Annotated in this window: 42 protein-coding genes and 3 pseudogenes (1 of these 45 only partly in view); 27 read left to right on the plus strand and 18 right to left on the minus strand. The window is 71.3% G+C overall.

Going from position 1 to position 52,559, the window contains the following annotated elements:
- On the plus strand, positions 1-1,757 hold the 3' portion of the coding sequence (locus ACPT94_RS24885; RefSeq protein WP_425246857.1) for an ATP-dependent DNA helicase. It extends 937 nt beyond the left edge of the window; the window shows 1,757 of its 2,694 coding nt (coding positions 938-2,694); its start codon lies beyond the left edge, outside the window; the stop codon is at positions 1,755-1,757.
- 72 nt (positions 1,758-1,829) lie between these two features.
- Here ACPT94_RS24885 and ACPT94_RS24890 read toward each other — a convergent pair whose 3' ends face one another.
- From ACPT94_RS24890 to ACPT94_RS24905, 4 genes are all read right to left on the minus strand, one after another.
- Positions 1,830-2,246, minus strand: coding sequence for a hypothetical protein (locus ACPT94_RS24890; protein ID WP_425246858.1), 417 nt, complete (start codon positions 2,244-2,246; stop codon positions 1,830-1,832).
- Positions 2,243-4,321: a hypothetical protein gene (locus tag ACPT94_RS24895; protein ID WP_425246859.1), complete on the minus strand. Its 2,079-nt coding sequence runs from the start codon at positions 4,319-4,321 to the stop codon at positions 2,243-2,245. The genes ACPT94_RS24890 and ACPT94_RS24895 overlap by 4 nt, the downstream gene beginning before the upstream one ends.
- Positions 4,318-6,132 (minus strand): hypothetical protein, encoded by a 1,815-nt coding sequence (locus ACPT94_RS24900; protein ID WP_425246860.1) that lies wholly within the window; start codon positions 6,130-6,132, stop codon positions 4,318-4,320. The genes ACPT94_RS24895 and ACPT94_RS24900 overlap by 4 nt, the downstream gene beginning before the upstream one ends.
- 82 nt (positions 6,133-6,214) lie before the next feature.
- Positions 6,215-7,666 (minus strand): tyrosine-type recombinase/integrase, encoded by a 1,452-nt coding sequence (locus ACPT94_RS24905; RefSeq protein ID WP_425246861.1) that lies wholly within the window; start codon positions 7,664-7,666, stop codon positions 6,215-6,217.
- A 130-nt stretch (positions 7,667-7,796) separates the two neighbouring features.
- On the opposite strand from ACPT94_RS24905, the pseudogene ACPT94_RS24910 reads away from it, so the two are divergent.
- The 4 genes and pseudogenes from ACPT94_RS24910 to ACPT94_RS24925 all read left to right on the plus strand — a co-directional run.
- Positions 7,797-8,393 (plus strand): annotated as a pseudogene (locus ACPT94_RS24910) (ATP-binding protein); the annotation flags it as partial.
- Positions 8,390-9,550 carry a DNA-processing protein DprA gene (gene dprA, locus ACPT94_RS24915; protein ID WP_360343849.1) on the plus strand — a complete coding sequence of 387 codons (1,161 nt, stop codon included), beginning with the start codon at positions 8,390-8,392 and terminating at the stop codon, positions 9,548-9,550. The pseudogene ACPT94_RS24910 and the gene dprA, both read left to right, overlap by 4 nt.
- Positions 9,551-9,832: 282 nt before the next feature.
- Complete coding sequence (whiG, locus tag ACPT94_RS24920) at positions 9,833-10,675, plus strand: RNA polymerase sigma factor WhiG (RefSeq protein WP_360343852.1); 843 nt, start codon at positions 9,833-9,835, stop codon at positions 10,673-10,675.
- 94 nt (positions 10,676-10,769) lie between these two features.
- Complete coding sequence (locus ACPT94_RS24925; RefSeq protein ID WP_360343961.1) at positions 10,770-11,324, plus strand: TetR/AcrR family transcriptional regulator; 555 nt, start codon at positions 10,770-10,772, stop codon at positions 11,322-11,324.
- A gap of 410 nt (positions 11,325-11,734) precedes the next feature.
- Here ACPT94_RS24925 and ACPT94_RS24930 read toward each other — a convergent pair whose 3' ends face one another.
- On the minus strand, positions 11,735-12,313 hold the full coding sequence (locus tag ACPT94_RS24930) for a M23 family metallopeptidase (protein WP_360343855.1): 579 nt from the start codon (positions 12,311-12,313) through the stop codon (positions 11,735-11,737).
- A gap of 280 nt (positions 12,314-12,593) precedes the next feature.
- Here ACPT94_RS24930 and rpsB point away from each other — a divergent pair, with 280 nt between their 5' ends.
- The 11 genes from rpsB to ACPT94_RS24985 all read left to right on the plus strand — a co-directional run bounded on the left by rpsB (position 12,594) and on the right by ACPT94_RS24985 (position 23,969).
- A complete protein-coding gene (rpsB, locus tag ACPT94_RS24935; RefSeq protein ID WP_425246862.1) occupies positions 12,594-13,502 on the plus strand; it encodes a 30S ribosomal protein S2 in 909 nt (302 codons plus the stop codon).
- A gap of 182 nt (positions 13,503-13,684) precedes the next feature.
- Positions 13,685-14,521: a translation elongation factor Ts gene (tsf, locus tag ACPT94_RS24940; protein ID WP_360343861.1), complete on the plus strand. Its 837-nt coding sequence runs from the start codon at positions 13,685-13,687 to the stop codon at positions 14,519-14,521.
- A 189-nt stretch (positions 14,522-14,710) separates the two neighbouring features.
- Entirely contained in the window at positions 14,711-15,469 is a 759-nt protein-coding gene (gene pyrH / locus ACPT94_RS24945; protein WP_360343864.1) for a UMP kinase, read from the plus strand.
- 194 nt (positions 15,470-15,663) lie between these two features.
- Complete coding sequence (gene frr / locus ACPT94_RS24950) at positions 15,664-16,221, plus strand: ribosome recycling factor (RefSeq protein ID WP_044388432.1); 558 nt, start codon at positions 15,664-15,666, stop codon at positions 16,219-16,221.
- A complete protein-coding gene (locus ACPT94_RS24955; protein WP_360343868.1) occupies positions 16,221-17,402 on the plus strand; it encodes a phosphatidate cytidylyltransferase in 1,182 nt (393 codons plus the stop codon). The genes frr and ACPT94_RS24955 overlap by 1 nt, the downstream gene beginning before the upstream one ends.
- A 161-nt stretch (positions 17,403-17,563) precedes the next feature.
- The gene (locus ACPT94_RS24960) at positions 17,564-18,025 is read left to right on the plus strand and encodes an SRPBCC family protein (protein ID WP_360343871.1); all 462 of its coding nucleotides are present in this window, start codon (positions 17,564-17,566) and stop codon (positions 18,023-18,025) included.
- Between the two features lie 24 nt (positions 18,026-18,049).
- The gene (gene rlmN, locus ACPT94_RS24965) at positions 18,050-19,156 is read left to right on the plus strand and encodes a dual-specificity RNA methyltransferase RlmN (protein ID WP_425246863.1); all 1,107 of its coding nucleotides are present in this window, start codon (positions 18,050-18,052) and stop codon (positions 19,154-19,156) included.
- Between the two features lie 227 nt (positions 19,157-19,383).
- Complete coding sequence (locus ACPT94_RS24970; RefSeq protein WP_360343877.1) at positions 19,384-20,463, plus strand: thiamine ABC transporter substrate-binding protein; 1,080 nt, start codon at positions 19,384-19,386, stop codon at positions 20,461-20,463.
- A gap of 53 nt (positions 20,464-20,516) precedes the next feature.
- Entirely contained in the window at positions 20,517-22,118 is a 1,602-nt protein-coding gene (locus ACPT94_RS24975; protein ID WP_425246864.1) for an ABC transporter permease, read from the plus strand.
- A complete protein-coding gene (locus ACPT94_RS24980; RefSeq protein WP_425246865.1) occupies positions 22,118-23,137 on the plus strand; it encodes an ABC transporter ATP-binding protein in 1,020 nt (339 codons plus the stop codon). The genes ACPT94_RS24975 and ACPT94_RS24980 overlap by 1 nt, the downstream gene beginning before the upstream one ends.
- Positions 23,138-23,162: 25 nt before the next feature.
- The gene (locus ACPT94_RS24985; RefSeq protein WP_360343886.1) at positions 23,163-23,969 is read left to right on the plus strand and encodes a maleylpyruvate isomerase family mycothiol-dependent enzyme; all 807 of its coding nucleotides are present in this window, start codon (positions 23,163-23,165) and stop codon (positions 23,967-23,969) included.
- A gap of 53 nt (positions 23,970-24,022) precedes the next feature.
- On the opposite strand, the gene ACPT94_RS24990 is transcribed toward ACPT94_RS24985, so the two are convergent.
- The 7 genes from ACPT94_RS24990 to ACPT94_RS25020 all read right to left on the minus strand — a co-directional run bounded on the left by ACPT94_RS24990 (position 24,023) and on the right by ACPT94_RS25020 (position 31,099).
- Positions 24,023-24,748 carry an LAETG motif-containing sortase-dependent surface protein gene (locus ACPT94_RS24990; RefSeq protein ID WP_425246866.1) on the minus strand — a complete coding sequence of 242 codons (726 nt, stop codon included), beginning with the start codon at positions 24,746-24,748 and terminating at the stop codon, positions 24,023-24,025.
- A 159-nt stretch (positions 24,749-24,907) separates the two neighbouring features.
- Entirely contained in the window at positions 24,908-26,035 is a 1,128-nt protein-coding gene (locus tag ACPT94_RS24995; protein ID WP_360343892.1) for an LOG family protein, read from the minus strand.
- A 35-nt stretch (positions 26,036-26,070) separates the two neighbouring features.
- The gene (locus ACPT94_RS25000) at positions 26,071-26,490 is read right to left on the minus strand and encodes a VOC family protein (protein WP_360343895.1); all 420 of its coding nucleotides are present in this window, start codon (positions 26,488-26,490) and stop codon (positions 26,071-26,073) included.
- A gap of 198 nt (positions 26,491-26,688) precedes the next feature.
- Complete coding sequence (locus tag ACPT94_RS25005) at positions 26,689-28,248, minus strand: ICP22 family protein (protein WP_425246867.1); 1,560 nt, start codon at positions 28,246-28,248, stop codon at positions 26,689-26,691.
- Positions 28,230-28,970, minus strand: coding sequence for an ABC transporter ATP-binding protein (locus tag ACPT94_RS25010; protein ID WP_360343901.1), 741 nt, complete (start codon positions 28,968-28,970; stop codon positions 28,230-28,232). Before ACPT94_RS25010 ends, ACPT94_RS25005 begins: the two co-directional genes overlap by 19 nt.
- A 229-nt stretch (positions 28,971-29,199) precedes the next feature.
- Positions 29,200-30,564, minus strand: a complete 1,365-nt coding sequence (locus ACPT94_RS25015) for an aspartate aminotransferase family protein (RefSeq protein ID WP_360343904.1) — start codon at positions 30,562-30,564, stop codon at positions 29,200-29,202.
- 19 nt (positions 30,565-30,583) lie between these two features.
- Positions 30,584-31,099, minus strand: a complete 516-nt coding sequence (locus tag ACPT94_RS25020; RefSeq protein WP_360343907.1) for an Lrp/AsnC family transcriptional regulator — start codon at positions 31,097-31,099, stop codon at positions 30,584-30,586.
- 169 nt (positions 31,100-31,268) lie between these two features.
- On the opposite strand from ACPT94_RS25020, the gene ACPT94_RS25025 reads away from it, so the two are divergent.
- Positions 31,269-32,708: a gamma-aminobutyraldehyde dehydrogenase gene (locus ACPT94_RS25025; protein WP_360343910.1), complete on the plus strand. Its 1,440-nt coding sequence runs from the start codon at positions 31,269-31,271 to the stop codon at positions 32,706-32,708.
- Positions 32,709-32,835: 127 nt separating this feature from the next.
- Here the strand turns inward: ACPT94_RS25025 and ACPT94_RS25030 are convergent.
- Positions 32,836-33,063: pseudogene (locus ACPT94_RS25030) on the minus strand (ATP-binding cassette domain-containing protein); the annotation flags it as partial.
- 368 nt (positions 33,064-33,431) lie between these two features.
- Positions 33,432-34,382: a 5'-nucleotidase gene (locus ACPT94_RS25035; protein WP_425246869.1), complete on the minus strand. Its 951-nt coding sequence runs from the start codon at positions 34,380-34,382 to the stop codon at positions 33,432-33,434.
- 199 nt (positions 34,383-34,581) lie between these two features.
- On the opposite strand from ACPT94_RS25035, the gene ACPT94_RS25040 reads away from it, so the two are divergent.
- The 7 genes from ACPT94_RS25040 (at position 34,582) to ACPT94_RS25070 (ending at position 39,199) form a co-directional block, all read left to right on the plus strand.
- Positions 34,582-34,929, plus strand: coding sequence for a sortase-dependent protein (locus tag ACPT94_RS25040; protein ID WP_360343916.1), 348 nt, complete (start codon positions 34,582-34,584; stop codon positions 34,927-34,929).
- Positions 34,926-35,582 (plus strand): class F sortase, encoded by a 657-nt coding sequence (locus ACPT94_RS25045; RefSeq protein ID WP_425246870.1) that lies wholly within the window; start codon positions 34,926-34,928, stop codon positions 35,580-35,582. The genes ACPT94_RS25040 and ACPT94_RS25045 overlap by 4 nt, the downstream gene beginning before the upstream one ends.
- Entirely contained in the window at positions 35,579-36,070 is a 492-nt protein-coding gene (locus ACPT94_RS25050; protein WP_360343922.1) for an RNA polymerase sigma factor, read from the plus strand. Before ACPT94_RS25045 ends, ACPT94_RS25050 begins: the two co-directional genes overlap by 4 nt.
- Entirely contained in the window at positions 36,054-36,587 is a 534-nt protein-coding gene (locus ACPT94_RS25055) for a hypothetical protein (RefSeq protein ID WP_360343925.1), read from the plus strand. The genes ACPT94_RS25050 and ACPT94_RS25055 overlap by 17 nt, the downstream gene beginning before the upstream one ends.
- A 75-nt stretch (positions 36,588-36,662) precedes the next feature.
- On the plus strand, positions 36,663-37,631 hold the full coding sequence (locus ACPT94_RS25060; RefSeq protein WP_360343928.1) for a hypothetical protein: 969 nt from the start codon (positions 36,663-36,665) through the stop codon (positions 37,629-37,631).
- Positions 37,632-37,656: 25 nt separating this feature from the next.
- A complete protein-coding gene (locus tag ACPT94_RS25065) occupies positions 37,657-38,319 on the plus strand; it encodes a hypothetical protein (RefSeq protein ID WP_425246871.1) in 663 nt (220 codons plus the stop codon).
- The gene (locus tag ACPT94_RS25070) at positions 38,291-39,199 is read left to right on the plus strand and encodes an inositol monophosphatase family protein (protein ID WP_360343934.1); all 909 of its coding nucleotides are present in this window, start codon (positions 38,291-38,293) and stop codon (positions 39,197-39,199) included. The genes ACPT94_RS25065 and ACPT94_RS25070 overlap by 29 nt, the downstream gene beginning before the upstream one ends.
- 211 nt (positions 39,200-39,410) lie before the next feature.
- Here the strand turns inward: ACPT94_RS25070 and ACPT94_RS25075 are convergent, their stop codons facing one another.
- Positions 39,411-40,694 (minus strand): ArsB/NhaD family transporter, encoded by a 1,284-nt coding sequence (locus tag ACPT94_RS25075; RefSeq protein WP_360343937.1) that lies wholly within the window; start codon positions 40,692-40,694, stop codon positions 39,411-39,413.
- 137 nt (positions 40,695-40,831) lie between these two features.
- On the opposite strand from ACPT94_RS25075, the gene ACPT94_RS25080 reads away from it, so the two are divergent.
- Positions 40,832-46,636 (plus strand): WD40 domain-containing protein, encoded by a 5,805-nt coding sequence (locus tag ACPT94_RS25080; protein WP_425246872.1) that lies wholly within the window; start codon positions 40,832-40,834, stop codon positions 46,634-46,636.
- A 101-nt stretch (positions 46,637-46,737) separates the two neighbouring features.
- Positions 46,738-47,262 (plus strand): hypothetical protein, encoded by a 525-nt coding sequence (locus ACPT94_RS25085; RefSeq protein WP_360343943.1) that lies wholly within the window; start codon positions 46,738-46,740, stop codon positions 47,260-47,262.
- On the opposite strand, the gene ACPT94_RS25090 is transcribed toward ACPT94_RS25085, so the two are convergent.
- Positions 47,255-48,406, minus strand: a complete 1,152-nt coding sequence (locus tag ACPT94_RS25090) for a serine hydrolase domain-containing protein (protein ID WP_425246873.1) — start codon at positions 48,404-48,406, stop codon at positions 47,255-47,257. The two genes, ACPT94_RS25085 and ACPT94_RS25090, sit on opposite strands and share 8 nt — an antisense overlap.
- A gap of 266 nt (positions 48,407-48,672) precedes the next feature.
- Between ACPT94_RS25090 and ACPT94_RS25095 the strand changes: the two genes are divergently transcribed.
- Positions 48,673-50,367 (plus strand): RNA polymerase sigma factor, encoded by a 1,695-nt coding sequence (locus ACPT94_RS25095; protein ID WP_425246874.1) that lies wholly within the window; start codon positions 48,673-48,675, stop codon positions 50,365-50,367.
- A gap of 205 nt (positions 50,368-50,572) precedes the next feature.
- Here the strand turns inward: ACPT94_RS25095 and ACPT94_RS25100 are convergent, their stop codons facing one another.
- The gene (locus ACPT94_RS25100; RefSeq protein ID WP_360343952.1) at positions 50,573-51,259 is read right to left on the minus strand and encodes a glycerophosphodiester phosphodiesterase; all 687 of its coding nucleotides are present in this window, start codon (positions 51,257-51,259) and stop codon (positions 50,573-50,575) included.
- An 88-nt stretch (positions 51,260-51,347) separates the two neighbouring features.
- Positions 51,348-52,451 (minus strand): annotated as a pseudogene (locus ACPT94_RS25105) (adenosine deaminase); the annotation flags it as partial.
- Positions 52,452-52,559 lie beyond the last annotated feature (108 nt).

Here is a 52,559-nt window from a genome sequence, read left to right on the forward strand (position 1 = left end):
AGATGGCACGCCAGATGATCCAGTCGAGGGCCGCCGGGCACAACGTGCTCCGCTACCTGATGTTGCAGATGAACAACCAGTTCATTAAGTGGCAGTACAGGCCGGCCGCGTGCGGTGTGCTGTCGGACCTTAACTTGGAGTACGGGTGCAAGCCGTTCGACGAGATGCCCTTCTGCACGTCTTTGTATAGGCATAACCCCCGATTTTCTGACCTTGTTGAGAGCTTGGACACGAGCGGTCACACTCATGAGTTCCTAGCTCGACGTGTGAAGACCAACGTCGAAGACCGCGGCATGCTCTATACGCCGGTATCTGACCTGGAGGATCTCGGAGACGTAGATCAGCTTGTCGCGACCTACAATGGCAGGTTGTACTACAAGCACACTGCTCGGAAGCTACTCAAGGACAAGGGGCACGTCTTCATCAAGGGCTATGAGGACGACATTGTCGAGATCATCGCCAAGCTCCAGCAGCTCGCGGCTACAGGGATTGCTGGGTATGAGACTGCGGTTAAGCAGTGGCTCGCTCAGGCGACCCCCGCCCCCGACGACCCAATTAAGGTGCAGGCGCTCCAGAAGCTCTTCGTCGATTCGCAAGTCGCACTGATCTACGGGGCCGCTGGCACGGGCAAGTCGACGATGGTCGGCCTCATCGCCAACTATTTCAACGGCAACGAGAAGCTCTTCCTCGCTCACACGCACCCGGCCGTCGACAACCTCAAGCGTCGAGTCAGGGCACAGAAGTCCACCTTCCGCACGATCAGCAGTCACATCGGCCGCAACGATGCGACCGAATACGACGTCTTGGTCATCGATGAGTGCAGTACGGTCAGTAATTCAGACCTGCTCAAGGTGCTTGAGCAGACATCCTTCAAGCTCCTCGTGCTAGTTGGTGACGTCTTCCAGATTGAGTCGATTCAGTTCGGGAACTGGTTTGGGCTTTCCCGGTCGTTCATCCCGAGCACCGCCGTATTCGAGCTTGAGACGCCTTTCAGGACCAAGAACGCAAACCTTTTGGACCTATGGTCGACTGTTCGCGAATTGAAGGAGGACATCGCGGAGACGCTGGCACGCAACAGCTACTCCACGGTTCTCGATAGATCTCTGTTTGCAGCACAGCGGAGCGACGAGATCATCCTGTGCCTAAACTACGACGGCCTGTACGGCATCAACAACGTTAACCGGTTCCTCCAGAGCAGCAACCCTGGTGCGGCGACCGTTTGGGGCGCTTCGACCTACAAGGTCGGCGACCCGGTGCTGTTCAACGAGACTGATCGGTTCAAGCCGGTCATTTACAACAATCTGAAAGGCAAGATCGTAGCAATCCAGACATTCCCTGGTCGGATCCAGTTCGATGTGGCGCTCGACCGACCGGTGACCGCCTTCGATGTTGATGGCGTCCAACTTCGCTACGTCCAGGACTCCACGGTGCAGTTCGATGTCTATGAGCGTGGCAGCGGGGACGACGATGACGACTCGACGACCGGGTCCGTACCGTTCCAGGTTGCCTACGCAGTATCCATCCACAAAGCACAGGGCCTTGAGTATGACTCGGTGAAGGTCGTGATCACGGACGCCAACGAGGACGACATATCTCACAACATCTTTTACACGGCGATCACCCGGGCACGCGAGCATCTTCAGATCTTCTGGACACCCGAGACCGAGCATGCCGTCCTGGGCAGCTTGCAGCGGAGTGTCAACAAGAAGGATGTCGCTTTGCTTTCAAGCCGACGTGGACTGAAGAAGACACCGTGATCGGGTGGGTCAATTCTTAGGTTCTTCCCATCATGGTGTCCCGGCTGACGCCTGCCTCGCGTCAGAGGGTTTTCACTCCCGGGTGGCTTGCGCTCGGCTGAGAGGGAGTGGAACGACGGCGGCTGAGCGGTTGTCTGCGTGCTCGCGAAGTGCGGCGTTCTCTGAGAGGAGGGTCATGATGACGGTCGCGGCGGCGTCGACTTGGTCCTGGAGTTGTCGGCACTGATCGCGGCTTTTTCGGAGCTTGCTGCGGAGTTCGGTGAGTTCGGTGTCGCGTTGTTGCTCCCGGAGGCCAGCGGGGCTGGTCCCGACGCGGCCGTCCCATTCGGCGAGGATGTCGGTGGCCCGGTTCATCGTTGCGCGACTGACCTGGGCCTCCTGGCAGAGATTGTTCTTGGTCAGCTTGCCGTCGGTGCGCTCGGGGGCGCCGGCGAGGAGACGCTCCATCGCCTCGCGAAGAGCCCGTTCGGTCTTGGGTGAAACGGTCACTGCCCGGCCTTCTTGATCATGAGGTTGACCTCCTGAAGCTGTGCGTCGAGGTGAGCCCGGCGGTTCTTGGGGAGGGACGTGTCGGCCCGCAGGCGGTTCAGGGACGCTCGCTCGGCCTTCCAGATCGGTAGATGTTCAGGGCCGAGGATGCTGTTGGCGCATCGGGAGGGTTGGCAGCGGTCCAGCAGCGGGCCTCGATGTCCTTCGGGGACGATGGCGTCCTCGATGCACTTGGCGCCGGAGGGATCGTCGTCGTTCATGGTGCAGTGGTTGAGCTTGCCGAAACGGATCGAGAAGCGGGTGCGGCGGAGGAGGCTGTGCTCGACGCGGATGTCGCCGCGCTGGGCTTGGCCGGTGGCTCGGAGTTCCTCCGCCTTTTGCCGGACCGCGGCGAAGGCCTCGCGCATTCGGTCGGCGCCGGGGCCGAAGCCGATTGTCTCGCCGCGGCTGTCCGCGGTGAAGAGTTCCTTGAGGCGGTGGAAGCGGCGTTCGGCGATGGCGTCGTCGAGGTGTTTGGCCCAGGCTGCGTCCTTGGCCATGTAACCGGCGGTGGTCCGGTTGGCCAGGGCCCGGGTGGCGACGTGCTTGAGTTGCATGCCGACGGCGATCTCGGAGCCGGGGAAGTCGCGGGTGAGCATGGCCATGGTCCTGCGGAACATGTGTGGCGCGACGTGCTGGGGAGGGATCTCGTCGAGCCCGGTGACGTGGCGAGATTCGTTGACGCGCCGGATGAAGTCCAGGAGTGCGTCGCCGCTGTCGAAGAGCGTCTCGGGGCTGTAGCCGGGAACGGAGCCGAAGGCGAGTTCGGGGTGTGGGGACAGCTGCTCGGCCGTCTGGATGGCGCGGGCGACCTGGTCGACGATCCACCAGTGCTTGGTGGGCAGGTCCGGATCGAGTTTGTGCTTGGTCGACTTCACCGCTGTGGTGCCGAAGTACTCGACAACGGCCCCTTTGAAGATCTCCCGGATCTCGGAGTCGCGCATCATCGACAAGGCTACGACGAGGCAGTAGCAGGCATTGCGCAAGGCCAGGGCCTCGAAGTGCAGTTGCTGCGGCTGGAGCGATTCGTGCCAGGGACCGCGTGTCCCGTCGGGCCGCTCGACCTCGGCCAGCCGGGGCAGCAGGCCGACCTGGACCCGGCCGGTCTCGGCGAGTTCCTCGACCATGCGACGGCGGGCCCGGCCGGACTTGGTGTGGGTGGGGAAGAAGTTGAACTTGCGGGGATGACGCCCGAGGAGCGCGTTCAGCAGCGACCAGTTGACCGCCTGTCGTCCGTCCTGGGTGGGGCGGACCGGAACCCGGCTGGCGGGATCTTCCAGCCAGGCCGCGAAGCGGCGGTGAATCTCATCGACGGGACCGTCGTAGAAGCCGGCCTGGATGGCCTGCCATCGATCAAGGGCCTTGAGGATGTCGGGGCCGAAGATATCGATGTAAGTCCAGGCGGCCCGGACCAGTGGGAACCAGGTATCCGGCTTGACCACGGGCGTCTTCAGCGGGGCGTCGCGCGAGATGTTGAGGATGTCGTGCGTGCTCATCCCCGGCCAGGGGTCCGTCTCGCGGCCGCCGCAAGCCAGAACGGTGCGGAACCGATGCAGAGCCCGGATGACCGTGATGGGCTCAACCAGGGTCGTCGTCCCGGGAGTGTGATGCTGATCAACGTATCGGTGGAAGTCCTCGTCGCTCCAGACGGTGATGTCGTCGGGGAGCTGCTGGTCGACGCCGAACTCGGCCAGCGTGCGCAGATGCAGCATCCTGAGCCTGACCGTGTTCACGCCGTAAGGGGTAGCCCGCAGGTGGATGCCCCGGGCGAGCAGAGCGGGATGACGCGGGTTGAACCAGATCATGGACAGCTCGCGGCCCAGAAGGTGCCAATCCGGGGCGAGCCCGCGCAGCCAGACCCGCCGGCTGGCCCGGTCCTGGTTCGCGGGCCGGCGGACGACGTCGTTGAAGTCCCAGCAGTCGGTGATGTCCCCGAACCGGGGCGACATGGCGCCGGGCAGCAGGGGGTGCGACTGAATCACCGGCTCGTCGTCCCGGAACACGGAGCGGGCTGCGGGCAGTGGGAGGCGGGTCATGCGTCAAACTCCACGTGTGCGGCGAGAGGAAGCTGCAAGGACAGGCCTTCATCGGCGATCTGCTGCCGGGCCTTGGCGATCTCGGCATCCGTGCGGGCCTTGATCGCCTCGTTGACGTTGACCCGGCTCTGTCCCCAGAGCGCGTGGAAGTGCTGCGAGGACAACCGGAGCTGGAGCCGGGCCAGGTGGTCGGCGAACAGCAGCAGCTGCGGCAGGTTCGAGGGCAGCACGAAGGCGTTGCGGCATTCCAGGCAGCGGGTCGGGGCGACCGGGCAGAGTTGTCCGGGGCGGCCGAACGGTGAGGCGAAGGGGTCCTTGCAACTGGAGACACCCATGTCGAGCTGGCCCGAGCGAAGGTCCTCGATCTCCTCGCGGGTCAGGCCGAGCACGTCGCCCGATCCCGGCTCGGCCAGAGACTGTTCGGCGTGCTCGCTGAGCACGATGGGGCCTTCGAGGGCCTTGTTGAACCAGCGGCTCTGGGCAGCAGTGATCACGTTCCCGGAGATCACCCGCAGAGTGGTGCCGTGTGCGTAATGGCCGCGGAAGACCTCCTCGCTGTGGTCGTCGGCGATGTCGCTGACACGGCCCTTGAACGCGATGGCCTTCTCGACCTTCCCGGACTTGCGCAGGCGACGAATGTCAGCCGGTCCGTCGACGCGAACGTCATGGGCCTGGAGCCAGCTGGCGAGGTTCCCGCCGTCCTGGGCGCCGTCGAACGGCGCGATCCGCAGCGAGTGGACGTGCAAGGAGGCCTTCAGGAACAGCGGGACCGGGTCGGCCCCGGCCCGCTCGGCCAACGGCCGGCTCAGCTCAAGGAGCGTGCGGACCAGTTCGGCGGCGTCCAGCCGCGGCGTGCTGGGGTGCAGTGCCGCTGCCGGTTCGCCGCCGGTGCTGAAGGCCTGCCGCATCTGGGCGTGAGCCCGTCCCTTGGTGAAGTCGATCAACACGCTGCGAGGGCCGAACTCGACAGAGCCCTCGGTCAGGGTGACGACTTCCTCCGCGGACCGTCCCGTTGCTGCCATCAACAAGATCCGATAGCTCTGCAGGTCGAGGTTGTGCGGGTAGAGCTGCCGGACCAGAAACCGCACCAGGATCCGTTGCCCGGAGCGGGCATCGACCCGTGCGGGCAGAAGATCACGCAGAGACGCGGGCATGTCCTGCCAGCGGGGCAGGTGCCGGATGATCTCCTCGCAGGCCCCGTCCTGGTGGGCGATGGCCCAGAGCAGGTTCGCCGGCTCGTGCCAGCCGTCCTTGGCGGGGTCTGTGCCGCTTCGGGCAAGTTCCCGCCCCCGCCTAATCCTCGTCCTGATCGTCAGATGGTCGGCCCAGGCTGCCCGGATCAGGGCCTTCTTGTCGGCTCGGGTGAACTCGTCCAGCTCGGTGTAGTGCCCGCGGCGCAGGCCCAGGGCGCCGTTCACCCACCCGGGAAGGTGCCCGGCGACGGGCCGGTCGGGATGCTCGATCCGCCTCGCGATCAGTGTCCGGAGCCGTCCCGCGTTCCAGGCCGGCATGCGCGAGCCGGGCGAGAAGGTTGCCGGCAGGAGCCGGATCCACTCGGTCACGGCGAAGTGGAGGTCGGGGTCAGTCTGGCCCAGTGAGGCCGAATGGGCGTGCGGGACGGTGGCGTCGACGTGTTCGCAGAACAAGACGATGGCCGCGCGGTAGCTTCGGACGGTCGCGGCGGACCACGTCTCGGCGGCGGCCAACTCGACCCATTCGTCGGCGAGCTGGTTGACCAGTGTCTTGCAGGTGTAGTCGGCCGGGTCGAGTGTGAAGACGACCTTGTCGCCGTTCGCCTCGCAAGCGGTCACGGATCGCAGCCCGATCCGGGGCGGCTCGGGTTCCGCGGACCGAGGCGCGGGAACCGGGAAGTTCCGGGTGTACTCACCTCTTTTAGGCATGAGCGTGCTCTTCCAGGTTCATCATGTGCCGGGCGATGGTGATGTAGGAGGCGCCGCCGGCCGCGGTCCACTGACGGAAGGCGTCGTCGACCTCCCGCATCGGGTCCTTGAGGTAGCGGACGTAGCGGTACGTGGTCGAGGGCCGCAGATGGCCGAGCCTTTGCTGGACGGTCAGCAGGGGGTTGCCGGTCATGTGGTCCAGCAGCGTCGCCATGGGCAGTTCCTGGGTGTGGGCGTCGCCGAGGGCTTCCCGGGTGAGGAAGATCAAGAGCCGCAGAGCGAAGGTGTGCCGCAGGTCGTGGTAGCACCAGCAGAGGCGGGGCATCAGAGGCGCATCCTGGTGCGTCGACCAGGTGACCATTCGTTCCCAGGCCCGCCAGCGGACGCGGTCCCAGCCCGAGGCGCTGAGCATCTTCCCGCCCTTGCCGACGAAGAGCGCGAGGGGCTCCAGGCCGTCGCCGGTCTCCAGCACGGTGATCCGCCGCAGGTCCGGGTCCATGTCCTTGACCACCCGGGTGACCGTGCGGCCCTCCAGGACGCCGCGGAGCCTTCGGCCCGCCGCCTCGATCCCCGTCACCACGAACAGATCCCGGTGCTGGCGCCGCAGCGTGCGTTGTGCCGCCGCGACGATCTCCGGACGCTCGATCGTGAGATAGGGATCCAGCAGTTCCATCGCGTCGACCGGGACATAGACCGAGCGGCGTTGCTTCCTTTTCGCGCAGGCCGCCAGATCGACGTCCGCGGTGCGGGGCCTGATCCCGGGCGTCAGGCCGAGCTCGGGCAGTAGCAGCGTCGACCACTCCTGGATCCGCATCCCGGTCAGCAAGGCGAGTTCGCAGGCCGCCCGGTTGCGGTGCGGACGCCAGCCGCGGAACGACGAGTCCAGGCCGGCGTCCGGCGTCAGCCCGCCGAAGCCGACGTCCCGGAGATAGATGTACTGATCGATCTCCATGTGCCGGACACGGACGTCTGTGCTCTTGCCACTGGCCAGCGACGTGCCCCGTGAAGTCGACCGCCAAGGGCGGGCCGTGACGTAGCCGATGTCGACCAGGAAGTCGTAGAGCTGCCCGATCGCGGCCGCGTCCTTGTCCCAGGTCGGTTCCTCGACGGTCTCCTCGGCGTGCTCGCGCCGCCAGTGCTCGAACTGGACGATGTCGGACTCGGTTGCCGAGCGCAGGTCCCGGCCGCGTGACTGAAGAAAGCCCAGCAGCATCAATACCGCATAGGCGTACGTCCGCATTGTCTTCGCGGCCGTCCGACGCCAAGCCAGCCTTCGGAACCACGACGACAGCGGCTCGACCGGCCGCATCACACCGTCCAACAGCACCGGCGTACCGGCAGGCAGCCGGTGCCGTTCGAGTGACTCCTTCAGCAGGGCGCGATCAACGCCGGCCACGTCCCCAACCCGCCACACCGCCCGGTGGTTGGCGAAGTACAGCTGCACAGATCCTCCGAGACTCGGCGTACGCGGTTGTGCACGTTCGTGTGTACGTCAAGAGCCAACGGAGGCGCCCTTCACGGGGCACGGGGCCAGGTCACGAGTCACTCAGATGAGACACAATGGAGTGTCTGGAGAACCCCTGGAGGCCGGGCACGTCGTGATCGCGCGCAGCGCGGGCGTGGTGCGGTTCCCCGCCCGGTTCCTGATGGTGCTGGCGGCCAACCCGTGCCCGTGCGGCCGTTTCTCCCAGCGGGACACCCTGTGCGAGTGCCCGCCCTCGGCGATCCGCCGCTACCAGGCCCGGCTCTCCGGGCCCCTGCTCGACCGGGTGGACCTGCGCGTCGAGGTGGACCCGGTCAGCAGGGCGGAGCTCGCCCACCGCGGGCCCGGCGGCGAGTCCACGGCAACCGTCGCCGACCGCGTCCGGGCCGCACGGGAACGCGCGGCGGCCCGGCTGGCCGGCACCCCGTGGCGGACCAACAGTGAAGTACCGGGGCGGGAGCTGCGCAGCCGCTGGCATCCCGCGAGCGGCGCGATGGACGAGGCCGAGCGGAACCTGGAGCGGGGCGTGCTCACCGCCCGCGGGCTGGACCGCGTCCTGCGCGTCGCCTGGACCGTCGCCGACCTCCTCGGCCACGACCGGCCCGACGCGATGGACGTCGCCCTGGCGCTGCAACTGCGCACGGGAGTGCCGCGCGGTGTGCCGATGGCGCTCGGGGCGCTGACATGACCGGCGCCGACGAGCCGGACGAGGAACGGCGGGCCCGGGCCTTCCTCACCCGGGTCCTCGAACCCGGTGACGAGGTGGGCGGGCAGTGGGTGCGCGAGCGCGGGGTCGCCGAGGTGGTGCGCCGGCTGCGCGGCGACGGCGAGCCGCTGCCCGGGGTGACCGCCAAGCGATGGGCCGGGCTCCTGGCGCGGGCCGAGCGGGCCGAGCCCGAGCGGGACCTGGCCGTCGCCCGGGAGGCGGGGGTGCGGTTCGTGTGCCCGGGGGACGCCGAGTGGCCCCGGCCGCTGGACGACCTCGGGGACGCCCGCCCTCTGGGGTTGTGGGTCCGGGGCCGGCCGAGTCTGCGGATGTGGGCGCTGCGGTCGGTGGCGGTCGTCGGCGCCCGCGCCTGCACCGAGTACGGCGCGCACATGGCGGTCACCCTCGCCGCCGGCCTCGCCGAGCGCGGCTGGGTGGTGGTCTCCGGCGGTGCCTACGGCGTCGACGGCGCCGCCCACCGGGGCGCCCTCGGCGCGGGCGGCGCCACCGTCGCCGTCCTCGCCTGCGGAGTCGACCGGCCCTATCCCCGCGGCCACACGGAGCTGATCAACCGGATCGCGGAACAGGGGCTGGTCGTGGGGGAGCTGCCGCCGGGGGAGCATCCCACGCAGAGCCGGTTCGTCCTGCGCAACCGGGTGATCGCCGCGCTCACCCGGGGCACCGTGGTCGTCGAGGCGGCCTACCGCAGCGGATCGCTGGTCACCGCCCGCGCGGCGCAGCGGCTGGGCCGGCACACGATGGGGGTGCCCGGTCCGGCCACCAGCGGTCTGTCGGCGGGGGTGCACGAGCTGCTGCGGGGGGAGGCCGCGCTGGTCACGGACGCCGCGGAGGTCGTCGAGCTGGTCGGTGACATGGGAGAACTGGCTCCGGAGCGGCGCGGGCCGGTGCTCCCGCGGGACCTGCTGGAACCCGCCGCCCGACGTGTCCTGGCCGCGCTCCCGGGCCGCCGGGCCGCGGCGGCCCGGGAGATCGCCCGTGAGGCCGGGACCAGCCCGGACGACGCGGTCGCGAGACTGTACGAACTGAGGGCACTCGGTTACGTCGAACGACATGGCGACGGCTGGAAGTTGACACGCCAGGCGATGGTCTCCGTGCGAGAGGGGCGACGCCCGTGTTGACCGAGGGGGTTCGGCCGTCCGGGGGAACGCCGAAGCCCTTGGAAACGCCCGCAGTTGACGCGTCCCCGCGGTCGTCCCGGGTGATCGGAGGGCCCCGGAGGGGCGGTCAGCGGAACGTATCTGCGCACAGGTCGGGCCACGCCCTTCGCGCACCGCGACACTCCAGTCACGCTACGCTCACGAGGATTCCCCCACAGAGAACGGCAACCCGACACCAGACCGACAGCGCACCCAGGCACTCCCAGTTCACGTACTTCACGGCAGAACGGCACAAGGCGACGAATGCCCCAGCACACCTCCGGGTCCGACCGGGCGGCGATCCCCCCAGCCGCCCGCGACGGTGGCGACGTGCGGCCGCCCGCTCCCTCGACGCTCGACGAGCTGTGGCGGTCGTACAAGGCGACGGGGGACGAGCGGCTGCGGGAGCAGCTGATCCTGCACTACTCGCCGCTGGTGAAGTATGTGGCGGGCCGGGTGAGCGTGGGGCTGCCGCCCAATGTGGAACAGGCGGACTTCGTGTCCTCGGGGGTGTTCGGGCTGATCGACGCGATCGAGAAGTTCGACATCGACCGGGAGATCAAGTTCGAGACGTACGCGATCACCCGGATCCGTGGCGCGATGATCGACGAGCTGCGGGCGCTCGACTGGATCCCGCGGTCCGTGCGGCAGAAGGCGCGGAACGTGGAGCGGGCGTACGCGACGCTGGAGGCGCGGCTGCGGCGGACGCCGTCGGAATGCGAGGTCGCCGCCGAGATGGGCATCCCGGTGGACGAACTGCACGCGGTGTTCAGTCAGCTGTCGCTGGCCAACGTGGTGGCCCTGGAGGAGCTGCTGCATGTCGGCGGTGAGGGCGGGGACGGGCTCAGCGTCATGGACACGCTGGAGGACACCGCTGCCGACAACCCCGTCGAGGTGGCCGAGGACCGGGAGCTGCGGCGGTTCCTGGCACGCGCGATCAACACCCTGCCGGACCGGGAGAAGACGGTCGTGACGCTGTACTACTACGAGGGGCTGACCCTGGCGGAGATCGGGAACGTGCTGGGCGTGACCGAGAGCCGGGTCAGTCAGATCCACACCAAGTCCGTGCTGCAGTTGCGCGCGAAACTGGCGAGCTTCGCTCGGTGACCTGGCCGGATGCCGACCCTGCGGGCCCGGTCACTCCCCTCCGGGGTGCCGCGTCCGTAGAGTGGTCGACGTGCCAAGGATTCGAGCGGCCTCCGTGGCCGAGCACCGGTCGATGCAGCGAGCCGCCCTGCTGGACGCGGCTCGTTCGTTGCTGTCCGAGGGCGGGACGGAGGCGTTGACCTTCCCCGCCCTCGCCGAGCGGACGGGGCTCGCCCGGTCGTCCGTGTACGAGTACTTCCGGTCGCGGGCGGCCGTGGTCGAGGAACTGTGCGCGGTCGACTTCCCCGTGTGGGCGGCGGAGGTCGAGGCGGCGATGGCCGCGGCGGAGGCGCCGGAGGCCAAGGTCGAGGCGTATGTGCGGCGGCAGCTGGCGCTGGTGGGGGACCGGCGGCACCGGGCTGTCGTGGCGATCTCGGCGAGTGAGCTCGACGCCGGCGCGCGGGAGAAGATCCGGGCGGCGCACGGGGGGCTCGTGGCGATGATCGTCGAGGCGCTGGACGAGATGGGACACGCGGAGCCCCGGCTCGCGGCGATGCTGGTGCAGGGGCTTGTGGACGCGGCCGTCCGGAGGATCGAGCTGGGAGCGGAGGAGCCGCCGGCGGTGACGGAGGCGGCCGTGGGGATGGTCCTGCGGGGCGTTCGGATGTAGGTCGCCGCGCGGCCGGAGCGACCGGTTTCCCGGCGTCGGTGCGGGGCGGGTCACGCGGCCCGGCGCTCGCGGGGCGCCGCCTTCTTCAGGACGGGCACCGCCCAGCGGCATGAATGCTCGCGGTTTGCGGCTGGGTGGCGCGGCCCGGTGGTCGTGGCGTGCCGCCCGTGTTCGGGGCAGGCACCGCCCAGCGGCATGAATGCTCGCGGTTTGCGGCTGGGTGGCGCGCTCCGGTGCTTGGGGGGCCGCCCTTCTCCGGGGCGGCGCTGTCCCAGGCGGCATCGATTGCCCGCGGCCCACGGCCCGCGGCCCACGGCTGGGGGCCGTGGGTGTCGGTGGCTGCGGCCGGGGCGCAGTTGCCGGTGGTTCGCGGGCCGGGCGGTGATGGACGTGCGGTCGGGGACCGCGTGCTACGGCAGGGGCACGCCCAGTACCGGTAGCAGTCGTGACGGGGGCCTTCGCAGCAGCCACGGGGGGAGCAGGGACAGTGGGTCCTGGTAGGTCTCGCCTCGTAGTAGACCCCAGTGCAGGCAGGTGGCCGGGCAGTGGGAGTTCGTCGGTTCGAGGGCGCCGATGACCTGGCCCGGGGTCACCTCGTCGCCCTTCGCGACCGCCGGTCGTACCGGCTCGTAGGTCGTCCTCAGGGGTGGTTCACCCGTTCCCGTCAGTTCCACGGAGACGACCCCCCTTCCCGCCACCCGGCCCGCGAAGGACACCCGGCCGGCCGCCACCGCGCGGACCGGGGCGTCCGGTGGTGCGGCGAGGTCCACGCCCCGGTGGCCGCGGGCGTACGTCGACGCCGGGGGTTCCCAGGCGCGGACCACCGCCGGGCGCGTTCCCACCGGCCAGGTCCGGGCGACGGCCGGGGCCGAGGCCGGGGGCAGGGGTGCCTGATCGGCAGGGGGCGGCGTCGGAGTCGCCCCGGCCGCGGTCGCCGCGGCCAGGAGGAGAAGGGCCGGCAGCAGGGCCACGTATCGCTGTGCACGCATGCCGGAACCGTCCCGCACCTGCGCGGATGACGACCGGGTCCTGTGGATCACTCCCCGGTTGTGGACAGCGGCGTCACCCACCGCCCCGCCGGTCCCGTACACTTCTTCTGGCGATCCGGGTCACCGGGTCGACTTCGCACGCCCCGGTACCAGGACCGGCCACGCTCGGTCTCCCGGTATCTGCGCCCCTCGGTCCTTCGTGGCTCGGCGCACCGCGGGCGTCAGGCGCGGGAGCCGTCCGGCCCCCGCGGCACAACCGAGAAACTCAAGGAGAACGGCCATGGCCGTCGTCACGATGCGGGAGCTGCTGGAGAGCGGCGTCCACTTCGGTCACCAGACCCGTCGCTGGAACCCGAAGATGAAGCGCTTCATCTTCACCGAGCGCAACGGCATCTACATCATCGACCTGCTCCAGTCGCTGTCGTACATCGACCGCGCCTACGAGTTCGTCAAGGAGACCGTCGCCCACGGCGGCACGGTCATGTTCGTCGGCACGAAGAAGCAGGCGCAGGAGGCCATCGCCGAGCAGGCCACCCGCGTCGGCATGCCCTACGTCAACCAGCGCTGGCTGGGCGGCATGCTCACCAACTTCTCCACCGTCTACAAGCGTCTGCAGCGCCTCAAGGAGCTCGAGCAGATCGACTTCGAGGACGTCGCCGCGTCCGGTCTGACCAAGAAGGAGCTTCTCGTGCTCTCGCGCGAGAAGGCCAAGCTGGAGAAGACCCTCGGCGGTATCCGCGAGATGTCCAAGGTCCCCAGCGCGGTCTGGATCGTGGACACCAAGAAGGAGCACATCGCGGTCGGTGAGGCCCGGAAGCTCAACATCCCGGTCGTCGCCATCCTCGACACCAACTGCGACCCCGACGAGGTCGACTACAAGATCCCGGGCAACGACGACGCGATCCGCTCCGTCACCCTGCTCACCCGCGTGATCGCCGACGCCGTCGCCGAGGGCCTCATCGCCCGCTCCGGCGTCGCCACCGGCGACAAGGGTGAGAAGGCCGCTGGCGAGCCGCTCGCCGAGTGGGAGCGCGACCTGCTCGAGGGCGAGAAGAAGGCCGAGGAGGCCCCCGCCGCCGCCGAGGCCCCCGCCGCCGAGGCCCCCGCCGCCGAGGCCCCCGCTGCCGAGGCCGCCGAGGCTCCCGCCGCGGACGCCGAGGCTCCGGCCGCGGACGCCGAGCAGGCCTGATCCGTCAGCTTCAGCGTTGACGGCGGGGGCGGTACCGCATCCCACGGCGCCTCCGGCGCGGTGAACTCCGCCCCCGCCGTTCACCCGTAGGTCGGCACAGAGTCGGATCGCTCCCGCTGACTGGAGCTTCCAGACCGTGCAGATCTTCGATCTTCCAGACCTCGAGAAAGATTCACAGACTCATGGCGAACTACACCGCCGCTGACGTCAAGAAGCTCCGCGAGCTCACCGGCGCCGGCATGATGGACTGCAAGAAGGCCCTGGACGAGGCCGAGGGCGACGTCGAGAAGGCCGTCGAGGCGCTCCGCATCAAGGGCCAGAAGGGCGTCGCCAAGCGCGAGGGCCGCTCCGCCGAGAACGGCGCCGTGGTCTCGATCATCGCCGACGACAACTCCTCCGGTGTCCTCGTCGAGCTGAAGTGCGAGACGGACTTCGTCGCCAAGGGTGACAAGTTCCAGGCCGTCGCCACCGCCATCGCCGAGCACGTCGCCAAGACCTCCCCGGCCGACCTCGAGGCCCTGCTCGCCTCCGAGATCGAGGCCGGCAAGACCGTCCAGGCGTTCGTGGACGAGGCCAACGCCAACCTCGGCGAGAAGATCGTCCTGGACCGCTTCGCGCAGTTCGCGGACGGCTTCGTGCTCGCCTACATGCACCGCACGATGCCCGACCTGCCCCCGCAGATCGGTGTCCTCGTCGAGCTGGACAAGCCGAACGCCGAGGTCGCCAAGGGCGTCGCCCAGCACATCGCCGCCTTCGCGCCGAAGTACCTCTCCAAGGAGGACGTGCCGGCCGAGGTCGTCGAGTCCGAGCGCCGCATCGCCGAGGAGACCACCCGCGCCGAGGGCAAGCCCGAGGCCGCGATCGCCAAGATCGTCGAGGGCCGCCTCAACGGCTTCTTCAAGGACGCCACGCTGCTCGGCCAGCCGTACGCGCTCGACAACAAGAAGTCCGTCCAGAAGGTCCTGGACGAGGCCGGTGTCACCCTGAAGCGCTTCGCGCGCATCAAGGTCGGCATCTGAGTCCGTACCGCGACGGACGCCCGACCCCTATAGGGTCGGTAGCAGTCGTCCGGGTACGTCGTCACTGGACGTGTGACGGACGACAGCAGATCTGACGAGGAGGCCATTGCCGCGCATGGGTTGCGAACGACACCCCACCGGCAATGGCCTTCTTCGCATGTGCATCACGTGAAAGAGGCGGGATCTCCCATGACCACCAAGGCCCAGAAGAGCGACGACGGCAAAGTACGCGGCCGGTTCCTGCTGAAGCTGTCCGGAGAGGCATTCTCCGGCGGTGGGGGCCTGGGCGTGGACCCCGACGTGGTGCACAAGATCGCCCGTGAGATCGCGGCCGTCGTGCGTGACGGCGCGCAGATCGCGGTCGTCATCGGCGGCGGCAACTTCTTCCGCGGCGCCGAACTCCAGGTACGCGGCATGGACCGGGCCCGCTCGGACTACATGGGCATGCTCGGCACCGTGATGAACTGCCTCGCCCTCCAGGACTTCCTGGAGAAGGAGGGCATCGACAGCCGGGTCCAGACCGCCATCACCATGGGCCAGGTCGCCGAGCCGTACATCCCGCTGCGCGCCGTGCGCCACCTGGAGAAGGGCCGCGTGGTCATCTTCGGCGCCGGTATGGGCATGCCGTACTTCTCCACCGACACGACCGCCGCCCAGCGTGCCCTGGAGATCGACGCCGAGGCGCTGCTGATGGGCAAGAACGGCGTGGACGGCGTCTACGACTCCGACCCGAAGACCAACCCCGGGGCGGTCAAGTTCGACTCCCTGGGCTACGGCGAGGTCATCACCCGCGACCTGAAGGTCGCCGACGCCACCGCGATCACGCTGTGCCGCGACAACAAGCTCCCGATCCTCGTCTTCGAACTTCTGGCCGAGGGCAATATCGCGCGGGCCGTCAAGGGTGAGAAGATCGGCACGCTGGTGGGTGACGAAGGCGGCCGGGCCTGACCGGCGGCACCCCGGGTTCGACGGGTGAGAACCCGGGTTCGCACGACAAGACCTGACCGGGGGACGGACCCTGGTCGGGGGATGGACAATGTCCTGCCGGTCGGGAACCGTGCAGGAAGAAGACGCGACGCAGCCGGCCGCCGCCCCCGCAAGGAACCGCAGCCGGGCCTACTCAAGACACGCAGGAGCAAGTGGTGATCGAAGAGACCCTCCTCGAGGCCGAGGAGAAGATGGAGAAGGCCGTCGTGGTCGCCAAGGAGGACTTCGCCGCGATCCGCACCGGCCGTGCGCACCCGGCGATGTTCAACAAGATCGTGGCCGACTACTACGGCGCGCCGACGCCGATCAACCAGCTGGCTTCGTTCTCCGTGCCGGAGCCGCGCATGGCGGTCGTGACCCCGTTCGACAAGAGCGCGCTGCGCAACATCGAGCAGGCGATCCGCGACTCCGACCTGGGCGTCAACCCGAGCAACGACGGCAACATCATCCGGGTGGTGTTCCCCGAGCTCACCGAGGAGCGCCGCCGCGAGTACATCAAGGTCGCCAAGGGCAAGGGCGAGGACGCCAAGGTGTCCATCCGCTCCGTCCGCCGCAAGGCCAAGGACGCGATCGACAAGCTCGTCAAGGACGGCGAGGTCGGCGAGGACGAGGGCCGCCGTGCGGAGAAGGAGCTCGACGACACCACCGCGAAGTACGTCGCCCAGGTGGACGAGCTCCTCAAGCACAAGGAAGCGGAGCTGCTCGAGGTCTGATGAACGACTCTTCCTGGGGCGCTCCGCCGCACGCCGGTTCACCGACCGGGTACTGGGGCCCCACCGACCGGGGACCCGCCCAGGGGGCTGCCCCGGCGGGTCCCGCGTACGATGCGCCTGAGGCGCAGCAGACTCGCCCCATGCCCATCGTCCCCGACGTACCCGCTCCCGGCGGAAACCAGGATGACGGCCGGGGGGCCGCTCGGCCGGGCGGCCCCCTGTACCGAGACGAGACGTTCCACGGCGGGACGTCCCCGCACGAGACGTACCGCGACGAGACCCCGTCGGCGCAGCCCCATGCGGCGGTGCCGCAGAATCCGGATCCCATGCCCGACGCCCCGCAGCCGGCTCCCGCACCGCAGAAGAAGAGCGCGGGCCGTGACCTGGGCGCGGCCATAGGAGTCGGCGTCGGACTGGGCGCGGTGATCGTCGCCTCGCTGTTCGTCGTCAAGGCCGTGTTCGTCGGCGTGATAGCGGTCGCCGTCGTCGTGGGTCTGTGGGAGCTGACCAGCCGGCTCCAGGAACGCAAGAACATCAAGGCGCCGCTCGTGCCGCTCGCGCTCGGCGGCGCGGCGATGGTCGTCGCCGGGTACGTACGGGGCGCCGAGGGCGCGTGGGTCGCCATGGCCCTGACCGCGCTGGCCGTCCTGGTCTGGCGGATGACGGAGCCGCCGGAGGGCTACCTCAAGGACGTCACGGCCGGCCTCTTCGCGGCCTTCTACGTCCCGTTCCTGGCCACGTTCGTCGCGATGATGCTCACGGCCGACGACGGGGCGCAGCGTGTGCTGACGTTCCTGCTCCTCACGGTCGTCAGCGACACCGGCGCGTACGCCGTCGGCTGGCGCTTCGGCAAGCACAAGCTCGCCCCGCGCATCAGCCCCGGCAAGACCCGCGAGGGCCTGCTCGGGGCGGTGTCGTTCGCGATGGTCGTGGGCGCGCTGTGCATGCAGTTCCTGATCGACGACGGCACCTGGTGGCAGGGCCTGCTGCTGGGCTTCGCGGTCGCGGCCAGCGCCACGCTCGGCGACCTCGGCGAGTCCATGATCAAGCGTGACCTGGGCATCAAGGACATGGGCACCCTGCTGCCGGGCCACGGAGGCATCATGGACCGGCTGGACTCCCTGCTGCCCACGGCGCCGGTGGTGTGGCTTCTGCTCGTCCTCTTCGTGGGATCCGGCTGACGGGACCCGGCTGACCGGTACGTATGCGGCTTGAGCGGGCCTCCGTCCCTTCCCGGGCGGGGGCCCGTCGTCGTCGGGACGATTGGTCTCGCAGGGGGACGGGTGGGACGATTTTGCTGCAACGTCCCACAGGGGGGATCTCCTGGAAGGGGGCGGGCATCATGTCCGGCTTCCGTGAAACGATCGACGTCGACTGCACCCCCGACGAGGTCTGGACGTACGTCATCGACCCCTCTCACCTGCCCGAATGGCAGGCGAGCGCGGTCTCGGCCGAGCGACTCGACGAAGGGCCGATCGAGGTCGGCTCCCGGGTGCGGGTCACCCGCTACGTCGGCAATCGGGAGATCCCGATGACCATGGAGATCACCGAGTGCGACCCCCCGCACGCCTGGGGCATGCAGGGCATCGACGGCCCCGTGCGCGGCCATGTCCACGGTGAGATCGACCCGCTCGACGACGGCCGCCGCTCCCGCGTGACGATGGACCTCGACTTCGAGGGCCGCGGCCTCGGCAGGGTCCTCGTACCCCTCGTCGTCAAGCCGCAGCTGCGCAAGGAACTGCCGCGCAACGAGCAGCTGCTGAAGGAGCGCCTGGAACACGGCGGCGGCATCGGGGCACCGTAAAGGATCTGCGACACTTGAGAGGCTATGCCTAAGCCCGGAGAACTCACTTTCGTCGCCCCCCGCGGAGCCAAGAAGCCGCCGCGGCATCTCGCCGACCTCTCGCCCGCCGCGCGGAAGGAGGCGGTGGCGGAGATCGGTGAGAAGCCGTTCCGGGCGAAGCAGTTGTCGCAGCACTACTTCGCGCGGTACGCGCACGACCCGGCGGAGTGGACCGACATCCCCGCGGGGGCGCGCGAGAAGCTGCGTGAGGCGTTGCTGCCCGAGCTGATGACGGTCGTGCGGCATCTGTCGACCGACCAGGGCACGACCCGCAAGACGCTGTGGCGGCTGTTCGACGGCACGCTCGTGGAGTCGGTGCTGATGCGTTACCCGGACCGGGTCACCATGTGCATCAGCTCGCAGGCGGGGTGCGGGATGAACTGCCCCTTCTGCGCGACCGGGCAGGCGGGGCTGGACCGGAACCTGTCCACCGCCGAGATCGTGCACCAGATCGTCGACGGCATGCGGGCGCTGCGCGACGGCGAGGTCCCGGGAGGGCCCGCCCGGCTGTCCAACATCGTGTTCATGGGCATGGGCGAGCCCCTCGCCAACTACAAGCGGGTCGTCGGCGCCATCCGCGCCCTCACCGACCCGGCGCCGGACGGGCTCGGGCTGTCGCAACGCGGGATCACCGTCTCGACCGTCGGACTCGTGCCGGCCATCCACCGGTTCTCCGACGAGGGCTTCAAGTGCCGGCTCGCCATCTCGCTGCACGCGCCGGACGACGAGCTGCGCGACACCCTCGTTCCCGTGAACACGCGGTGGAAGGTGCGCGAGGTGCTCGACGCCGGGTTCGAGTACGCCGAGAAGTCCGGGCGCCGGCTGTCCATCGAGTACGCGCTGATCCGCGACATCAACGACCAGGCCTGGCGCGGTGACCGTCTCGGGCGGCTGCTCAAGGGGCGGCCGGTGCACGTCAACCTGATCCCGCTCAACCCGACCCCCGGCTCGAAGTGGACCGCCTCCCGGCCCGAGGACGAGAAGGCGTTCGTGGAGGCCATCGCGGCACATGGTGTGCCCGTCACCATCCGGGACACCCGTGGTCAGGAGATCGACGGGGCGTGTGGTCAGCTCGCCGCCACCGAGCGGTAGTCTGACCGACGTAACACCATCCTGTTTTCAGACATCTTCATATTCCGACAGGGGAGCGCCACAGCGCTGAGAGTGCGGCAACCGGGCCGCAGACCCTCTGAACCTCGCCCAGGTCATTCTGGGTAGGGAGTTCGGTCATCACTCGAGCTGTTGCGCCCTGCCCGGGTCCCCCTCAGAGGCCCCGGGCAGGGCCGCGTCTCTTCCTGGTCAACCCCAGGAGGAATCCAGTGCACACCAGGACGTTCGTGGCCGCGGTCGTCGGCCTCGGTCTCGTCACGCTGTCCGCGTGCGGTTCGTCGTCGTCCGACGACACCGGATCGAGCGGCGGCTCCAAGACCGTCACGCTCGTCAGCCACGACTCATGGGCCGTCTCCAAGAACGTGCTCGCGGACTTCGAGAAGCAGTCCGGGTACAAGGTGAAGGTCCTCAAGGACGGCGACGCCGGGCAGGCCGTCAACAAGGCCGTCCTCACCAAGGACAACCCGCAGGGCGACGTCTTCTTCGGCGTCGACAACACGCTCCTCTCCCGTGCCCTCGACAACGGGCTGTTCCAGTCGTACGAGGCGAAGGGGCTCGACCAGGTCGACCGTCAGTACCAGCTCGACGCGGGCAAGCACCGCGTCACGCCCGTCGACCACGGCGACATCTGCGTCAACTACGACAAGAAGTACTTCGCCGACCACAAGCTGGCGCCGCCCGCCTCCTTCGACGACCTGGTCAAGCCCGCGTACAAGAACCTCCTGGTCACCGAGAACGCCTCCACCTCCTCGCCCGGCCTCGGCTTCCTGCTCGGCACCGCCGCGAAGTACGGCGACGGCTGGGAGGGCTACTGGAAGAAGCTCAAGGCCAACGGCGTGAAGGTCGTCGACGGCTGGGAGCAGGCCTACAACGAGGAGTTCTCCGGATCGGCCGGCGGCAGGAAGGCCGGGGCCGACCGGCCGCTCGTCGTCTCCTACGCCTCCTCGCCGCCCGCCGAGGTGATCTACGGCGACCCCAAGCCGGCCACCGCCCCGACCGGCGTCGCGACCGGCACCTGCTTCCGCCAGGTCGAGTTCGCGGGGCTGCTGAGCAACGCGCGCAACAGCGCGGGCGGCAAGGCGCTGATCGACTTCCTGATCTCGAAGGAGTTCCAGGAGGACATGCCGCTCAACATGTTCGTCTACCCGGTGGTGAAGGGCGCCGCCGTGCCCGCCGAGTTCACCGAGTACGGGCCGGCCGCCGAGGATCCCGAGACCATGGACCCGGCCGAGATCGCCGACCACCGCGACCAGTGGGTCAAGTCGTGGACCTCGCTCGTACTGAAGTAGCCCCCCGCAAGTCGCCCGGGAGGCGAACCGGGAGCGCGGCGCGGCTCGGGCTCATGGCCCTGCCCGTCGCGTTCTTCGGGGTCTTCTTCGCCTACCCGGTCGCCGCGATCGTCTCGCGCGGCCTCCGGGCGGACGGGGCGTGGCACCTGGGGCGGCTGTGGGACGTGCTCGGGCAGTCCGACCTCCGGCACGTCCTGTGGTTCACCACCTGGCAGGCGCTCGCGTCCACCGCGCTCACGCTGCTGGTCGCGCTGCCCGCCGCGTACGTCTTCGCCCGCTTCTCCTTCCCGGGCAAGCATCTGCTGCGGGCGGTCGTGACCGTCCCGTTCGTGCTGCCGACGGTCGTCGTCGGTACGGCGTTCCTGGCGCTCGTCGGCCGCGGCGGGCTGCTCGACGAGCTGTGGGGCGTACGGCTGGACACGACCGTGTGGGCGATCCTGCTCGCGCACGTCTTCTTCAACTACGCCGTCGTCGTGCGGACGGTGGGCGGGCTGTGGGCGCAGCTCGATCCGCGGCAGGAGGAGGCGGCGCGGACGCTGGGCGCGTCGCCGCTGCGGGCCTGGCGTCAGGTCACCCTGCCGGCCCTCGCGCCCGCCGTGGCCGCCGCCGCGCTGATGGTCTTCCTCTTCACCTTCACCTCCTTCGGCGTGGTCCAGATCCTCGGCGGGCCCACCTTCTCGACCCTGGAGGTCGAGATCTACCGGCAGACCTCGGAGATCTTCGACCTGTCCACGGCCGCCGTCCTGACGATCGTCCAGTTCGTCGCCGTCGGCGCGATCCTCGCCGTGCACGCCTGGACCGTACGGCGGCGGGAGACCGCGCTGCGGCTGGTGGACGCGTCGGTGACGGCGCGCAGGCCGCGCGGGGCCGGGCAGTGGGCGCTGCTCGCCGGTGTCCTCGGCACCGTCGTGATACTGCTCCTGCTGCCGCTTGCGGTGCTGGTGCAACGGTCGCTGGACGCGCCGGACTTCGCCTACTACCGGGCGCTGACCAGCGACGACGGGAACGTCTTCCTCGTCCCGCCGATCGAGGCGATCGGCAACTCCCTGCAGTACGCCGCCGCGGCGACCGTGATCGCCGTGGTGATCGGCGGGCTGGCCGCGGCCGCGCTGACCCGGCGCGACTCCGGACGGTTCGTCCGCGGCTTCGACGCGCTGCTGATGCTGCCGCTGGGCGTCTCCGCGGTGACGGTCGGCTTCGGCTTCCTGATCGCTCTCGACGAGCCCCCGCTGGATCTGCGCGGCACCTGGATCCTGGTGCCGCTCGCACAGGCGCTGGTCGGCGTCCCCTTCGTCGTCCGGACCATGCTGCCCGTGCTGCGCGCGGTGGACGTACGGCTGCGGGAGGCGGCTGCCGTGCTCGGGGCGTCGCCCTGGCGGGTGTGGCGGGAGGTGGACCTGCCGATGGTGCGGCGGGCGCTGCTGGTCGCGGCCGGGTTCGCCTTCGCGGTGTCGCTGGGGGAGTTCGGGGCGACGGTGTTCATCGCGCGGCCCGACAACCCGACCCTGCCCGTCGCGGTCGCGCGGCTCCTGGGACGGGCCGGGGAACTCAACTACGGCCAGGCGATGGCCCTCTCGACGATTCTGATGCTGGTGTGCGCGGTGGCCCTGCTGGTGCTGGAGCGGCTGCGCACCGACCGGACGGGGGAGTTCTGATGCTGCTGGAGCTGGAGCGCGCGACCGTGCGGTTCGGTGGGCGGGCCGTCCTCGACGGCGTCGATCTCGCCGTCGCCGAGCACGAGGTGGTGTGTGTGCTCGGGCCGAGCGGCAGCGGCAAGTCCACGCTGCTGCGGGCGGTGGCGGGGCTCCAGCCCCTCGACGCCGGGCGGGTGGTGCTCGACGGGCGGGACCAGGCCGGTGTGCCCGCGCACCGCCGTGAGCTGGGGCTGATGTTCCAGGACCATCAGCTGTTCCCGCAGCGGGACGTGGGCGGCAACGTGGCCTTCGGACTGCGGATGCACGGCACCCCACGGCGGCGACAGGACGAGCGGGTACGGGAGCTGCTCGACCTCGTCGGTCTGCCGGGCGCCGCCCGCCGGGCCGTCGCCGCGCTCTCCGGCGGTGAGCAGCAGCGGGTGGCGCTGGCCCGCGCGCTCGCGCCCCGGCCCCGGCTGCTGATGCTCGATGAGCCGCTCGGCCAGCTCGACCGGTCGCTGCGGGAGCGGCTCGTCGTCGAACTGCGGGAGCTGTTCGGCCGGTTGGGCACCACCGTGCTCGCGGTCACCCACGACCAGGGCGAGGCGTTCGCGCTCGCCGACCGGGTCGTCGTGATGCGCGACGGGCGAATCGCCCAGTCGGGTACGCCCCTTGAGGTGTGGCAGCGGCCGGCGGACGCGTTCGTGGCCCGCTTCCTCGGCTTCGACAACGTCGTGGAGGCGAACGTCGTCGAGGAGGCCGCGGACACCCCGTGGGGCAAGGTGCCGGTCCCGGCGGGCTCCCCGCAGGGCACGCGCACGCTGCTGGTCCGGCCGGCCGGGGTGCGGCTGACCGGTGTGGACGAGGGCCTGCGCTGCACGGTCGCCGCCCGCACCTTCAAGGGCACCCATGTCGCCGTTCACCTCCAGCCGGAGGACGCACCGCGGCTGGAGGCCGCGTGCGCGCTGCGGCTGGCGCCGGAGGTCGGGGAGGCGGTCGGGGTGACGTTCGACCTGTCCGAAATCGTCGTGCTGGACTGACCGGCGCACCCCTAGGGTGTTACGTATGACGCTACTCGCGTACGACCGGTACTGTGATGAAATCGCCCACCAGGTACGGCAGTTGAGGGCCGTCGTGACCTCCGGAGCGGATCTCTCGGCCACCGTGCCGACCTGCCCGGACTGGTCGCTGGAGCAACTCGTACGGCACATGGGCGGCGCCCTGCGCTGGACCGAGATGCTCGTGCGGACGCGGGCCCAGGAGAACGTCCCGGAGGAGCAGGTCCCATCCCGTGGCGGACCGGCGGCCGAGGGCGACCCGGCCGCACTGGACGCCTGGCTCGCGGAGACCGGCGACATGGTCGTGGGCGCGCTGCGGGAGGCCGGGCCCGACGCCAAGGTGTGGGGCTGGGCCGGGACCCTCGACGCCGGCTTCTGGGCCCGCCGGATGACCCATGAGATCACCGTGCACCGCGCCGACGCCACGCTCACCGCCGGCCTGCCCTACGAGGTCGCGCCCGATGTCGCCGCCGACGCGCTGGACGAGTGGCTGCAGCTCGTCGAGTGGGTGCAGCGGAACATGCCGCAGGCCGCCGCCGAAGAACTGCGCGCCCCGCACCGCGGGGGTTCCACGATCCACCTCCACGCCACCGACGCGCCCGCGGGGCTGAACGCCGAGTGGCTGGTCGAGCTCACCGAGCAGGGCATCGTGTGGCGCCGTGGCCACGAGAAGGCGACGGTCGCGCTGCGCGGCCCGCTCACCGCGGTCCTGCTCGCCTTCTACCGTCGGCTGCCGCTGGACAGCCCGGGGCTGGAGGTCCTCGGCGAGCGGGAGCTGCTGGAGTTCTGGCTGGAGAAGACCACGTTCGGCTGACATGCGAGTGGCCCGTCCCCCCCGGGGGCCGGGCCACCGCGGTGAAACCCGGGTCAGCGGTTGCCCGAGCCCGTGCGGCGCCAGCCGAAGAACACCGCGCCGCCGCCGATGACGACCAGCGCGGCCGCGATGCCGACGATCAGACCGGTGTTCGAGTTGGCGCCGGTCTCGGCGAGGTTGGACTCGCCGACCGCGGGCGACGGCTGGTTGCTCGCGGTGGTGTCCGCGGGTGCGGTGCTCTCGCTCTCCTCGGCCGGCGGGGTCGGCGTCCCGGACTCGGTCGCGGCCGGGGTCGAGGCGGAGTCCGAGGGAGAGACGGACGGCGACGGCGAGGTCGACGGGGTGGAGGGCGTGGTGGGCGTGGTGTCGGCCTGGCAGGCCTTGGCCGGGGTGGTCAGGTTCGGTATGTCGGCGTCGACCAGGGTCTTCTCACCCTTGACGGCCGTGACGTGGACTCGGTAGACGGCGTTCGGCTCCCAGTCCTCGGCGAAGGTGACGGTGACGCCCTTCTGTGAGCCCTCGACCGTCTGCTCGCCGACCTTCCTCAGGTCGGCGCCGTTGTTCTCGAGGAACACCGAGACGACGGCCGGGGCGCCCGTCGGGTCCGTGTCGGTGACGGTGATGACGCCCTTCGCCCCGTCACAGGCGGCTGTCGCGGAGAAGTCCGTGATCTTGCAGGCCAGCGCCGAGCCGGAGGCGCCGAGGACGAGAGCGGCCGAGGCGGCGGTGACACCGAGCATGCGCACCGAACGGGCGGCGGTACGGCGGGATGGGGACACGTTTGTCCTTTACGTGATGCGCAACTGCGGGGGGTGGAGGGGGAGGTGACGCCCCCAACGCGGTGGCGACAGCATCCCCGGGAGTCCCACAGGTTTATAAGCGTTCCATAAGTACTGTCAATGCGGGGACGTTACCGGACCCTTGGCTTTGCCCGCTCATTAACCGCCAAGACGTTTCAACGCCTCCGGAGCCTCCTCGATCCGGTCGACCAGGGCGATCCGGTCCTCCATCGACCGCTCCTTCGCCAGTGCCCGCAGCAACGGCCACGTCGGCAGCCGCTCCGTCCAGTGCGCCCGGTCCACGAGCACCATCGGCGTGGGCTCACCGCGCGACTCGTAGTAGTTCGGCGTCGCGTTGTCGAAGATCTCCTGTACGGTCCCGGCGGCGCCCGGCAGGAAGACGACACCGGCGGTGCAGCGGGCCAGCAGTCCGTCCTCGCGGGTGGCGTTGGAGAAGTACTTGGCGATGTGCGCGGCGAACGGGTTCGGCGGCTCGTGGCCGTAGAACCAGGTGGGGATGCCGACGGAGGGGCCGCCCTGCGGCCAGCGGGCGCGGACCTCGAAGGCCGCCGTCGCCCAGTCGGTGATCGAGGGCGTGAACTTCGGCGCCTTGGCGAGGAGTCGGAGCGCCTCGGTGAGCATGCCGTCGGGGAGCGGAGCCGCGTAGGCGCCGAGGTTGGCAGCCTCCATCGCGCCCGGACCGCCGCCGGTCGCCACCGTGAGCCCGGCACGGGCGAGTTCCCGGCCGAGGCGCGCGGCGCCGGCGTACGCCTCCGTGCCGCGCGCCATGGCGTGGCCGCCCATGACGCCCACCACGCGGGCGCCGACGAGGAGTTCGTCGAGGGCGTCCGAGACGGCGTCGTCGTGGATCGAGCGGAGCATGGAGGCGAATATGTCGCCGTCCGCCTTGGTCTGCTGGAACCAGGCGTAGGCGCGGGCGTCGGGTGTCGCCTCGTAGCCGTCGTGCAGCGACTCGAACAGCTCGTCCGGGGAGTAGACGAAACCGCGGTACGGATCGAAGGGAAGGCCCGGTACGGGCGGGAAGACCAGGGCGCCGGAGGCACGGGCCTTCGCCGCCGCCCCGGGGTCCATCGGGCAGCCGAGGAAGACGGCTCCCGCGGTGTCCAGGGTCAGCAGGACGGTCGTACGGTCCGTCAGGTCGACGGCCTGGACGCGGTAGTGGGAGAGGGTGCCCTGTGCGGAGACCACCTCATCGAACTCGGCGAGGGACTCGATCTCGCGGTCGTGGGAACCGTCGAACGGCTGGGCGGGTGTCGTCGGATGCACCCGCCCATGCTAGGGGCCGCTGCCCGGCGGGCGGTTCAGCTCTCGATCGCCGACGGGTCCATCCAGACGACCTCCCAGGTGTGGCCGTCGAGGTCGTCGAAGGAACGGCCGTACATGAAGCCGTGGTCCTGCGTCTCGCCGGCGGGCGAGCCGCCCAACGCCAGGGCGCGGTCGACCAGTTCGTCCACCTTCTCGCGGCTCTCGGCGCTCAGCGCGACCAGGACCTCGCTGGTCCTGGTGGAGTCCGCGATCTCCTTCTTGGTGAAGGTCGAGTAGAACGGCTTGGTGAGCAGCATCGCGAAGATCGTGTCGCTGATCACCACCGAGGCCGCGTTCTCGTCGCTGAACTGGGGGTTGATCGAGTAGCCCAGCTCCGTGAAGAACTTCTTGGAGGCCTCGAGGTCGTTCACGGGCAGGTTGACGAAGATCATCTGCTGGTAGGCGGAGGTGGTCATCGGGTCTCTCCCATCGGTTCGTGCGGGGTGTGCGAGCCGTTCGTCGCGTTCGGTGGGGTAGACCGGGGGGCCGTGCGGAACTCATCGGCGCTCGGAGATTTTTTCGCGCGATTTTTCGGGTGGGGGTCGGGCGAGGGGCAGGTCGGAGCAGATAGGGGCGGATGGGGGTGGACGAGGGCGGACAGGGGCGGATGGTGATCAGTCGGCCAGGGGGAGGGCCGCCAGCTCGGCCACGATCAGGGTGAGCGGGACGAAGAGGGCCGCGAGGGCGCCGGCGCGGAGGGCGGCCGCGCCGCGCAGCACCGTGGCCGGGGCGCCGAGGCGCAGGAGGGCGGCCGTGGTGTCGGCGCGGGCCTGGCGCGCCTCCACGGCCGCGGTGAGGACGGTGGCGAGAGCGCAGCCGACGACCAGGAGGGCGCCGAGGGTGGTGAGGGGGCCCGCGGTGGGGTGGGACGGGGCGGACGAGTCGTACAGGGCGGTCATGCCGTACGCGCCGGAGGCCACCGCGCACAGGATGCCCAGGGGGCGGCCGATGCGGGACGCCTCCTGCATCAGGCCGCGGCCGGCCAGGAGGCGGAGGGCGCCGGGGCGGGCTGCCTGCAGCAGGCGGCCGCAGAGGTGGGTGAGGCCGGGGCCGGCCAGGGCCAGGCCCACGGCGGTGAGGATCCAGCCGACGAGGACCGCGGCGGGGCCTGTGGGGCCGCCGGGGAGTGCGAGGTCGGCGCCGTTCGTGGTGTGGGCGGCGTAGGCCTCCACGGCGAGGCCGGCGGCGAGGGTGGCTGCGCCCCAGGGGAGGGCGGTGGGGTTGGGGACCTGGGCTTGTCCTTCCGGTGTGTGGTCGGTTGCTGCCGGGGGGTTGGGTGAGTGGTCCGGGGTTTCCGGCGTGCCGTCGGCTGCGGCTGGGGGGTGGGTCGCGCTGCCCGGCGCTCGCGGGGTGCCTCCCTCACTCTCGGCTTCGCTCGAGCGGGGGGACCCCCATCGCCCACCCGTGCCGCCCCAGGCGGCACGACTGCCCGCGGATTGGGGGCGTGGCTGTGTGCCGTCGTCTGGGGTGTGGGTGGGCTGTCGGGGGTCCTCGTTGGTCCCGGCGGCACGGCTGCGCGCGGTCTGGCGGGGTGGCTGGTCGTGGGTGGCCGAGTGTGTGCCGAACCTTCCGTACGCGCCGAACGTCTCCCGTGCTCCGTGTCCCCGTGCCTCGAATCTGCGGAGGGCGCGCCCCGTCCCCCGGGAGGTGGCCGCCAGTTGGGTGTCGCGGGGGCGCAGGGACAGGGCCACCGCCACTGATGCCGTTGCCGGGGCCCAGGTCAGGAGGGTCAGGGCGGCTGGGAGAGGGAGGGGGACGTCCGGGGCCAGGAAGTCCGCGGCTGCTCCGTCGAAGGGCATGCCGGTGAGGTCGCCGCGGAGGTGGAGGAAGGCCAGGAGGGCCAGGACGGAGCCGAGGGTGGTGGACAGGGCCGTGGTGGTGGCCGACACGGCCATCAGGCGGGCCGGGCCCAGGCCGATCGCCGCCAGGCCGGGGCGGGGGCGGGTGCCGGGGTCGGTGCGGGCCACCGCGAGGGCCAGGTGGACCGTCGCGGCCAGGGGGACCGCGCACCAGGCCAGCCGGAGTGCGGCGGCCGCCGGGGTGTCGGGGTGGGTGAGGGCGTGGCCGAGGGTGCCCAGGAGGAGGAAGCCGGTGCCCGCCGAGGCCGTCACCACCAGGAGGCGGCGTACCTGGACGGCGGGGTGGGCGCTGCGGGTCAGACGGAGAGCGAGCACGCCGCTCGGCCTTCCGTCTCGGTGACCGGGGGCAGGTGGACCGTCTTCACCCGTCGCCCGTCCAGCAGCGGCACCGTGCGGTCGGCGAGGGCCGCCGTCTCCGCGTCGTGGGTGGCCAGGACGACCGTGATGCCGTGCGAGCGGGCCGCCGTCATCAGCGTACGGAGCACGTGGGCGCGGTCGGCGCGGTGCAGGGGGGCCGTCGGTTCGTCCGCGAAGAGGACCGACGGGGCGGGAGCCAGGGCGCGGGTGATGCACACACGCTGGCGTTCCGCCTGGGTCAGTTCGTAGGGCCGCCTGCGGGACTTGTCGCCGACGTCGAGGCGTTCCAGCCACTCCAGGGCGGCGACCTTGGCGCGGCGGCGGCCGGCGCCGCGCAGCATCAGGGGGAGGGCCGCGTTCTCCCAGACGTTCAGTTCGGGGACGAGCACCGGTGCCGGATCGATCCAGCCGAAGCGGTCGCGGCGCAGCCGTTCGCGGGCCAGCGGGCCCAGCGTGTGCACGGGGACGCTGTTGAACCACACCTCGCCGCGCTGGGCGGGCGTCAGACCGGACAGACAGTGCAGCAGGGTCGTCTTGCCGCTGCCGCGCGGGCCGGTGACGGCGAGGATCTCGCCCTCCCGGACGCCGAGCGAGACGCCGCCGAGCGCGGGGGAGCCGTCGTGGTGCGTGAAGTGCAGCGACCGTGCCCACAGCACGTCGTTGTCCGGCGGAGCCTCCATGGGCGTACACCTCGGTTCAGTTCAGTGGTTCGCGTGCCGATCCCCCGTGCCGTTCCCCCGTGCGGGGGAACGAAGACAGGGCCGATCGGTCACACGCACGCTAGGCAGGCGATGGCCCGGGGCCGGACAGCACACGGCCCCGGGCCGCCGTTTCTCACTCGAACGGGCGGCACCGGGGCCGGTGTCGATCACCTCAGAGGAAGATCCACAAGAAGGATCTTCCGACAGATCACAGCTTGGTCCACGCCTCCGTCAGGGTCGCGCGCAGGATCTGCTCGATCTCGTCGAAGGTCTCCTGGTTCGAGATCAGCGGCGGGGCGAGCTGGACGACCGGGTCGCCGCGGTCGTCGGCACGGCAGTACAGGCCGTTCTCGAACAGCGCCTTGGACAGGAAGCCGTACAGGACGCGCTCGGTCTCCTCGGCGTTGAAGGACTCCTTCGTCGTCTTGTCCTTGACGAGTTCGATGCCGTAGAAGAAGCCGTTGCCGCGGACGTCGCCGACGATGGGCAGGTCGTGCAGCTTCTGCAGAGTGGAGAGGAACGCGCTCTCGTTGTCGAGGACGTGCTGGTTGAGGCCCTCGCGCTCGAACAGGTCCAGGTTCGCGAGGCCCACCGCGGCGGACACCGGGTGGCCGCCGAAGGTGTAGCCGTGCAGGAAGGTGTTGTCGCCCTTGTAGAAGGGCTCGGCCAGCCGGTCGGAGACGATGCAGGCGCCGATGGGGGAGTACCCGGACGTCATGCCCTTGGCGCAGGTGATCATGTCCGGGACGTAGCCGAACTTGTCGCAGGCGAACATCGTGCCCAGGCGGCCGAAGGCGCAGATGACCTCGTCCGAGACGAGCAGCACGTCGTACTGGTCGCAGATCTCGCGCACCCGCTGGAAGTAGCCGGGCGGGGGCGGGAAGCAGCCGCCGGCGTTCTGGACCGGCTCCAGGAAGACCGCGGCGACCGTGTCCGGGCCCTCGAAGAGGATCTGCTGCTCGATCTGGTCGGCGGCCCAGCGGCCGAAGGCCTCGGGGTCGTCGCCGAAGATCGGCGCCCGGTAGATGTTGGTGTTGGGGACCTTGTGCGCGCCCGGGACGAGCGGCTCGAAGGGGGCCTTCAGGCCCGGCAGGCCGGTGATGGACAGGGCGCCCTGCGGGGTGCCGTGGTAGGCGACCGCGCGGGAGATGACCTTGTACTTGGTGGGCTTGCCGGTGAGCTTGAAGTACTGCTTGGCGAGCTTCCAGGCGGTCTCGACCGCCTCACCGCCGCCGGTGGTGAAGAAGACCTTGTTCAGGTCGCCGGGCGCGTGGTCGGCCAGACGCTCCGCCAGCTCCACGGCCTTCGGGTGGGCGTAGGACCAGACCGGGAAGAACGCCAGCTCCTGCGCCTGCTTGAACGCGGTCTCCGCCAGTTCCGTGCGGCCGTGGCCGGCCTGGACCACGAACAGACCCGCGAGGCCGTCGAGGTAGCGCTTGCCCTTGTCGTCGTATATGTAGGTGCCCTCGCCCCGGACGATGGTGGGGACGGGGGAGTTCTCGTACGAGGACATGCGGGTGAAGTGCATCCACAGGTGGTCGTACGCGGTGCGACTGAGGTCCTTGGTGCTCACGGTTATCGGGTCCTCACGGTTATCGGGTTCCCCACATGTAGGTCTGCTTCTTCAGCTTCAGGTAGACGAAACTCTCGGTGGAGCGCACGCCCGGCAGGGCACGGATGCGTTTGTTGATGACGTCCAGCAGGTGGTCGTCGTCCTCGCAGACGATCTCGGCGAGGATGTCGAACGAGCCCGCGGTCATCACCACGTACTCGACCTCGCCCATGTCGGTCAGCGCCTCCGCGATCTTCTCCACGTCGCCCTCGACGTTGATCCCGACCATGGCCTGCCGGCGGAAGCCCACGGTGAGCGGGTCCGTGACGGCGACGATCTGCATCACGCCCTGGTCGAGCAGCTTCTGGACGCGCTGGCGCACGGCCGCCTCGGACAGGCCGACGGCCTTGCCGATCGCCGCGTACGGCCGGCGGCCGTCCTCCTGGAGCTGCTCGATGATGGCGAGGCTGACGGCATCCAGATGAGGGGTGCTGTTCCTGGACTCGCGGGAGTCACGGTGCTCTGCGCTTCGACTGGCCACGAGCTCACTGTGCACGACGTCTCGACAGTTCCGCAAGGCCAATGCGATGAAATTCGTTGTTTATGATACTGAGACTTGCGGATTTCGCAGCAGTGGCGCGATCGGGGGTGTTGAAAACGTCGGCCTGGCGATTAGGGTGGGTGTCTCAGTCATTGGACAGTTCGACCTTGACAGGAGGCCGGCAGTGAGCACCGAGCTGCGTCGTCTGCGCAACTACATCGACGGTGAGTTCCGGGACGCCGCCGACGGACGGACCACCGACGTGGTCAACCCCGCGACGGGCGAGGCGTACGCGACCGCGCCGCTGTCCGGCCAGGCGGACGTGGACGCCGCGATGGCGGCCGCCGCCGCGGCCTTCCCCGGCTGGCGCGACACGACCCCCGCCGAGCGCCAGAAGGCTCTGCTGAAGATCGCGGACGCCTTCGAGGAGCGCGCCGAGGAGCTCATCGCGGCCGAGGTGGAGAACACGGGCAAGCCGGTCGGGCTGACCCGCTCCGAGGAGATCCCGCCGATGGTCGACCAGATCCGCTTCTTCGCGGGCGCGGCCCGGATGCTCGAGGGCCGGGCGGCCGGTGAGTACATGGACGGGATGACCTCGATCGTCCGCCGTGAGCCGGTCGGCGTCTGCGCGCAGGTCGCGCCGTGGAACTACCCGATGATGATGGCCGTGTGGAAGTTCGCCCCGGCGATCGCGGCGGGCAACACGGTCGTCCTCAAGCCCTCCGACACGACCCCCGCCTCGACCGTCCTGATCGCCGACATCGTCGGCTCGATCCTGCCCAAGGGCGTCTTCAACGTCATCACCGGCGACCGCGACACCGGCCGTCTGATGGTCGAGCACCCGATCCCGGCCATGGCGTCCATCACCGGTTCCGTGCGCGCGGGCATGTCCGTCGCCGAGTCCGCCTCCAAGGACCTCAAGCGCGTCCACCTGGAGCTGGGCGGCAAGGCCCCGGTCGTCGTCTTCGAGGACACCGACATCGCCAAGGCCGTCGAGGACATCTCGGTCGCCGGCTTCTTCAACGCCGGCCAGGACTGTACGGCCGCCACCCGCGTCCTCGTCCAGGAGGCCATCCACGACGAGTTCGTCGCCGCGCTCGCGAAGGCCGCGTCCGAGACGAAGACCGGCCACCCGGACGACGAGGACGTGCTGTACGGGCCGCTGAACAACCCGAACCAGCTCAAGCAGGTCTCCGGCTTCATCGAGCGGCTGCCCGCCCACGCCAAGGTCGAGGCCGGCGGCCACCAGGTCGGCGAGAAGGGCTACTTCTACGCGCCGACCGTCGTCTCGGGCCTGAAGCAGGACGACGAGATCATCCAGAAGGAGGTCTTCGGTCCGGTCATCACCGTCCAGTCCTTCACGGACGAGGATCAGGCCGTCGAGTGGGCCAACGGCGTCGAGTACGCCCTCGCCTCCTCGGTGTGGACCAAGGACCACGGCCGCGCGATGCGCATGTCCAAGAAGCTCGACTTCGGCTGCGTGTGGATCAACACCCACATCCCGCTGGTCGCCGAGATGCCCCACGGCGGCTTCAAGAAGTCCGGCTACGGCAAGGACCTCTCGGCGTACGGCTTCGACGACTACACGCGGATCAAGCACGTGATGACGTCGCTCGACGCGTAAGGCCCCGCCGGGAGGCACGGCGTACGGCGTCCTTTCCGTGGCGCCCCACAGGGCAGCGCGCTTCTGGGAACTTCCTGGGAAGCGGTCCGGTATGCCGGTCGCGCGCGCCCCGTGACCTGCGTCGTTCGCCGATCTCGTGCAACGGCGCGGCGTGCCTGGCGTAGGCCCGGCCGCCCACGGTGACCGAGCCCTTGGTGGGGGAGTCCAGGCCGACGATCATGCGCATCGTCGTGGACTTCCCCGCCCCGTTGGGGCCGAGGAAGCCGGTCACCTCACCGGCCTTGACGGTGAAGCTCAGGTTGTCGACGACCGTCTTGTCGCCGTACCGCTTCGTCAGCTCACGCGCTTCGATCATGGAAGTGGCCTTTCCCGCCTCGAACTCGAACCGCCGGCGGATGCGCCGCGGTGTCCGCCTTCGAAGCTAGTGCCGCGGCAGGCAACGTTTGCCCGTTGAGGAGCGGGGTCGTGGGGGTACCTCCCGCCCGAGCCGTGCGAAGCCGGTTCGAGGGTGGGGGAGCGTGCTCTCGGTGTGCCGGCCGGAAGCCCTCGTACTGGATGTACTTGGGCTTTCGGCCGGTGCGGCGAGAGGGCGTGCCGGGCGTCGCGACGGGGCGAACGTTGCCTGTCGCGGCACTAGGAGCGCCACAGGCCCGGACTTTGGGACCGGAGGGGAATCTTCGACGCCCGGGTGGTACCGCGGTACCACCCGGGTACCGCCTGCCGCTACTCCGGCCCTCCCCGAAGCTCCCCCTGATTGACCACCCCGAACGGGATGTGGACGCTCGGCGTCGTCCGGGAGGTGCCTTCGAGGTGGCTCTCCTGGTCGTCGAAGAAGATGTGGGGCTTCAGCACGTCCATGATCGAGCTCTTGTCGACACCGCCGAGGAAGAAGGCGTCGTTGACGGTCACGCCCCAGTTGTTGAGGCTCAGCACGGCTCGTTCGTGGGCGGGCGCGTTGCGTGCCGTGACGATGGAGACGTGGACGCGGATCGCGTAGTCCGCGTCCTCCCGGCGCCGTTCCTCCTCCCTCCGTTGCAGCTTGTTGACCTCGCGCAGGAAGTCCCGGAGCGGGCCCGCGTCATGAGGGGTGGTCACGTTCAGCGCCTCGTGGGCGCGGAAGCCCTCCAGGCCGTCCTGCTGGAACACGCGCTCCGACTCGTCGCCGGCGAGGACGCCGTCGAAGTCGAAGGCGATCCGCAGCTCCCTGTCCGCGGGGTCGTCGGCCACCGCGGAGCCGAGGACCCGGCCCGCCGGCAGGCCCGCGGCCACGGCCTCCCGGACGTCGTTCTCGTCCGCGGACAGGAACAGGGACATGTGCAGCGCGCGCATGAACCGGTACGGCGCCCGGCCCTGCGTGAAGACGGCACGGCTTATGGGGAGTTCATGGGCCTTGATGGACCGCATGACGCGAAGGCCCGTGTCGGGGTCGTTGCGGGACAGGATGATCACCTCGACCAACGCGTCGCCGGGGCGCAGGTCGTTCAGCGACAGGATGCGGCGGATGAAGGGGAAGGCGACTCCGGGGCGCAGGGTGTCGTCCAGGTTCTCCCGCTGGTAGGTGCGGTAGGCCTCCTCGCCCTTCCGCCGGAAGACGGCGTCGGACTCCTTCAGGTCGAACAGGGCACTGGAGGCGATCCCGATCACCAACCGGTTCTCGAGGCTGTAGGACGGCATGGCGGCTCCCCCCGGGTGGCACCTTGGGTGTCACCGCAGGCCGGCGACGTCGACGGGCGCCGACTGTAGCCCCCGACCGTCGACTTTGCCATCTCTTTACAACCCGCCCTGCCGCTCCCTCGTCTCTTCGCTCGGTCCGTCACGCAGCCCGTGGGTTCCACCCGGGCGGGCGGACCGACAGAGCGAAAGAGAGCGATTCATGCGCCGAACTGTCCTCAGTGCCCTGGCACTCGCCTGCACCGCCGTGCTGGCGGGCACGGTGCCCGCGTTCGCCGACGGGACGACGCCGGTCCCGTCCCCGACCGTGGCGGAGCCGGCTCCGGCCGCCTCCACCGCCCCGACGCCGGTGCCCAGCGCCGACCCGACCTCCGCTCCGGCTCCGGGGGACCAGGTCGCCGTCGTACCGAGCGGGGCGCCCGACACGGGCGCGGTGGCGGAGTCCGGGGGCGACGGCGCGATGATCGGCGGGGGAGCCGCCGCGGTGTTCGGCGCGGCCGGCGTGGCGGTCTTCCTCGTCCGTCGCCGGCGGGCGGCGACCGGGGCATGACCTCGCTCTCCAGGCGCGCGTTCGTCACCGCGGCGACGGCGGCCACGGCGGCGCTGCTCGCGGGGTGCGGGGGTTCGTCGGCCGGGCAGGACGGGAAGGCCCGGCCGGCGAGCACACCCGGTTCGCCTTCCTCGGCGTCCTCGCCCTCCTCGCCCGGCTCAGCGCCCTCCGCGGCGACGGCCGCTTCGGCACCCGTCCGGCTGGAGATCCCGGCCATCGGCGTCGACACGCCCGTCATGCGGCTGGGGCTCGCCCCGGACGGCACCGTGGAGGTGCCCCCGATCACGGCCGACGACCGTGCGGGCTGGTACCGGCACTCGCCGCCGCCGGGACGCAAGGGGCCGTCGGTGATCCTCGGCCATGTCACGGTCGGCGAGTACGGCGACGGCGTCTTCCGCCGCCTCGACCGGCTGCGCCGGGGCGACCGGGTCGTCGCGCGCCTGGAGAACGGCACGGCGGCGGTGTTCGCCGTGACCGAGGTCCGCACGGTCGCCAAGGCCGACTTCCCGACGGAGGCCGTCTACGGGAACGTCGACCGGCCCGAGCTGCGTCTCATCACGTGCGGCGGGCCCCGTGACGGCCACGAGTACCGCGACAACGTGATCGTCTTCGCCGCGCCGGCCTCGGCGCAGAGCTCAGCGGGAGAACGGTGAAACGATCCCGCGAGCGGGCGGCGGCGGAACTGTTCGCCGCCCTCTATCCACGCCTCGCCGGCTGGTGCCGCCGTCTCGTCGACGACGACGAGACGGCCCACGAGATCGCCTCGGAGGCGTTCACCCGCCTGTGGGCCCGCTGGACGGCGGTGACGGAGCCGCGTGGTTTCCTCTACGTGACCGCGGCCAACCTCGTCCGCGACCACTGGCGCAGGACGGAACGGGAGCGCAACGCCGTGCGCCGGGCCACCGTCGAGGCCGCCGTGAACCCGCCCGCCGAACCGGCCGACCCCTCGGTCCGGCTGCTCGTGCAGTCGCTGCCCGAACGGCTGCGCGTGCCGATCCTGCTGCACTACTACGCCGACATGCCGATCCGGGAGGTGTCCGTGCTGACCGGACGCAGGGAAGGCACCGTCAAGGCCGACCTCCACGCGGCCCGTGAACTGCTCCGCGCCCACCTGAGGAGAAGCCTTGACCACACCCGCTGACGACTTCGACGACGGCCCGGACCTCGCGCCCGACGACCCCCTCGCCGTCATCCTGCGGCCCCCCTCCGACTACCTCGGCCCGCCGCCCGGCCGGTACGAGGAGATCCGCCGCGGCGCGGCCCGCCGCCGGCTGCTGCGCACCGCCGCCGGGGTCGGCGCGGCGTGCGCCGTCGTCGTGGCCGCCGTCCTCGTCCTGCCGCTGCGTCCGGCGTCGCAGACGCCGGTCTCCCCGACGGTTCCGCTGGCACCACCGCCCATGAGCGGCCCCTCGGCCACGCCGACTCCGCCGGCCTCGCCCGCCCCCGCCACACCGGGCCCTTCGGAGGGCGCCCCGACGCCCGTCCCGGGGACCCGGACCCCCGCCGGCCCCACCGGCACCGCGGCGCCCACGCCCAGCCCCAGCGGCACCGCGTCGCGGCCGGCGACCGCGACGGTGTCCGACGAGCCGAGCGCCGAGCCGAGCACCGAGCCGAGTGCGTCCCGACTCACGTCGTCCGAGGACATTACGAGCCGTTGAGGCCGATTCACGCCCCGTAGCTGCGGGCGCGTGGTTGCTCCTACCCTGGACTTTCACCGTCGGGGGAGGGTGGACGTGACGCGCAGAACGTCTCAGCAGTCGTCCGGGCGTCGGCTGGAGGACTCGATCGCGTGGGCGGTCAGGAACGCGGACGGTGTCGTCGCGATCGGGGTCGCGCTGGTCATCGGCCTGATGGACATCCTGGACGAGAAGTTCGACGACCACATCGTCACCGGTTCGATCCTGCTGGTCCTGGCGGCGCTGGTGTACGGCTCGCTGACGGAGCGACGGCGGCGGCTGGCCGACATCCGCGCCGCGACGGAAGGCACGAGCCGGGCGATCGAGGACCTGTCCATGGTGCGCACGCTGGCCGGGCCCGAGGTGGGCCTCGCGCACGAACAGGCCCGGCGCAGCACCGCCCGCTGGGTGTTCAAGGGCGGCACCGGCACCTATCTGCGGGCGGTCACCCTGCCCGAGTGCGTCCTGGAGGCCCAGCGGCAGCGGCGCTCCCTCAGCATGAAGATCGACATCGTCAATCCGGCCGACGACCGGGCGTGCGCCGCCTACGCGCGCTTCCGGCGCACCTTCGGCCACCGGCAGGAGGGCGGCACGTTCGCGGAGTGGACCACCGAACGCACCCGCAAGGAGTCCTACGCCACCGTGGTCGCCGCGACGTGGCACCGGCAACGGCTGGACACCCTGGAGATCGACGTCCACCTGTCCTCGGTGGCACCGACGCTGCGCTTCGACCTGTCCGACACCTGCCTGATCATCACCCAGGACGACCCGCGCCGCGTCAGCCTGTGCGTGGAGCGGGGCAGGCCGCTGTACGACTACTACGTCACCGAGTTGCACCAGAGCCGGGAGCAGGCGGTCAAGCTCGATCTGCGGGAGGCCACCCCGCTGAGCGACGAGCCGACCGTCGACGAGGTCAGACGCCTGCTCGACCGGCTGGGACTGCCGCTGCCGACGAGTTTCACCGACGGGGACGTCGGCGACATCATCGACAAGGCGCTGCGGGCGGAGGATCCGTACCGCAGGTAGCCACGTTGTGGGCGAGGGGGGAACGATGGACTACCCGGCCCTGGAACGGGCCGCCCGGCGGGGGGCCGCCGGCGAGGTGATGCGGCAGGCCGCATCGGAGCTGGAACAGGTGGTGGCGGGCCGGCGCGGTCTGCGCGCGGTGCGTCATCCGCTGGGGTTCGTCTGCCTGCCCGTCCTGCGGGACGGGCCGCAGGGCGTGTGCGTGCACGTCTTCGGGCCGTCCGAGCCCGCCCTGACGACCCATCAAGTGCACTGCCACAGCTGGGAGCTGACCAGCACCGTGCTGTACGGACGGCTGGGCAACCGGCGTATGGGCGTCCACGAGGAGACCGAGCGGCCCACCCACCGGGTGTTCGAGGTGCACAGCGATCCCTCGGGCGTGGACGAACTACGGCCCACCGAGCGGCTGGTGCGCTGTCTGCCGGGCGCCGAGCAGACCAGCGCGCGCGGCCAGACGTACGACCTTCCGGCGGGCGAGTTCCACACCACCGTGGTGCCGGACGGCCGTCCGGCCGCCACCCGGGGGCTGGGGCGGACGCTGCCCGGCCGGGCGGCCCACTCCCGGGGCCCGGGACGGGCCCAGGGCCGCCGGGTGGTCCGCGGCATGTGCGACGCGGCCCAGACCGTCCGGATCGCCCAGGACGCCCTCAGGAGGATCCATGAGCCCGAACCCGACCCGCCCGTCTGACCTGCCGGGCCCCTTCACCTCCGAGTGCCGCACGGCGGTGACCGCCGCCGAGGAGGCCGGGGCGCTGCTGCGGTCCCGCTTCCCGGACGGTTTCACCGCCCGTCCCAAGGGCGAACTCGGCGATGTCGTCACCGACCTGGACCTGCTGGCCGAGCGGCTGGTGGTGGACCGGATCCGGGAGCGCTTCCCGCACGACCGCATCCTCGCCGAGGAGTCCGGCGAACTGGGCGGGGACGGCGGCGGCCGGACCTGGCTCGTGGACCCCCTCGACGGCAGCAACAACGTGGTGATCGGGCTGCCCGTCTGCGTCGTGGGCGTCGCCCTGTGCGTCGACGGGGCGCCGGTGGTGGGGGTGGTGCACGAACCGCTGAGCGGGCGGACCTGGTCGGCGCGACGGGGCGGCGGCGCGCACGGGCCGGGCGGGCGGCTCGCGGCCGCCGGCCCCGCGCCGTCACCGGGGGGTCCGCTGCTGGCCTGGACGCAGGGCCACGCGGTCCGCCGCGACGACCGCACCGCCCGGGCCCTGCGGCACACCGTGGAGCTCGGCTCCCGACGCCTGCTCCAGCTGTGGGCACCGCTGCTGGCCTGGGCGATGCTGGCCCGCGGGGACATCGACGGCTTCGTCGGCTACCGCGCCGAGGCGATCGACCTGCCGGCGGGGGCGCTGCTGGCCCGCGAGGCGGGGGTGGCCGTACGCCACCTGGACGGACGGGAGTTCACCGGCGGTCACACCGGACCCGACACCGAGCGCTCCTTCGTCGCGGGGCGACCGGAGACGCTGCCGTATCTGCTGCAGCTGGCGGCGGGGGCGGAGGCGGGGGCCGGTGCGGGGTTGCCGGAGCCGGCTCCGTCGTACGTTCCGCCCTGGTCCGGGGTGTAGGGGCGCGGGGCCTGCACCGTCGGGGGTGCGGTGAATCGGGCGCACCTCTGAGCCATGCCGCGTCCGCGGGCCGCGCCGCGGACCGGCCCGTGGCCTGGCGTGCGGATGACCCGGAGCCGATGTGGGCGCGGCGATGAGGTGGGCGACGTGGGCGCGGCGGCGAGTCGGGCGGTGCGGGCGCTGCCCACCTCACCCCGGTTGTCCCGTCCCCTCACCCCGTCAGCGCCAGCACCGCCACCGACGCCGTGACCGCTGTCACCGCCAGGACCGCGCCCGTTGCCATCAGGCGGACCACCGGGACCCGCACGCCGTACGCGTGGCACCGCTCGTACCAGAGGAGGGTCGCCAGGGAGGCCCAGGGGGTGATCACCGGGCCCGCGTTGGTGCCGACGAGCAGGGCGAGGAGCTGGGCGTGGTTGCCGGAGGGGACGGCTGCCTCGCCGGCCAGGTAGACGGGGAGGTTGTTCAGGACGTTCGACAGGCCCGCCCCGACCGCCGCCGCGCGGAACATGCCCCCGATGCCGCCGTCGTGGCCCACCGCGGCGGCCAGCAGACCGTGCAGACCGTTGGCGTTGACCGCCTCGACCACCAGGAACATGCCGGGGACCATGATCAGCAGCCGCCAGGGGATCAGCGAGGGCCGCAGCGCGGAGCGGTCCCGGACCGCGAAGGCCACGACGACGACGGCCGTGGCCGTCGCGGACGCGATCCACAGCTCCACGTCCGCGACCAGGATCGCCAGCAGGAACCCGCCGCAGGCCAGGGCGCAGGCCCGGAACAGCACCGGGTCGGTGGGGCGGTGCGGGCCGGGGGGTTCGTAGCGGTCGGTGCTCCCCGGGCGCAGGTCCTCCGCGCGTGCCGCGCCGGGGCCGCCCGTCGGCACGGCGGTGCGCTCGGCGGGGGCCTCGGAGTTCTCGCCGTCCGTACGCCGCCCCCGGCGCCAGTAGAACCCCCACAGGCATGCCATCGTCACCGCGATCGCCGCCAGCTGCGGGGCCCACATCCGGCCCGCCAGGCCCAGCGGCGACAGCGCCACCCGGTCCGCGGCCAGCAGGTTCGTCAGGTTGGAGACCGGCAGCAGCAGGCTCGCCGTGTTGGCCAGCCACACCGTGGTCATCGCCAGGGGGACCGCCGCGATGCGCAGACGGGAGGCCAGGGCCAGCATCACGGGCGTGAGGAGCACGGCCGTGGTGTCCAGGTTGAGGGCGATCGTGGTGACGGAGGCGAAGGCCACGCAGAGGAGGAAGAGGAGCGGGTAGCTGCCCCGGCCCGCCCGGGCGACACGGGCCGCCACCACGTCGAACACCTCGGCCCGGCTGGTGAGCTCGGCCAGCACGATCACCGTGCCGAGGAACGCCAGCAGCGGGGCGATACGGACCATCGCGTCGCCGGCCTGTCCGGAGGGCAGCACCCCCGTGGCCCAGCACACCAGTCCGGTCGCGAGCAGACCGATCGCCACCCGGTCCAGCACATGCAGACGTCGCAGGACACCCATGATCGGAAGGGTCGCACATCTGTGCGTCGCTGTAACCACGGGCTGCCTTCCGACGGTTTCGCCGCCGGAGCCTTCCGGCCAGGTTCCTGACCGGGAAACCGGTGCATATCGACGCTCGCTCATTGCATCATGAATATATGGGGGAGCGTCAGAACACTGGTGAGACAGGGCCGTTGGACTTCTTCGTCAGCTACTCGCCGGCCGACGAACGCTGGGCGTCATGGATCGCCTGGACCCTGGAGGAGGCGGGCTACCGCACGGTTCTCCAGGCGTGGGACTTCGTCCCCGGCACCAACTTCGTGGACTTCATGGACCGCGGCGTGAGCGAGTCGGCCGCCGTCATCGCCGTCCTCTCGCGCAACTACGAGCGGTCCCGCTACGGCCGGATGGAGTGGCAGGCCGCCCTGCGCGCCGACCCGGACGCCCCGGAGCGCCGGCTGCTCACCGTGCGGGTCGAGGACATCCCGGTGGAGGGGCTCCTCGCCACCATCACCTACGTCGACCTGGTCCCCGTCACCGATCCGGCGGCCGCCCGCGACCTGCTGCTGACCCGGGTCCGCCAGGCCCTCGACGGCCGTGCCCGGCCCAGTCTGCGGCCCGACTACCCGGGCGGGGGCGGCGGCCCGCTGCCCGCGCCCCCTCCGCCGCCGGCGCTCCCGCCCGCTCCCGGCCGGCCCCTCGGGCGGCCCGGCTGGGCCGGCCGGCGCAGACCCGCCGCGCCACCGGCGTATCCACCGGCGTCCGCGGGCGCGCGGGGGCGCGAGGCGATCACCGTGCTCCAGCTCGCCGGGCCCACCTTCGGACGGGGGCAGGACCCGGCCGAGTTGCAGGCGGGGATCTGGGGGGACCTCGTCGAACTGACCGACGCCGGCGCCCCCGCCCCCGACCTGCTGGTGGTCACCGGCGATCTGACCGCCTCCGGCAGCCCCCGCGAGGTCGACCAGGCGCTCGCCTTCCTCACCGGGCTGCGCGCCCTGCTCGGCCTCGAACCGCACCGGGTCGCCCTCGTCCCCGGCGGCCGGGACGTCAACCAGGCCGCCTGCCGGGCCTACTTCAGCACCTGCGAGGCCGACGAGATGCCGCCCCGGCCGCCGTACTGGCCCAAGTGGCGGCACTTCGCCCGGCTCTTCCAGGAGCTGTACCAGGGCCTCGACGTCGTCTTCGACAGCGACCAGCCGTGGACCCTCTTCCCCGTACCCGAACTGCACACCGTCGTCGCGGGCCTGAACTCCTCGATGGCCTACAGCCACCGGCTCGACGACCAGTACGGCCTGGTCGGACGCGAGCAGGCCGCCTGGTTCGCCCAGGCGCTGCGGCCGTACGAGGAGGAGGGGTGGCTGCGGATCGGGGCGCTGCGGCATCCGCCCGGGAGCGGACGGGGCGGTGCCCCGGACGGGAGCGGGCCACTGCGCGACACCGATGTCCTCGCCCGTCTCACCGCACCCCGGCTGCACCTGCTCCTGCACGGCCCCGCGGGCGCCGGTGCCCGCCCGCGCCTGGTCACCGCCTCCGGCGAACCGCCCCTGCTCGCCACCGCGGGGCCCGGCCGGCACCGGCTGCTGCGCATCAGCGGCGACGGTCTGACGAGCTGGCAGGGGCCCGGCGAGCCGGAGCGACGGCAGGTGCAATGGCCGCGGGCCCACCGCGCCTTCGACCGCGAGGAACCGGACAGCCCGACCCCGGCCGTCCCGGACGCGGACACCCCGCCCGAGCCGGAACCGCGTGACGTCCCCTCCCCGGCCGACGCGCTCCTCGCCCGGGTCGCCGAGGTCTGCCGCACCCGGCACGAGGGCGCCCAGATCCGCCCGGTGGCCGGACCGGTGCCGCAACTGCTCGTCACCTGGCGCGAGGGGGACTTCGTCCGCCAGCAGCGGGTGTTCGCGCACATCGGCACCCCGGCCGCCGAGGACATCGACCAGGTCGTCGCCCTCGTGCACGCCGCCGACGCCGAGACCGAGGCCGAACTCGTCCACGACGGGCCGCCGCCCGCCCGTGAACTGCGCGACCCGGCCCGCCGCAGAGGCGTGCGGGTGCGCAGCTTCACCGAGTTCCAGGGCCTGCTCGACCTGCGCGGATACGTCGCCGCCCAGAGCGAGCGGCTGCGCGCCGACCCCCGCTACCTCCCGGGGATGTACCTGCCGCAGCGCTACCGGGAGGTGGAACGCCTCGGCGCCGAGGACCGCGACGGCCTCGTCGACGACATGCTCCGCCTCCTCGACTCCGACCAGGGCCGCTTCCTGCTGCTGCTCGGCGACTTCGGACACGGCAAGACCTTCGCGCTGCGCGAACTCGCCCGCCGTATCCCGACCGAACTGCCGCACCTCGTCCCGCTGCTGGTGGAGCTGAACGCCCTGGACCGGGCCTACTCCTTCGAGGGGCTGGTCGCCGCCCACCTCGCCGCGCACGGCGTCGACACCATCGACCTGCGCGCCTTCCGCTACATGCTCCGGCAGGGCCGGCTCGTGCTGCTCTTCGACGGCTTCGACGAACTCGTCAACCAGGTCACCTACGACCGCGCCGCCGAACGCCTCCAGGTGCTGCTGGACTCCGCCGTCGACAACGCCAAGATCGTCGTCAGCAGCCGCACCCAGCACTTCCGCTCCCAGGGCCAGGTCCTGACCGCCCTCGGCGAACGCGTCGGGCTCCTCCCGCACCGACGTGTGCTCGCCGTCCAGGAGTTCACCCCGCAGCAGATCCACGCCTACCTGGTCAACCGCTACGACGGCGACGAACGCGCCGCCGACCGCCGGGCGCGGCTCCTCGACGCCATCCCCGACCTGCTCGCCCTGTGCCGCAACCCCCGCCTCCTCGGCTTCGTCGCCGACCTCGACGACGACCAGCTGCGCGCCGTCGCCGGCGCCGGGCGCGCCCTCAGCCCCGCCGGGCTCTACGAGGAGGTCCTCACCGCCTGGCTGACCTTCGAGCAGCAGCGCGCCGGCGGCGGCCCGGGCCGGGCCCCCGGACTCAGCCTCGACCAGATGTGGCACGCGGTCACCGCGCTCGCGCTCAGACTGTGGCAGAGCGGCCAGGAGTCGCTGCGCCTCGACGAGCTCACCGACGTCGCCGAGACCCTCACCGGCCTCGCCGACAGCAGACTGTCCCCCGGGCAGGCGGCGCACGCGGTCGGCTCCGGCAGTCTGCTGGTGCGCAGCGACGACGGTGTGTTCCGGTTCATCCACGGCTCGGTGGTGGAGTGGCTCGTCGCCCGCGCGTGCGCGGTGCGGCTGGCCGCCGGGGACACCGCGCTGCTGGCGAGGCGTCAGCTCAGCCGGCTGGCCGTGGAGTTCCTCTGCGACCTCGCCGACCACCGGGTCTGCCAGGAGTGGGCCGAGCACACGCTGAGCGACAGCGGAGGGGGCGAGGAGACCGCCCGCGCCAACGCCGTGCGGATCCTCTCCCGGCTGCGCGTGCCCGCCCACACCGACCTGCGCGGCGCCGCCCTCGCCGGGGAGGACCTGTCGTACCGCGACTTCTCCGGCGTCGACCTCACCCGCGCCGACCTCACCGACGCCCGGCTGGTCGGCGCCAACCTCTCCGGGGCGGTGCTGCGCGACGCCCGCCTCACCGGCGCGCGGCTCGACGGCGCCGATCTCACCGGGGCCGACCTGCGCGGGGCCGATCTGCGGCGGGCCCGGCTGATCCGCACCGACCTGACCGGCGCCCGCGTCGAGGGCGGGAGGTGGCGCCGGGCGGCCCTGGTCTCGGCGACCACCGGCACCGCCCTGCCCGGCAGCCCCGAACTGGCCTGGGCCGCCGTCGCCCCCGGCATGGCCGTCGACTCCGGCTTCCGGCCCTCCGCGGTCGGCGTGCCGTACGGCTTCGACATGCGGACCAGCCGGCTGCCGGAGCCCATCTCGTACAGCCCGGACGGCGAACTCCTCGCCGTCGGCAGCGAGGACGGCGGGGTGCTCGTCTGCGACGCCGTCACCGGCACCGCCCTGCGCACCCTGGAGGGCCACACCGACCGGGTCTACGCGGTGAAGTTCCGCGAGCGGGTGCTGGCGACGGGCAGCGCGGACGGAACCGTACGGCTGTGGGACCCGGTGTCCGGCGCCTGCCGGCACCGGCTGGAGATCCACCCGGCCGGGGTCTGGCCGGTCGCCCTCGACGCCGACGGGTCCCTGCTGGCGACCGGCGACGCCGACGGCGTGGTCACCCTGTGGGACACGGCCACCGGCGAGCCCCTGCACCGGCTGCCCGGTCACTCCGCGCCCGTCTACACGGTCGCCTTCGGACCGGGCAACGCCACCCTGGTCACCGGGGACGCCTCCGCCGCCGTACGGCTGTGGGACCTCGCCGACGGGCGGTTGCTCGGGGAGCTGCCGGGGCACCGGGGGGCGGTGTTCCGGGCGCGGTACAGCCCCGACGGGACCCTGCTCGCCACCGGCGACATGGGCGAGGGGCGGTCCGGGACGGTCCGGTTGTGGGACGTGGCCGGGCGGCGGGTGCTGCACACGTTCACCGGTCACGCGGGGCGCGTGTACACGCTGGACTTCCATCCCGGCGGCCGGTTCCTGGTGAGCGGCGACACCGAGGGCGAGGTGCGGCTGTGGGACCTGGCCGCCGGAGCCGGCGCCGGACTGCTCGGAGGCTGCCGGGGCGCGGTGTACCAGGTGCTGTTCGACCCCGACGGCACGACGCTCGCCGCCGGGGACAGCCAGGGCGTCGTCCGGCTGTGGCGCATCAACCCCGACGCCGACCCGGTGGCCGTCCCCCTCAACCGGCAGCCCGCGGAGCACCGCGGCTCGGTCTGGGTCTGCAAGTTCCGCCCGCACGGCGACGCGCCCGCCCCGGAGGCCGGCTCCCTGCTGGTGACCGGCGCAAACGACGGCGTCGTACGGCTCTGGGACCCCGCCACCGGACAGGGCCGGCGCATCCTGCGCGGCCACGGGCGGCGGATCGGCACCCTCTCCTTCAGCGCCGACGGCTCGATGCTCGCGGCCGGTGGCAACGACGGCGTCGTCCGGCTGTGGCACGCCGTCTCCGGACGATGGCTGCGCGAACTGACCGGGCAGAGCGACCGCCTGGTCTCGGCCGTCTTCAGCCCCGCCGATCCCGCCCTGCTGGCCACCGCGAGCAGCGACGGCGACCTCTACCTGTGGAACGCCGGGACGGGTGAGTACCAGCGGGAGATGGACGTCGAGACGGACCACGTCTGGGCGGAGGCGTTCAGCGCCGACGGCCACCTGGTGGCCACCGCCAACGACGACGACACCGTACGCCTGTGGTACCGGGCCACCGGCGCGCACGTCGTCACCGTCGGCGAGCACTACGGCCGGGTCCGCTCCATCTCCTTCCGGCCCGACGGGGCCGTCCTCGCCACCGGCTGCGACGACCGCAAGGTGCGGATCTGGGACATGGCCGCCCGCCGGATCGCCGCGGTCCTCGACGGGCACTCCGACCGGGTGTACGCCGTGGCGTTCGCGCCCGACGGCTCCTGGCTGGCCAGTGCCTCCTGGGACGGGCAGGCGGTGATCTGGCGCGACGGCGGGATCGCCCACCGGCTCACCGGCCACACCGGCAAGCTGTGGACGGCCGCCGTGCATCCGCTGCGGCCCCTGCTCGCGACCGCCGGCGACGACCGGACCGTCCGCCTGTGGGACCCGCGCTCCGGCCGCGAGATCGCCGTCCTGACCGGTCACACCGGCCGCGTCCTGGCGGTCGCGTTCAGCCCCGACGGCTCGCTGCTGGCGAGCGGCGGCGAGGACGGGACGGTACGGCTGTGGAACGTCCCCGGCGGCGCCCCGGCCACCCTGCGCGCCACGCTCGTCGGACTGCCGGGCGGCTGGGCGGCGCTGTCGCCGTCCGGCGGCTACAAGTTCGAGGGCGATGTCACGGGCGAGTTCTGGCACGCGGTGGGGATGTGCCGGTTCGAGCCGGGGGAGTTGGACGGGCATCTGCCGGGGGTGCGGCAGGTGCCGTTGGACGAGGCGCTGGACTGAGGACGCTCGCCGGCCGTGCGGCTCGCCAGCCGTGCGGCGCCCCCTGGCGCGGGCGGCGCAAGTGTTTTGAACATGTTCAATTATCGGCGTACGCTGCCGTCATGAGCGACAGAGCCGCCCTGCTGAAGGGCATCCGCGCCTGGCTTGTCTTCTTCGTCGTCTGTCTGGTGCTCAGCGGCGCCACGGCCTTCCCCCTGGTGCACGAACTGCGCTGGGCCGAGGACCTCTTGCGGGCCCTGTCCGTGCCGGAGCACCTGCCCGCCCTCATGGACTGGATCGAACACGTCCGCCGCGGCCTGGACAGCGTCGACGCCGAACACCCCTTCGTCCTCTACGGCACCGACTGGCTGGCCTTCGCGCACCTCGTCATCGCCGTCGCCTTCTACGGCCCCTACCGCGACCCCGTCCGCAACGTCTGGGTCGTCGAGTTCGGCATGATCGCCTGCGCCGGCGTCATCCCGCTCGCCCTGATCTGCGGGCCGATCCGGGACATCCCCTTCTGGTGGAGCGTGATCGACATGTCGTTCGGCGTGTTCGGGGTGGTCCCGCTGTACGTCGTACGCGGGAAGATCAAGCGCCTGGAGGCGCTCACCACCCCGAACACCCTGGCGGTCGCGGCTACTTGAGGGCGGCCATGGCGATCCGCTGGGCCACCGGATTCATCCCTTCCGCCTTCGCGTCCGTGGAGTTGACCGAGTAGACGAGGGTGCGGCTCAGGTTCCGGGTCCCGGCGATCATCGCGTTGTACCCGTACCGGCCACCCGTCTTGAGCCAGTAGACCCTGCCCTCGTACTCGAACCGCTGGAGACCGGCGCTGTAGGTGGCCCCGTCGATGTGAGCCGGGACCGTGAACATCTCGCGCAGTTGGGGCTGCGGCACGATCCGGCCCCGGAACAACGAGGTGAGCAGCCGCTCCAGGTCCGCGGTCGTGGAGATCATGTCCCCGGCCGCGAAACGGTCCGCCTGGTTCCACTCCGTGACGTCGACGAACTCCGTCGTCCCGTCGGTCCTTCGCACCGCCTGGTAACCGTGGTTGTGCGGGCCGCGGATGCGCGCGTCGGTACCGGGGAAGTACGTGTCCCGCATGCCGGCGGGCGCCAGCACCAGTTCGGTGGCCGCGGCGGCGTACGGCTGCCCGGTCACCTTCTCGATCAGCAGGCCGAGGATCGTGTAGTTGATGTTCAGATAGTGCTGCTCGCAGCCGGGGCGGAACTCCGGGCCCTTCGCCGCTGCCGACGCCACGACCTGCTGCGGCGTGAGGGTGTCGAAGCGGTGGGCGTACAGCTCCTCGAACGAGTTCCCGAGGCCGTCGCCCGCCGGGATGCCGCTGGTGTGGTTCAGCAACTGCCGTACGGTGATCGGCCGGAAGTCCCTGCCGAGCAGGCCGGGCAGGTAGCGCTGGACCGGCCGGTTCAGGTCGATCCGGCCCTGCGCCGCGAGCTTCAGCACGGCCGCCGCCGTCACCACTTTTGTCGTCGAACCGGCCCGGAAGCGGGCGTCCGGGTCGGCCGCCCGCCTGCTCTCCAGGTCGTGCACACCCGCGCTGCCGTGCCAGGTCCCGTCCCGTCCGCCGACCCGGACCAGGGCCGCCGTCGCGTCCTGGTCCGGGAGTCCGGCGAGCGCGGCGCGCAGGGCCCGGGTGTCGAGGCCGCGCATGCCGGGGGCCGAGGCCGGTGCGGGAGCGGCCGACGCGGGGGCGGTCAGCGGGCCCGCCCCCAGGGCGAGGAGGAGCGTGGCGGCGAGGACGGTGGTGCGGCGGCGAGCGCGCATAGGGGGCTCCCGAGGGGGTCGGTGACAGGATCGTGATCATCCTCGGGCGGTTTCCGCCCGCCCGGATCGTCGGCCGGTAGGGCGCCCGACCCTGGTGAAACCCCGAGCAAGTGCCGTACGAAATACGGGTGTTGCCCGGGGCGTCCCCTACGGGGACGGGAAAAAAGTGTTATCCCGACGTCCTTCACCCCGTCTCCACGCTGTGATCCCCGACATAGCCATCACCCCCGGACCGCCTGAGAGGGTGCGTGCACGCACGAAGTGACATGAGGTACCGAGAGGACGACGTGGACGGGCGGCACTGGCGCTCCACCATCGCGGCCGCGCAGGCCGGCGACCGGCACGCGCTGGACGAACTGGTCGCGGGCTGGCTGCCCCTGGTCTACAACATCGTCGGCCGCGCCCTGAACGGTCACGCCGACGTGGACGACGTCGTCCAGGAGACCATGCTGCGCGCCGTCGACAACCTCGGCTCACTGCGCGACCCCGACAGCTTCCGGTCCTGGCTGGTGGCGATCGCCATGCGGCAGATCCGCGACCGGGCGCGCCGCCGCACCACCCAGCGCCTCGACGAGAGCGTCCCCGCGGACGGCGCCGCCGACTTCGCCGAACTCACGGTCCTCAAGCTCCAGTTGGAAGGCCAGCGGCGCGAGGTCGCCGAGGCGGTGCGCTGGCTCGACGACGAGGACCGGCAGTTGCTGTCCCTGTGGTGGCTGGAGGTCGCGGGCGAGCTCAGCCGGCGCGAACTGGCCGCCGCCGTCGGCATCAGCCGGCAGCACGCCGCCGTGCGCGTCCAGCGGATGAAGGAGCGCCTGGAGGTCTCCCGGGGCATCGTCCGCGCCCTCGACGGCGCCTGCCCCGACCTGCGCGAGCTGACCGGCCGGTGGAACGGCCACCCCGACTCCGTCTGGCGCAAGCGCCTCGCCCGGCACATCCGGGGGTGCGGCTACTGCGGCGACACCGGCACGTCCGTCGTACCCGCCGAGCGGCTGCTGGTGGGCATCGCGCTCGTGCCGGTCCCCGTCGGGTTCACGTTGTCGCTGGCCCTCGGCGGCAAGACCGCCGTCGCCGCGACCGCCGCGGGCGCCTCCGTCGGCTGGTCGGCCAAGGTGCTCAGCGCGCTGACCAGTCCGGCCGTCGCCGTGACGGCGGGCGCGACCTTCGTCGCGGGCGGCGCCTACGTCGTCACCCAGCCCCCGGACGCCCCGCCGCCGCGCGCGGCCGTCACCCCCACGGCGACGGTCACACCCGCCCCGCCCCCGACCCCCACGGCCACCTCGTCCACGTCGCCCTCCGCCACGCCCTCGCCGTCGGCGAGCCCCAAGAAGACCGGCCTGTACGGCACCGTCGTCGACGCCGTCGACCGGGCGCCCGACCCGAACGCGCGGCCCGCCGCCCTGCCCCACCGGCCCGAGACCGGCATCACCAGCAGCGGCGGCGCGCACGCCACCATGAACCACCGCGGGGACAGCGTCACGCTCAGCGGCCGGGGCTACGTCCTCGTCCGCTGGCAGATCTCCCCGCAGTACCGGTCCGGCGCCCTGGTCATGCCGACCTGGACCGGCCTGAAGGGCAAGCTCTTCCACGTGGCGTCGGGCGGCGGGCGCCGCATGGACGACCCCGTCAGCAGCACCGACAGCTCCGCCACCGGCATGGGCAACTCGACCACCGGCTACGCCGTCCCGCCGTCCGGCACCCAGCAGATGTGGCAGAACGAGTACTTCTACGTCGACGGCAGCGTCACCCTCACCGTCAACGAGCGGGGCGCCGACTACGGCCTGAACGTCTTCCCGTCCAGCTGGAACGCGGTGGAGAAGGACGTGCTGAGCGGGCCCCCCGAGGGCGCGAAACGCTACGGCCTCGTCCGCGACACCGGCGAGGACGACACCCCGGTGCCGCAGTACGTCACCCGCGAGACGCCGGCCGATCCGGCCACCGTGCCTCAGCGGTCTCGCGTGTAGCGGTGCGTGCGGTGGTGGCGTGGGGGTGCCGTGGTGGCCCCTGCGGGCGGGCGGCGTGGGGAATCACGGTCGCCGTGGGGGGATTCGTGGTGTGGGCGTGCGCAGTGGGGATTCACGGGCGCCGTGGGGGGATTCGTCGTGTGGGCGTGCGGCGGGTGTGTGTTGTGGCGATGCGCGGTGTGGCGATGGGCGGTGTGGTGGTCGGTCAGGTGCTGTCGCGGAGGGTGCGGAGGACGTCGATGCGGTTGGTGGTGATCGAGTCGACGCCCAGGTCGATCAGCCGGCGCATGGAGCGGCGGGTGTCCGGAGTCCAGACGGAGAGCAGATGGCCGCCGTGGTGGACGCGGGCGGCCAGATCGCGGCTGACCAGCGAGAAGCGGTAGTTGAGCCAGCGGGGTTGCACCGCCGCCAGCAGGACGGGACGCGGCGGCGCCAGGCTCGTACAGGTCAGGGCGATCTCGGCGGACGGGTCGGCGGCGCGGACCGCGAGCATCGCGGTGGCGCCCGCGCAGTAGTACACGCGGTCCGCCGCCCCGGCCTCCCGTACGGCGTCCACCACCCGGCGCGCCGTCCGCACCTCCCGGGTGCCGGGCAGGTCCACCATCACCCGGCTGCCTTCGGTCGCCGCCAGCGCCTCCGCCAGGGTCGGCACTCCACCCGCCGTCAGCCCGCGGACCTCGGCGGACGACAGTGACAGCAACGGCCGGTCCTGCTCCCACAGCCGCTTCAGCGTCCCGTCGTGCAGCAGCACGGGCACGCCGTCCCTGGTGAGCCGTACGTCGATCTCGACGGCGTCCGCGCCCTGGTCGAGCGCGGAACGCAGTGAGTCGAGCGTGTTCTCGCGGAAGCGGTAGGGGTCGCCGCGGTGGGCCACGGCAGTCAGGGTCTGCATGGGGCCATTGTGGCGGTCAGCCGGCGAGGTGGTCGGAGGTCTGGGCGGAGGTCTGGGCGGAGGTCTGGTCGGAGGTGGGGGAAGTGCGGGAGAGGTGGTTTGACGTGTAGCTGTCGATCTCGGACGTGAGCCTGGCCTTGGCCGGCTCGTCCAGGAAGGACGCCTCCACCGCGTTCTTCGCCAGCTCCGCCAGGCCCCGCTCGTCGAGGTCGAGGAGCCTGGCCGCGACGGCGTACTCGGTGTTGAGGTCCGTGCCGAACATCGGCGGGTCGTCGGAGTTGATCGTGACCAGGATCCCGGCCTTCACGAACTCCTTGACGGGGTGCTCGTCGAGGGTGCGCACCGCGCGCGTGGCGATGTTGGAGGTCGGGCACACCTCCAGGGCGATGCGGTGCTCCGCGAGGTGCGCGAGGAGTTTCTCGTCCTGGACGGAGCTGGTGCCGTGTCCGATGCGCTCGGCGCGCAGGTGGGTGAGGGCGTCCCAGACGGTCTGCGGACCGGTCGTCTCGCCGGCGTGCGGCACCGAGTGGAGGCCTGCGGCGATCGCCCGGTCGAAGTGCGGCTTGAACTGTGGGCGGGGGACGCCGATCTCGGGGCCGCCGAGGCCGAAGGAGACCAGGCCCTCGGGGCGCAGGCGGTCGTCCGTGGCGAGGCGGGTCGTCTCCTCGGCGGCCCTGAGGCCGGCCTCGCCGGGGATGTCGAAGCACCAGCGCAGGACCGTCCCGAACTCGGCCTCCGCCGACTTGCGGGCGTCCTCGATCGCGTCCATGAAGGCCTGCTCGTCGATGCCGCGGCTGGTGGAGGAGAACGGGGTGATCGTGAGCTCGGCGTACCGGACCTGCTGGCGGGCCAGGTCGCGGGCCACCTCGTAGGTGAGCAGGCGGACGTCCTCCGGGGTGCGGATGAGATCCACGACGGACAGGTACACCTCGATGAAGTGCGCGAAGTCCGTGAAGGTGAAGTAGTCGACCAGGGCCTCGGGGCCGGTGGGAACCTTGGAGTCGGGGTGGCGGGCGGCCAGTTCGGAGACGATCCGGGGGGAGGCGGAGCCGACGTGGTGGACGTGGAGTTCGGCCTTGGGGAGGCCGGCGATGAAGGTGTGCAGGTGGTGGTGGTCGGTCAACGGGGCCTCCCCGGGACGGCGCCCCTGGCCTGGGCGCGGGTGATCGGCTGATCGGTGGGTCGGGGTCATCGTAGGCGTTGCTGTCCTGTGCGCCTGGTGGTGGTGGGTGGGTCGGGGTCGTGGCGGTGCGGCGAGCCCGTCGCGTGTTGGGCGTACGGCTGCCTGCTGCCACAGTCC

Origin of the sequence: Streptomyces aurantiaciflavus, assembly GCF_049808595.1 — a bacterium.
Taxonomy (GTDB): domain Bacteria; phylum Actinomycetota; class Actinomycetes; order Streptomycetales; family Streptomycetaceae; genus Streptomyces.

Coding starts and splice junctions, on each gene's coding strand:
- ACPT94_RS24895 (WP_425246859.1), bottom strand. CDS start 4,321: ATGACCCGCCTCCCACTGCCCGCAGCCCGCTCCGTGTTCCGGGACGAC.
- dprA (WP_360343849.1), top strand. CDS start 8,390: ATGACCGGCGCCGACGAGCCGGACGAGGAACGGCGGGCCCGGGCCTTC.
- whiG (WP_360343852.1), top strand. CDS start 9,833: ATGCCCCAGCACACCTCCGGGTCCGACCGGGCGGCGATCCCCCCAGCC.
- ACPT94_RS24930 (WP_360343855.1), bottom strand. CDS start 12,313: ATGCGTGCACAGCGATACGTGGCCCTGCTGCCGGCCCTTCTCCTCCTG.
- rpsB (WP_425246862.1), top strand. CDS start 12,594: ATGGCCGTCGTCACGATGCGGGAGCTGCTGGAGAGCGGCGTCCACTTC.
- tsf (WP_360343861.1), top strand. CDS start 13,685: ATGGCGAACTACACCGCCGCTGACGTCAAGAAGCTCCGCGAGCTCACC.
- pyrH (WP_360343864.1), top strand. CDS start 14,711: ATGACCACCAAGGCCCAGAAGAGCGACGACGGCAAAGTACGCGGCCGG.
- ACPT94_RS24955 (WP_360343868.1), top strand. CDS start 16,221: ATGAACGACTCTTCCTGGGGCGCTCCGCCGCACGCCGGTTCACCGACC.
- ACPT94_RS24960 (WP_360343871.1), top strand. CDS start 17,564: ATGTCCGGCTTCCGTGAAACGATCGACGTCGACTGCACCCCCGACGAG.
- rlmN (WP_425246863.1), top strand. CDS start 18,050: ATGCCTAAGCCCGGAGAACTCACTTTCGTCGCCCCCCGCGGAGCCAAG.
- ACPT94_RS24975 (WP_425246864.1), top strand. CDS start 20,517: ATGGCCCTGCCCGTCGCGTTCTTCGGGGTCTTCTTCGCCTACCCGGTC.
- ACPT94_RS24980 (WP_425246865.1), top strand. CDS start 22,118: ATGCTGCTGGAGCTGGAGCGCGCGACCGTGCGGTTCGGTGGGCGGGCC.
- ACPT94_RS24985 (WP_360343886.1), top strand. CDS start 23,163: ATGACGCTACTCGCGTACGACCGGTACTGTGATGAAATCGCCCACCAG.
- ACPT94_RS25000 (WP_360343895.1), bottom strand. CDS start 26,490: ATGACCACCTCCGCCTACCAGCAGATGATCTTCGTCAACCTGCCCGTG.
- ACPT94_RS25010 (WP_360343901.1), bottom strand. CDS start 28,970: ATGGAGGCTCCGCCGGACAACGACGTGCTGTGGGCACGGTCGCTGCAC.
- ACPT94_RS25035 (WP_425246869.1), bottom strand. CDS start 34,382: ATGCCGTCCTACAGCCTCGAGAACCGGTTGGTGATCGGGATCGCCTCC.
- ACPT94_RS25040 (WP_360343916.1), top strand. CDS start 34,582: ATGCGCCGAACTGTCCTCAGTGCCCTGGCACTCGCCTGCACCGCCGTG.
- ACPT94_RS25045 (WP_425246870.1), top strand. CDS start 34,926: ATGACCTCGCTCTCCAGGCGCGCGTTCGTCACCGCGGCGACGGCGGCC.
- ACPT94_RS25065 (WP_425246871.1), top strand. CDS start 37,657: ATGGACTACCCGGCCCTGGAACGGGCCGCCCGGCGGGGGGCCGCCGGC.
- ACPT94_RS25070 (WP_360343934.1), top strand. CDS start 38,291: ATGAGCCCGAACCCGACCCGCCCGTCTGACCTGCCGGGCCCCTTCACC.
- ACPT94_RS25075 (WP_360343937.1), bottom strand. CDS start 40,694: ATGGGTGTCCTGCGACGTCTGCATGTGCTGGACCGGGTGGCGATCGGT.
- ACPT94_RS25080 (WP_425246872.1), top strand. CDS start 40,832: ATGGGGGAGCGTCAGAACACTGGTGAGACAGGGCCGTTGGACTTCTTC.
- ACPT94_RS25085 (WP_360343943.1), top strand. CDS start 46,738: ATGAGCGACAGAGCCGCCCTGCTGAAGGGCATCCGCGCCTGGCTTGTC.
- ACPT94_RS25090 (WP_425246873.1), bottom strand. CDS start 48,406: ATGCGCGCTCGCCGCCGCACCACCGTCCTCGCCGCCACGCTCCTCCTC.
- ACPT94_RS25095 (WP_425246874.1), top strand. CDS start 48,673: ATGAGGTACCGAGAGGACGACGTGGACGGGCGGCACTGGCGCTCCACC.
- ACPT94_RS25100 (WP_360343952.1), bottom strand. CDS start 51,259: ATGCAGACCCTGACTGCCGTGGCCCACCGCGGCGACCCCTACCGCTTC.